This is a genomic window from Paraburkholderia sp., assembly GCF_028283785.1.
Classification (GTDB): domain Bacteria; phylum Pseudomonadota; class Gammaproteobacteria; order Burkholderiales; family Burkholderiaceae; genus Paraburkholderia.
Window position 1 is genome coordinate 1 of record NZ_JAPWKB010000008.1, and the last position, 57671, is coordinate 57671.

48 protein-coding genes, 2 tRNA genes, 2 rRNA genes, 1 pseudogene and 1 riboswitch (1 of these 54 running past the window's edge) are annotated in these 57671 nt (G+C 61.0%); of the genes and pseudogenes, 26 read left to right on the forward strand and 27 right to left on the reverse strand.

What is annotated here, in order from left to right; genetic code table 11:
• Positions 1-306: 306 nt before the first annotated feature.
• The 4 genes from PW947_RS09630 to PW947_RS09645 all read right to left on the reverse strand — a co-directional run bounded on the left by PW947_RS09630 (position 307) and on the right by PW947_RS09645 (position 5334).
• A 23S ribosomal RNA gene (locus PW947_RS09630) occupies positions 307-3189 on the reverse strand.
• Between the two features lie 340 nt (positions 3190-3529).
• A tRNA-Ala gene (locus tag PW947_RS09635) sits at positions 3530-3605 on the reverse strand.
• A 55-nt stretch (positions 3606-3660) separates the two neighbouring features.
• Positions 3661-3737: transfer RNA gene (locus tag PW947_RS09640), tRNA-Ile, on the reverse strand.
• A gap of 66 nt (positions 3738-3803) precedes the next feature.
• Positions 3804-5334, reverse strand: a 16S ribosomal RNA gene (locus PW947_RS09645).
• Together the 16S and 23S rRNA genes with 2 tRNA genes alongside form the textbook arrangement of a ribosomal RNA operon.
• A gap of 565 nt (positions 5335-5899) precedes the next feature.
• On the opposite strand from PW947_RS09645, the gene PW947_RS09650 reads away from it, so the two are divergent.
• Positions 5900-7078: a GNAT family N-acetyltransferase gene (locus PW947_RS09650; protein WP_299631212.1), complete on the forward strand. Its 1179-nt coding sequence runs from the start codon at positions 5900-5902 to the stop codon at positions 7076-7078.
• A 122-nt stretch (positions 7079-7200) separates the two neighbouring features.
• On the opposite strand, the gene PW947_RS09655 is transcribed toward PW947_RS09650, so the two are convergent.
• The 3 genes from PW947_RS09655 to PW947_RS09665 form a co-directional block, all read right to left on the reverse strand.
• A complete protein-coding gene (locus PW947_RS09655; RefSeq protein ID WP_299631214.1) occupies positions 7201-8550 on the reverse strand; it encodes a cytochrome c in 1350 nt (449 codons plus the stop codon).
• Positions 8551-8555: 5 nt separating this feature from the next.
• Positions 8556-10322, reverse strand: coding sequence for a GMC family oxidoreductase (locus tag PW947_RS09660; RefSeq protein WP_299631216.1), 1767 nt, complete (start codon positions 10320-10322; stop codon positions 8556-8558).
• Between the two features lie 63 nt (positions 10323-10385).
• Positions 10386-11108, reverse strand: coding sequence for a gluconate 2-dehydrogenase subunit 3 family protein (locus tag PW947_RS09665; RefSeq protein ID WP_299631218.1), 723 nt, complete (start codon positions 11106-11108; stop codon positions 10386-10388).
• 391 nt (positions 11109-11499) lie between these two features.
• Between PW947_RS09665 and PW947_RS09670 the strand changes: the two genes are divergently transcribed.
• Positions 11500-13008 carry an MFS transporter gene (locus PW947_RS09670; RefSeq protein WP_299631597.1) on the forward strand — a complete coding sequence of 503 codons (1509 nt, stop codon included), beginning with the start codon at positions 11500-11502 and terminating at the stop codon, positions 13006-13008.
• Between the two features lie 99 nt (positions 13009-13107).
• On the opposite strand, the gene garD is transcribed toward PW947_RS09670, so the two are convergent.
• Positions 13108-14697: a galactarate dehydratase gene (gene garD, locus PW947_RS09675; protein WP_299631219.1), complete on the reverse strand. Its 1590-nt coding sequence runs from the start codon at positions 14695-14697 to the stop codon at positions 13108-13110.
• A gap of 209 nt (positions 14698-14906) precedes the next feature.
• Between garD and kdgD the strand changes: the two genes are divergently transcribed.
• From kdgD to PW947_RS09695, 4 genes are all read left to right on the forward strand, one after another.
• Positions 14907-15824, forward strand: a complete 918-nt coding sequence (gene kdgD / locus PW947_RS09680; RefSeq protein ID WP_299630071.1) for a 5-dehydro-4-deoxyglucarate dehydratase — start codon at positions 14907-14909, stop codon at positions 15822-15824.
• Between the two features lie 385 nt (positions 15825-16209).
• Entirely contained in the window at positions 16210-17565 is a 1356-nt protein-coding gene (locus tag PW947_RS09685) for an MFS transporter (RefSeq protein ID WP_299631221.1), read from the forward strand.
• Positions 17566-17801: 236 nt separating this feature from the next.
• On the forward strand, positions 17802-18008 hold the full coding sequence (locus PW947_RS09690; protein ID WP_299631222.1) for a hypothetical protein: 207 nt from the start codon (positions 17802-17804) through the stop codon (positions 18006-18008).
• A 423-nt stretch (positions 18009-18431) separates the two neighbouring features.
• The gene (locus tag PW947_RS09695) at positions 18432-19178 is read left to right on the forward strand and encodes a FadR/GntR family transcriptional regulator (protein ID WP_299631224.1); all 747 of its coding nucleotides are present in this window, start codon (positions 18432-18434) and stop codon (positions 19176-19178) included.
• Between the two features lie 93 nt (positions 19179-19271).
• Here PW947_RS09695 and PW947_RS09700 read toward each other — a convergent pair whose 3' ends face one another.
• Positions 19272-20855, reverse strand: coding sequence for an aldehyde dehydrogenase (NADP(+)) (locus PW947_RS09700; RefSeq protein ID WP_299631226.1), 1584 nt, complete (start codon positions 20853-20855; stop codon positions 19272-19274).
• 241 nt (positions 20856-21096) lie between these two features.
• Between PW947_RS09700 and garL the strand changes: the two genes are divergently transcribed.
• The 4 genes from garL (at position 21097) to PW947_RS09720 (ending at position 24910) form a co-directional block, all read left to right on the forward strand.
• Complete coding sequence (gene garL / locus PW947_RS09705) at positions 21097-21900, forward strand: 2-dehydro-3-deoxyglucarate aldolase (protein ID WP_299631227.1); 804 nt, start codon at positions 21097-21099, stop codon at positions 21898-21900.
• Positions 21901-22000: 100 nt separating this feature from the next.
• Positions 22001-22894 (forward strand): 2-hydroxy-3-oxopropionate reductase, encoded by an 894-nt coding sequence (locus tag PW947_RS09710; protein ID WP_299631229.1) that lies wholly within the window; start codon positions 22001-22003, stop codon positions 22892-22894.
• A gap of 627 nt (positions 22895-23521) precedes the next feature.
• Complete coding sequence (locus PW947_RS09715; RefSeq protein ID WP_299631231.1) at positions 23522-24400, forward strand: H-NS family nucleoid-associated regulatory protein; 879 nt, start codon at positions 23522-23524, stop codon at positions 24398-24400.
• A gap of 12 nt (positions 24401-24412) precedes the next feature.
• On the forward strand, positions 24413-24910 hold the full coding sequence (locus PW947_RS09720) for a hypothetical protein (protein ID WP_299631232.1): 498 nt from the start codon (positions 24413-24415) through the stop codon (positions 24908-24910).
• A 105-nt stretch (positions 24911-25015) separates the two neighbouring features.
• Here PW947_RS09720 and PW947_RS09725 read toward each other — a convergent pair whose 3' ends face one another.
• The 7 genes from PW947_RS09725 to PW947_RS09755 form a co-directional block, all read right to left on the reverse strand.
• Positions 25016-25264, reverse strand: coding sequence for a hypothetical protein (locus PW947_RS09725; RefSeq protein ID WP_299631233.1), 249 nt, complete (start codon positions 25262-25264; stop codon positions 25016-25018).
• A 119-nt stretch (positions 25265-25383) separates the two neighbouring features.
• A complete protein-coding gene (locus tag PW947_RS09730) occupies positions 25384-25698 on the reverse strand; it encodes a hypothetical protein (protein WP_299631235.1) in 315 nt (104 codons plus the stop codon).
• 195 nt (positions 25699-25893) lie between these two features.
• On the reverse strand, positions 25894-26094 hold the full coding sequence (locus tag PW947_RS09735; RefSeq protein ID WP_299631237.1) for a hypothetical protein: 201 nt from the start codon (positions 26092-26094) through the stop codon (positions 25894-25896).
• Positions 26095-26136: 42 nt separating this feature from the next.
• Complete coding sequence (locus tag PW947_RS09740) at positions 26137-26553, reverse strand: hypothetical protein (RefSeq protein ID WP_299631239.1); 417 nt, start codon at positions 26551-26553, stop codon at positions 26137-26139.
• A 307-nt stretch (positions 26554-26860) separates the two neighbouring features.
• Positions 26861-27895 carry a histone deacetylase family protein gene (locus PW947_RS09745; RefSeq protein WP_299631240.1) on the reverse strand — a complete coding sequence of 345 codons (1035 nt, stop codon included), beginning with the start codon at positions 27893-27895 and terminating at the stop codon, positions 26861-26863.
• 379 nt (positions 27896-28274) lie between these two features.
• A complete protein-coding gene (gene tehA, locus PW947_RS09750; protein WP_299631242.1) occupies positions 28275-29318 on the reverse strand; it encodes a dicarboxylate transporter/tellurite-resistance protein TehA in 1044 nt (347 codons plus the stop codon).
• A gap of 200 nt (positions 29319-29518) precedes the next feature.
• On the reverse strand, positions 29519-30004 hold the full coding sequence (locus PW947_RS09755) for an SET domain-containing protein-lysine N-methyltransferase (RefSeq protein WP_299631243.1): 486 nt from the start codon (positions 30002-30004) through the stop codon (positions 29519-29521).
• A 2542-nt stretch (positions 30005-32546) separates the two neighbouring features.
• Here PW947_RS09755 and PW947_RS09760 point away from each other — a divergent pair.
• Positions 32547-32849: a transposase gene (locus tag PW947_RS09760; RefSeq protein WP_299631244.1), complete on the forward strand. Its 303-nt coding sequence runs from the start codon at positions 32547-32549 to the stop codon at positions 32847-32849.
• Between the two features lie 8 nt (positions 32850-32857).
• On the forward strand, positions 32858-33061 hold the full coding sequence (locus tag PW947_RS09765; protein WP_299631245.1) for a hypothetical protein: 204 nt from the start codon (positions 32858-32860) through the stop codon (positions 33059-33061).
• Between the two features lie 1307 nt (positions 33062-34368).
• Here PW947_RS09765 and PW947_RS09770 read toward each other — a convergent pair.
• From PW947_RS09770 to PW947_RS09780, 3 genes are all read right to left on the reverse strand, one after another.
• The gene (locus PW947_RS09770; protein ID WP_299631246.1) at positions 34369-35364 is read right to left on the reverse strand and encodes a ParB/RepB/Spo0J family partition protein; all 996 of its coding nucleotides are present in this window, start codon (positions 35362-35364) and stop codon (positions 34369-34371) included.
• 10 nt (positions 35365-35374) lie between these two features.
• Positions 35375-36526, reverse strand: coding sequence for an AAA family ATPase (locus PW947_RS09775; protein WP_299631247.1), 1152 nt, complete (start codon positions 36524-36526; stop codon positions 35375-35377).
• 77 nt (positions 36527-36603) lie between these two features.
• Positions 36604-37908, reverse strand: coding sequence for a replication initiation protein (locus PW947_RS09780; RefSeq protein ID WP_299631249.1), 1305 nt, complete (start codon positions 37906-37908; stop codon positions 36604-36606).
• A 1698-nt stretch (positions 37909-39606) separates the two neighbouring features.
• On the opposite strand from PW947_RS09780, the gene nthA reads away from it, so the two are divergent.
• Genes nthA through PW947_RS09795 form a run of 3 tightly spaced genes read left to right on the forward strand, consistent with a single transcriptional unit; the run spans position 39607 to position 41331 of the window.
• Positions 39607-40302: a nitrile hydratase subunit alpha gene (nthA, locus tag PW947_RS09785; RefSeq protein ID WP_299631250.1), complete on the forward strand. Its 696-nt coding sequence runs from the start codon at positions 39607-39609 to the stop codon at positions 40300-40302.
• Positions 40299-40961: a nitrile hydratase subunit beta gene (nthB, locus tag PW947_RS09790; protein ID WP_299631252.1), complete on the forward strand. Its 663-nt coding sequence runs from the start codon at positions 40299-40301 to the stop codon at positions 40959-40961. The genes nthA and nthB overlap by 4 nt, the downstream gene beginning before the upstream one ends.
• Position 40962: 1 nt before the next feature.
• Positions 40963-41331 carry a nitrile hydratase accessory protein gene (locus PW947_RS09795; protein WP_299631253.1) on the forward strand — a complete coding sequence of 123 codons (369 nt, stop codon included), beginning with the start codon at positions 40963-40965 and terminating at the stop codon, positions 41329-41331.
• Here the strand turns inward: PW947_RS09795 and PW947_RS09800 are convergent.
• Together PW947_RS09800 and PW947_RS09805 are read right to left on the reverse strand one after the other, a co-directional pair.
• Complete coding sequence (locus PW947_RS09800) at positions 41318-41746, reverse strand: LysR substrate-binding domain-containing protein (protein WP_299631255.1); 429 nt, start codon at positions 41744-41746, stop codon at positions 41318-41320. The genes PW947_RS09795 and PW947_RS09800 overlap by 14 nt on opposite strands.
• Positions 41683-42267, reverse strand: a complete 585-nt coding sequence (locus PW947_RS09805; protein WP_299631257.1) for a LysR family transcriptional regulator — start codon at positions 42265-42267, stop codon at positions 41683-41685. The genes PW947_RS09800 and PW947_RS09805 overlap by 64 nt, the downstream gene beginning before the upstream one ends.
• 136 nt (positions 42268-42403) lie before the next feature.
• Here PW947_RS09805 and PW947_RS09810 point away from each other — a divergent pair, with 136 nt between their 5' ends.
• The 4 genes from PW947_RS09810 to PW947_RS09825 all read left to right on the forward strand — a co-directional run bounded on the left by PW947_RS09810 (position 42404) and on the right by PW947_RS09825 (position 46126).
• Positions 42404-43768, forward strand: coding sequence for an MFS transporter (locus PW947_RS09810; protein ID WP_299631258.1), 1365 nt, complete (start codon positions 42404-42406; stop codon positions 43766-43768).
• Positions 43765-44358: a GAF domain-containing protein gene (locus tag PW947_RS09815; protein WP_299631260.1), complete on the forward strand. Its 594-nt coding sequence runs from the start codon at positions 43765-43767 to the stop codon at positions 44356-44358. The genes PW947_RS09810 and PW947_RS09815 overlap by 4 nt, the downstream gene beginning before the upstream one ends.
• Positions 44359-44424: 66 nt before the next feature.
• Complete coding sequence (locus PW947_RS09820) at positions 44425-45672, forward strand: amidohydrolase family protein (RefSeq protein ID WP_299631261.1); 1248 nt, start codon at positions 44425-44427, stop codon at positions 45670-45672.
• Between the two features lie 229 nt (positions 45673-45901).
• Positions 45902-46126: a hypothetical protein gene (locus PW947_RS09825; RefSeq protein WP_299631262.1), complete on the forward strand. Its 225-nt coding sequence runs from the start codon at positions 45902-45904 to the stop codon at positions 46124-46126.
• 45 nt (positions 46127-46171) lie between these two features.
• Here the strand turns inward: PW947_RS09825 and PW947_RS09830 are convergent, their stop codons facing one another.
• From PW947_RS09830 to PW947_RS09845, 4 genes and pseudogenes are all read right to left on the reverse strand, one after another.
• Positions 46172-47095, reverse strand: coding sequence for an ABC transporter permease (locus PW947_RS09830; protein ID WP_299631263.1), 924 nt, complete (start codon positions 47093-47095; stop codon positions 46172-46174).
• A 1-nt stretch (position 47096) separates the two neighbouring features.
• Complete coding sequence (locus PW947_RS09835) at positions 47097-48011, reverse strand: ABC transporter permease (protein WP_299631264.1); 915 nt, start codon at positions 48009-48011, stop codon at positions 47097-47099.
• A gap of 112 nt (positions 48012-48123) precedes the next feature.
• Positions 48124-49419 (reverse strand): PotD/PotF family extracellular solute-binding protein, encoded by a 1296-nt coding sequence (locus tag PW947_RS09840; protein WP_299631266.1) that lies wholly within the window; start codon positions 49417-49419, stop codon positions 48124-48126.
• Between the two features lie 113 nt (positions 49420-49532).
• Positions 49533-50593, reverse strand: a pseudogene (locus tag PW947_RS09845) (ABC transporter ATP-binding protein).
• 284 nt (positions 50594-50877) lie between these two features.
• Here PW947_RS09845 and PW947_RS09850 point away from each other — a divergent pair.
• From PW947_RS09850 to PW947_RS09865, 4 genes are all read left to right on the forward strand, one after another.
• Complete coding sequence (locus PW947_RS09850; RefSeq protein WP_299631268.1) at positions 50878-51855, forward strand: polysaccharide deacetylase family protein; 978 nt, start codon at positions 50878-50880, stop codon at positions 51853-51855.
• Positions 51852-52574: a GntR family transcriptional regulator gene (locus PW947_RS09855; RefSeq protein ID WP_299631270.1), complete on the forward strand. Its 723-nt coding sequence runs from the start codon at positions 51852-51854 to the stop codon at positions 52572-52574. The genes PW947_RS09850 and PW947_RS09855 overlap by 4 nt, the downstream gene beginning before the upstream one ends.
• Before the next feature lie 46 nt (positions 52575-52620).
• Complete coding sequence (locus PW947_RS09860) at positions 52621-53211, forward strand: flavin reductase family protein (protein ID WP_299631271.1); 591 nt, start codon at positions 52621-52623, stop codon at positions 53209-53211.
• A 69-nt stretch (positions 53212-53280) separates the two neighbouring features.
• Positions 53281-53462: riboswitch (yybP-ykoY riboswitch) on the forward strand.
• A gap of 3 nt (positions 53463-53465) precedes the next feature.
• On the forward strand, positions 53466-54059 hold the full coding sequence (locus PW947_RS09865; protein ID WP_299631598.1) for a TMEM165/GDT1 family protein: 594 nt from the start codon (positions 53466-53468) through the stop codon (positions 54057-54059).
• Between the two features lie 4 nt (positions 54060-54063).
• Here PW947_RS09865 and PW947_RS09870 read toward each other — a convergent pair whose 3' ends face one another.
• The gene (locus PW947_RS09870; RefSeq protein WP_299631273.1) at positions 54064-54861 is read right to left on the reverse strand and encodes a phosphodiesterase; all 798 of its coding nucleotides are present in this window, start codon (positions 54859-54861) and stop codon (positions 54064-54066) included.
• Between the two features lie 170 nt (positions 54862-55031).
• Between PW947_RS09870 and PW947_RS09875 the strand changes: the two genes are divergently transcribed.
• The 3 genes from PW947_RS09875 to PW947_RS09885 all read left to right on the forward strand — a co-directional run bounded on the left by PW947_RS09875 (position 55032) and on the right by PW947_RS09885 (position 57098).
• A complete protein-coding gene (locus PW947_RS09875) occupies positions 55032-55574 on the forward strand; it encodes a glutathione peroxidase (protein WP_299631274.1) in 543 nt (180 codons plus the stop codon).
• A gap of 80 nt (positions 55575-55654) precedes the next feature.
• Positions 55655-56740 carry a hypothetical protein gene (locus PW947_RS09880; RefSeq protein WP_299631275.1) on the forward strand — a complete coding sequence of 362 codons (1086 nt, stop codon included), beginning with the start codon at positions 55655-55657 and terminating at the stop codon, positions 56738-56740.
• Positions 56741-56831: 91 nt separating this feature from the next.
• Positions 56832-57098: a hypothetical protein gene (locus tag PW947_RS09885; protein ID WP_299631276.1), complete on the forward strand. Its 267-nt coding sequence runs from the start codon at positions 56832-56834 to the stop codon at positions 57096-57098.
• A 39-nt stretch (positions 57099-57137) separates the two neighbouring features.
• On the opposite strand, the gene PW947_RS09890 is transcribed toward PW947_RS09885, so the two are convergent.
• Positions 57138-57671, reverse strand: partial view of an IclR family transcriptional regulator C-terminal domain-containing protein gene (locus tag PW947_RS09890; protein ID WP_299631278.1) — the 3' portion only. Its footprint extends 219 nt past the window's final position; 534 of the gene's 753 nt are visible here — the last part of the coding sequence; its start codon lies off the right edge, out of view — the gene reads right to left on this strand; the stop codon is at positions 57138-57140.

The following is a 57671-nucleotide window of genomic DNA, read 5'->3' on the forward strand; positions in this document are numbered from 1 at the left end:
AATCCGCACTATCATCGGCGTGGAGTCGTTTGACGGGCTGGTGGGGATGGGAAGGGGGGGTAACGACTCGCGATGGTCATCAGGCCTGACTTGTTGTCGTGTCGCCTGTTGGGCAGCCTGGCAATCTGGAAGAAGTAGCTGAGAGGATGTCTCTCGGTGTTACTGGATTGTGTTTGTTACTAGGCACAACACTGATCTCAACCTGAGTGTTCGGTGAGTCCCGACTAGGGTTCACACGCATCCCCTTTGGGGATCGGACCCGAGCCAGCGCTAGAGCGCTGAGTCGGATCGAAACACACTTGTTATAGGATCAAGCCTTACGGGCAATTAGTATCAGTTAGCTTAATGCATTACTGCACTTCCACACCTGACCTATCAACGTCCTGGTCTAGAACGACCCTTCAAGGAGCTCGAAGCTCCAGGGATATCTCATCTCAAGGCGAGTTTCCCGCTTAGATGCTTTCAGCGGTTATCTCTTCCGAACATAGCTACCCGGCGATGCCACTGGCGTGACAACCGGTACACCAGAGGCTTCGTCCACTCCGGTCCTCTCGTACTAGGAGCAGCCCCCTTCAAATATCCAACGCCCACGGCAGATAGGGACCAAACTGTCTCACGACGTTTTAAACCCAGCTCACGTACCTCTTTAAATGGCGAACAGCCATACCCTTGGGAACCGGCTACAGCCCCAGGATGAGATGAGCCGACATCGAGGTGCCAAACACCGCCGTCGATATGAACTCGTGGGCGGTATCAGCCTGTTATCCCCAGAGTACCTTTTATCCGTTGAGCGATGGCCCTTCCATACAGAACCACCGGATCACTATGACCTGCTTTCGCACCTGCTCGACTTGTCGGTCTCGCAGTTAAGCACGCTTATGCCATTGCACTATCAGCACGATTTCCGACCGTACCTAGCGTACCTTCGTACTCCTCCGTTACACTTTGGGAGGAGACCGCCCCAGTCAAACTGCCTACCATGCACTGTCCCCGATCCGGATCACGGACCAAGGTTAGAACCTCAAACAAACCAGGGTGGTATTTCAAGGACGGCTCCACCGAAACTAGCGTTCCGGTTTCATAGCCTCCCACCTATCCTACACAGATCGGTTCAAAGTCCAATGCAAAGCTACAGTAAAGGTTCATGGGGTCTTTCCGTCTAGCCGCGGGGAGATTGCATCATCACAAACACTTCAACTTCGCTGAGTCTCGGGAGGAGACAGTGTGGCCATCGTTACGCCATTCGTGCAGGTCGGAACTTACCCGACAAGGAATTTCGCTACCTTAGGACCGTTATAGTTACGGCCGCCGTTTACCGGGACTTCAATCAAGAGCTTGCACCCCATCATTTAATCTTCCGGCACCGGGCAGGCGTCACACCCTATACGTCCACTTTCGTGTTTGCAGAGTGCTGTGTTTTTATTAAACAGTCGCAGCCACCAGTTTATTGCAACCCCTTCACCCTCCTGGCGCAGGCCAGTCAAGCTACAGGGGCGTACCTTATCCCGAAGTTACGGTACCAATTTGCCGAGTTCCTTCTCCCGAGTTCTCTCAAGCGCCTTAGAATACTCATCTCGCCCACCTGTGTCGGTTTGCGGTACGGTCTTGTTAAACTGAAGCTTAGAGGCTTTTCTTGGAACCACTTCCAGTTGCTTCTTCACCTAGGTGAATGGCCTCACACCCTTGAATTCCGCGCCCGGATTTGCCTAAGCGCCTTCTCCAATGCAAGGACCGGGACTTCCAACACCCGGACAACCTTCCGCGATCCGTCCCCCCATCGCATTTAACAATGGTGCAGGAATATTAACCTGCTTCCCATCAGCTACGCATTTCTGCCTCGCCTTAGGGGCCGACTCACCCTACGCCGATGAACGTTGCGTAGGAAACCTTGGGCTTACGGCGAGGGGGCCTTTCACCCCCTTTATCGCTACTCATGTCAGCATTCGCACTTCCGATACCTCCAGCGCACTTTTCAATGCACCTTCGCAGGCTTACGGAACGCTCTCCTACCATGCACATAAATGTGCATCCGCAGCTTCGGTATATTGCTTAGCCCCGTTACATCTTCCGCGCAGGACGACTCGATCAGTGAGCTATTACGCTTTCTTTAAAGGATGGCTGCTTCTAAGCCAACCTCCTGACTGTTTTAGCCTTCCCACTTCGTTTCCCACTTAGCAATATTTGGGGACCTTAGCTGGCGGTCTGGGTTGTTTCCCTCTTGACACCGGACGTTAGCACCCGATGTCTGTCTCCCGTGATTGCACTCTTCGGTATTCGGAGTTTGCTATGGCGAAGTAATCCGCAATGGACCCTTCAACCATGACAGTGCTCTACCCCCGAAGGTGATACACGAGGCACTACCTAAATAGTTTTCGGAGAGAACCAGCTATTTCCAGGTTTGTTTAGCCTTTCACCCCTATCCACAGCTCATCCCCTAACTTTTCAACGTTAGTGGGTTCGGACCTCCAGTACGTGTTACCGCACCTTCATCCTGGCCATGGATAGATCACCTGGTTTCGGGTCTACACCCAGCGACTGAATCGCCCTGTTCGGACTCGCTTTCGCTACGCCTGCCCTAATCGGTTAAGCTTGCCACTGAATGTAAGTCGCTGACCCATTATACAAAAGGTACGCAGTCACCCCACAAGGAGGCTCCTACTGTTTGTATGCATGCGGTTTCAGGATCTATTTCACTCCCCTCCCGGGGTTCTTTTCGCCTTTCCCTCACGGTACTGGTTCACTATCGGTCGATCACGAGTATTTAGCCTTGGAGGATGGTCCCCCCATCTTCAGACAGGATTTCACGTGTCCCGCCCTACTTGTCGTACACCTAGTTCTTCCTCGCTGTTTTCGTCTACAGGGCTATCACCTGCTATGGCCGCACTTTCCAGAGCGTTCAACTAACAATGAAGATAAAGAGTACAGGCTGGTCCCATTTCGCTCGCCACTACTCTGGGAATCTCGGTTGATTTCTTTTCCTGCGGTTACTTAGATGTTTCAGTTCACCGCGTTCGCTTCGCATGACCTATGTATTCAGTCATGGATACTCCATTCGGAGTGGGTTTCCCCATTCGGACATCTACGGATCAAAGCTCGTTTGCCAGCTCCCCGTAGCTTTTCGCAGGCTACCGCGTCCTTCATCGCCTGTGATCGCCAAGGCATCCACCACATGCACTTGTTCGCTTGACCCTATAACGGGTGCGTCTCTGGCCGTCTTCACTGGGAAGACCGCGCGAGCCACATCGTTACAGGTTGAGTATTCGTGTTGCGCCGTATTCCAAGGCAATCTTTCGATCACCTTTTCATACATTGATACAATCACAACCCTGATTCACCTACTCGGCCACCCATCTCTAGATGTCCTTTCGTGAATCTCTTTACTACTTCTTCCTGATTGTTAAAGAACGACAGCCGATAATGCGGTTGCTATAACCGCCTATCTTTACTGACTGGCTCAATCGCCAATGCTTGTTTCACTGAACCGCCAGCACGTTTAAATGCCTGCGCCAGATAAACCAGCATTGAAGATTGGTGGAGGATGACGGGATCGAACCGACGACCCCCTGCTTGCAAAGCAGGTGCTCTCCCAGCTGAGCTAATCCCCCAGTCACATACATCACACAGGGGAACTTCGCCGATCAGCCACACCAGACAAGACATTGGTGGGTCTGGATGGATTCGAACCATCGACCCCCGCCTTATCAAGACGGTGCTCTAACCGACTGAGCTACAGACCCCTGAGTCTGTCTTTCAAATTCACAGCCGATAAGCGTGAGCGCTCAACTTTGATGCTGAAGCTCTGGAAAGGAGGTGATCCAGCCGCACCTTCCGATACGGCTACCTTGTTACGACTTCACCCCAGTCATGAATCCCACCGTGGTAAGCGCCCTCCTTGCGGTTAGGCTACCTACTTCTGGTGAAACCCACTCCCATGGTGTGACGGGCGGTGTGTACAAGACCCGGGAACGTATTCACCGCGGCATGCTGATCCGCGATTACTAGCGATTCCAGCTTCACGCACTCGAGTTGCAGAGTGCGATCCGGACTACGATCGGTTTTCTGGGATTGGCTCCCCCTCGCGGGTTGGCGACCCTCTGTTCCGACCATTGTATGACGTGTGAAGCCCTACCCATAAGGGCCATGAGGACTTGACGTCATCCCCACCTTCCTCCGGTTTGTCACCGGCAGTCTCCCTAGAGTGCTCTTGCGTAGCAACTAGGGACAAGGGTTGCGCTCGTTGCGGGACTTAACCCAACATCTCACGACACGAGCTGACGACAGCCATGCAGCACCTGTGTTACGGCTCCCTTTCGGGCACCCCGACCTCTCAGCCAGGTTCCGTACATGTCAAGGGTAGGTAAGGTTTTTCGCGTTGCATCGAATTAATCCACATCATCCACCGCTTGTGCGGGTCCCCGTCAATTCCTTTGAGTTTTAATCTTGCGACCGTACTCCCCAGGCGGTCAACTTCACGCGTTAGCTACGTTACTAAGGAAATGAATCCCCAACAACTAGTTGACATCGTTTAGGGCGTGGACTACCAGGGTATCTAATCCTGTTTGCTCCCCACGCTTTCGTGCATGAGCGTCAGTATTGGCCCAGGGGGCTGCCTTCGCCATCGGTATTCCTCCACATCTCTACGCATTTCACTGCTACACGTGGAATTCTACCCCCCTCTGCCATACTCTAGCCCGCCAGTCACAAATGCAGTTCCCAGGTTAAGCCCGGGGATTTCACATCTGTCTTAGCGGACCGCCTGCGCACGCTTTACGCCCAGTAATTCCGATTAACGCTTGCACCCTACGTATTACCGCGGCTGCTGGCACGTAGTTAGCCGGTGCTTATTCTTCCGGTACCGTCATCCCACCCAGGTATTAACCGAATGGTTTTCTTTCCGGACAAAAGTGCTTTACAACCCGAAGGCCTTCTTCACACACGCGGCATTGCTGGATCAGGCTTGCGCCCATTGTCCAAAATTCCCCACTGCTGCCTCCCGTAGGAGTCTGGGCCGTGTCTCAGTCCCAGTGTGGCTGGTCGTCCTCTCAGACCAGCTACAGATCGTCGCCTTGGTAGGCCTTTACCCCACCAACTAGCTAATCTGCCATCGGCCGCCCCTTGAGCGAGAGGTCCTAAGATCCCCCCCTTTCCTCCGTAGAGCGTATGCGGTATTAATCCGGCTTTCGCCGGGCTATCCCCCACTCCAGGACACGTTCCGATGTATTACTCACCCGTTCGCCACTCGCCACCAGGATTACTCCCGTGCTGCCGTTCGACTTGCATGTGTAAGGCATGCCGCCAGCGTTCAATCTGAGCCAGGATCAAACTCTTCAGTTCAAACCTGTTACTGTTTTTCGGTTCCGTTAAGAACCGGTCGCTCACTCAACGTACTGACGAATGATCCAGCCATCTTGCGACGACCAAACCTTCCTTTCATTACTGTGTGAGACTTGATACTTTCGCTTTTACGCCAGATTCCGAAGAACCCGGCCAGCGTCGCCATCAAGCGCCCACACTTATCGACTGTTAATTTTTAAAGATCAATTCGACACAAAAGTACTGCGTTGCTACTTCCTTTTGTTCGCCCCTCAGCAGAAGGGAGGCGAATTATGAGATGTATCCCGGACCTCGTCAAGCACCTTTGTGAAGTTTTTTTAAACGGGCCCAAAATAATCTAAAGCGGCCATCGCCGGACTTAGGAACGAGTCTCTGGATCGAGTCACGTTCAAGCACACCCAGTCAGCCGAGACCTAAGCATCCACAAACTGCACGATGCATTGTTTGTGCGCTTTCGAACATTCGCCCGGAATTCTGTCCCAGCATCATGAGCGTCGACTTCGCGGAGTCGATAGCGGCCGAGGCGGCTCACAGCACCGTGCGATTGGCGATGGAACCCGACGACATGAAAACGAACCCGCTGCAATACGACATCATCCGTGACGAAGCTGCTTTTCTCGCCTTGAGAGATGAGTGGGATGCGTTATGGCGCAGCGCCCACGGTCCGTATTACCAGTCGTTCGACGTCTGCTGGCTGGCGTGGCAGGAAGTCGCCAGGCCGCGCGGCCGCAAGCTGCTGTGCATCGTCAAACGTGAAGCGGGCAAGCTCGTGCTCGCGTGGCCGCTGGTGTCGTTCAAGCGGCAATTCTGGACCTATGTGGTGCCGCTCGGCCCCGATGCCGGCGACTACACCAGCGTGCTCGTCGAAGACGGTCCGTACACGGCAGCGCAAGTGGAAGGCGCGTGGCGCGTCGCGCGACGACACTGCGGCGCCGACTTCGTCCACATGCCGTACATGAAGGAGCACACCGCGCTCTACCGCGCGGTATCGCGCGAACCGAACGTGCTGTTCGCCGAACAGCATCCGTCGTGGGTTGCGCAGTTGCGCGGCGAAGCGAGTTGGGAAAGCTTCTGCGCGGACATCGGTCGGCGTCATCGCAAGAAGCCCGGGCAGCGCGAGCGTCGTCTCGCGAAAGAAGGCGATCTCGCCGTGCGGATGCTCGAACCGTCGGACACGACGGAGATTGCGTCGCTGGTCGACTGGATGCTCGAATGCAAGCGCGGCTGGAGCGACCGCACCGACAAACGCGGCGAGTGGCTGCACTCGCCTTACTACCGCAACTTCCTCGTCAGGCTGCTATCGCCGGACGCGGGCGCGGCGATGGCGCGCATCGTCGCTGTGTCGCTGGACGGCCGGCCGGTCGCCACCACCATCATCAGCGGCGGCAATCCGTGCGCGTCGGCGATCATCGCCGGATTCGACGCGCAGTTCGGCCGCTTCGGACCCGGCAAGGTGTCGATGGAGCATTGCGTGAAGTGGGCGCTTGAAAACCGCTTCGACGTGGATTTCGGCGTCGGCGACGAAGATTTCAAATCGTACTGGAGCCGCGATAACGTCGCGTCCGCCTATACGATGCAGGTAATCGTCACGCAATGGGGCACGCTCGCCGTGCGCGCCAGCCACGCGTTGCAACGCATCCGTCAGCGCGTGAAGGCCATCCGCAATCGCGCGACGGACGATCACGCCGCACCGGCGCCCGCACCCGCACCCGCACTCAACGTCAACGTACTGGACGACGCATAACCCGACCGCCACCGCGCGCAGTTGCAAATGCCTCCGCAACCGCAATCGCAACGAAAAAGGCCCGTGCGTCTGCGCACGGGCCTTTTTTAATCCAGCTCGCCTGACGGCGATGACGCTGCCGCTTACTGCACTCCCGCCGGATGATGCGCGTCCCCGGCCGTCAACGTGCCAGGCTTCGGCAAGCTCGCCCGAATCTTCTCGACATCCGACGCCGTCACTGCCGCGCCACGATTGCCCCAACCGCTGCGCACGAAGGTCGCGAGTTGCGCGGCCTCGTCGTCGCTGAGGCGCACGGCGAAGCCCGGCATCGGCAACGCGGACGGCGAACGGACCGTCGAGGGCATCGACGCGCCTGCCAGCATCACGTGCAGCAAACCGGTCGGATCGCTTGCGTTGACGGTCGAATTACCCGCCAGCGACGGGAACACCCGCGCCGCGCCCTGACCCGTGACCGCGTGGCAGGCCGCGCAGTTATCGAGGAACAGCCGCTCGCCGAGCGTCAGGTTCTTTGCGGCCGTCAGCTTCGCCTGCGTCTGCTGACGCGCACCCGATGCGTCCGCAACCGACGCTTGCGCGCTCGCGGGCAGCGTCTTCAGATACGCGGCCACCGCCGACAGATCGTCGTCGTTGAACCACGACGTGCTATGCGCGATCACGTCCTTCATCTCGCCCGTGACAGCCGCGTGCGTGTTGCGGCCGCTGCCGAGGTAATCGACCAGTTCCGCGTGAGTCCAACCCGCGACGCCCCGATCGCCCGGCTTGCCGGCCGCCCGCAACGACGGCGCGAGCCATCGGTTCAGATACGCGCCCGACAGAAAGCCGTTGTCGCCAGGACGGCTCTTTTCCTGCATCGCGAAGCCGCGCGCCGTGTGGCACGAACTGCAATGCCCCAAGCCTTCGACGATATACGCGCCGCGCGCGACCTGCGCGCTCGCGCCGTCCGGTGCGGAGAACGGCGTGCGATCGGCGAACGCCCAGTTCCACAGGCTCAAACCCCAGCGCTGGTTGAACGGGAACGACAGATCCGTTTGCGGCGGCGTCGTGGCGACGGGCGCCACGCCCTGCATGAAGAACGCATACAGCGCGTGCACGTCCGCGTCCGACACCTTGCTGTACGACGTGTACGGCATCGCCGGATACAGGTTGCTGCCGTCGGCGCGCTTGCCGTGACGCAGCGCGTCGCCGAATTGCGCCTCGGTGTACGCGCCGATCCCATGCGCGCGATCCGGCGTGATGTTGGTCGAATAGATCGTGCCGAGTCCGCTGTCGATCGGCAGACCGCCCGCGAACGGCTTGCCGCCTTTCGCCGTGTGACACGCGACGCAATCGCCGAGCCGCGCCAGATACGCGCCTTCCTTGACGAGCTGCGCCTGATCGGCGGCACCGGTTGTGCTGGTGGCAGCGTCGGCCTGCGACGTCAGCAACGACGCCAGAATCCCCACGCACGCGAGGACGAATCGGGTTGTTTTCATCTGCGTCATACCTGCATCAACGGGCCGGGGGCCTTCAGATACTGTTCCTTGATCGCCTTGGCGGCCCAGTAGGTCAGCGCGGCAATCGTGCTGGTCGGATTGGCTTGCGTGTTCTGCGGGAACGCGCTGCCGCTCGGCACGAACACGTTGTGCACGTCCCAGCTTTGCAGATAGCGGTTGACCGCCGAGGTGCGTGGATCGGTGCCCATCGGTGCGCCGCCGACGTTGTGCGTCGAGATATACGAACCGGTCTTGAAGCGTGCGCCTAGCTTCGGAATCGAATCGGTGACGCTGTCCGGCTTCAGTTCGCCGACGATCGCTCGCATCTTTTCGGACAGGAACTGCACGAGCTTGAGTTCGTTTTCCTGCCAGTCGAACGTCATCCGCAACAGCGGCAAGCCGTACGGATCGCGATAGGTCGGATCGAGGTCGAGATAGTTGGTGCGGTACGACATGTTCGACGCCGTCAGCGACACCGACATGTGATGCCCGTAGTTCTGCTTGAGCGCCGACTTCCAGCCCGCGCCCCACTTCGGCGTGCCGCCCGGCAGCGGATGCGCGATCGGCGTGCCGGTCGGTTGCGAACCGTGCACCTTGGCCCCGCCGATGAAACCCATCGGCGCGCTGTCGAACGTGCCCGGCGAGAAGTCGCTGAACTGGCGGCCGTTCGCGCCGGCAGTCGCAAACGGATTGAATTCGAGATCCTTGTAGTACAGATGCAGCGCCGCGCCCAGCTGATACGCGTAGTTGCGTCCGACCACGCCTTCGCCCGTCACCGGATCGTAGGGCTTGCCGATGCCCGACAGCAGCATCAGTCGCACGTTGTTCAGCGAGAACGACGACAGGATCACCAGCTTCGCGGGCTGGAACACTTCGTTGCCGGCGGCGTCGATGTACGTGACGCCCTTCGCGGTCTTTTTGTCGTCGTTCAGATCGACGCGAATCACGTTCGATTCCGTCCGGTATTCGAAATTCGGACGCTGCTTCAGCGCATCGAGAATCGTCGTCTGCGGCGACGCCTTCGAATAGTTCAGGCACGCGTAGTTGCTGCAAAAGCCGCAGAAGTTGCACGGCCCGAGCTGCATCCCATACGGATTGGTCCACGCCTCCGACACGTTCGCCGACGGATTCGGGAACACGTGATAGCCGAGATTGGACGCGGCCTTCCTGAACATCGAACTGCTCAGGCTGTCTTGAAGCGGCGGCAACGGAAATGCATTCGAGCGCTGACCTTCGAACGGATCGCCGCCTTCGATGATCTTGCCGTTCACGTTGCCGGCCTGACCCGACGCGCCGCACACCTTCTCGAAGAAGTCGTAATGCGGTTCGAGTTCTTCCCACGTCACGCCGAAATCCTGCAACTGCATGTCCTGTTGCAACACGCCCTTGCCGAACGCTTCGTCGGCGAAGGTCTTCATGTGCAGATCGGTCGGACGCGGGCGCATCAGCACGCCGGTCCAGTGCAGACCCGCACCGCCGACACCGTCGCCGGGCAGGAACGCGCCGAGCTTGCGGTTCGGCAGCGCGACTTCGTTCAGGTTGCGTCGGACGGTGACGGCGGCCTGCTTCGGCTTTTGCATCAACTGATGACGCACCGAATTCGCCAGTTCGTCGGCGGGCTTCGGATACGCGAAATCCGCGTTGGTGCGGTCGTGACCGCGCTCCAGCGCGACGACGCTGAGTCCTTCTTTTGCCAGTTCGATGCTCATGATCGAGCCGGCCCATCCCAGCCCGACGACGACGACGTCGACCGGGTCTCTATTGATTGCCATGTTGTCTTCTTGAAAACGTATGCGGGGAATGCGCGCGTGGATCCGGCGCGGGGCGACGCAGCGTCAGCCGCGGCTGCCGTCGAGCGCGACCGGGCCGAGCGGATACGGCACGTTGTGCTGGTCGATCCATTCGGCGTAGCTGGCGCGCGCGCCGGGGAAGCCGATCATCTTCCACGCGCCCATGCCCTTGTTGCCGCCGTACTTCGGATCCGACAGATAGCCCTGCTTGGTGTCGGTCAGCAAGGTGCCGAAGAACCCGGACGCGGTCAGTTGCGACTCGTTGAAGGCGGAGAAATCGGCTTCATTTTTTTCGAGTTGCGTGAGCACCTGGTCGCGCGTAGCGTCGTCGAGCGCGTCGAACGGCTTGCCGTGCTGCTGCATCGCGAACTTCGATGCAGCGGCGATGCCGCGCCGGTAGACTTCCCGGGGCGTGTACGGCAACTGGTAACCGAGGTCCGGCGACGCGTGGACGTCGAACGGTCCTTCCAGATACCAGTCGGATGCGTGTCCGTAGTCGCCGTTGAGTTCCTTGTCGAGAAACACCGGAACGTTGGTTTCGAGCGCACCGGGACCGTCCGCGCTGGCCGGAATCAGCCGGTCGCACGCGGCCTGGATGAAGGTCCACTCGTCGGCGGTGAAGAACACCGGCTTGTAATCGCCGAGCGCAACCGGTGCGGGCGCGGCAAGCGCCGAGTGCAACAGGCTGGCGCCCAAGGTGACGACCGGTATGACGACGGCCGACGTGCGCATGAAATTGCGGCGGGTTTCGCTGATTTTCGAGGACATCGGAAGATAATTACTCGTGGCGTACGGGGTATTTCCCAACCGGGAAGCGTGGGGGTTTTCCGCGACCGGCGACCGGCGATGTAGCTCGACATGTCAGCAGTCGTCGTATATCTTGAAACTTGCTTACGGTTTGCTTTCCCAACTTTCGGGTAAAAATGCGGCTTTCATGCCACTTTTTCCCCAAAACCAAGGGATAACCCGGATAATACATGATACGAAGTCGGACAACTACAAGACGTAAATCAAAGTCCTGCCGACGCATCTGTGCGCATCTGTGCGCGTCGTTGCGCGTCGGCGTAGCGTCAACTTTCAAGCCTCCCTGCCTCAACCGCCTCTCAAGCCCGTGAATCCAACTCCCACTGCCTTACCGTTCCGGAACGCGTTGTTCGCGATGCTCGGCATCGGCCTCGTCAACATGCTGGTCGCACTCGACCAGACCGTCGTCAGTACCGCCCTTCCATCGATCGTCGCCGAACTGCACGGCTTCGAGTTCTACGCGTGGATCGCGAGCGCGTATCTCCTCGCGTCGGTGGTGACGGTGCCGGTGTTTGGGCGTCTCGGCGATTACTTCGGCCGCAAGCGTTTCGTGATTGCGGCGGTGATCGTGTTCACGGCGGCGTCGGTGTTGTGCGGCGTCGCGAACAGCATGCTGTTTCTCGCGATCGCGCGCGGTCTGCAAGGTGTCGGCGGCGGGATGATGGTCGGCACGGCCTTCGCATCGATTCCCGATCTGTTCCCCGATCCGCGCGCGCGGGTACGCTGGCAGGTCGTGATGGCGGCGGCTTACGGGATCGGCACGGCAGCGGGTCCGTCGTTGGGCGGCTGGATGAGCGAGCACTGGGGCTGGCGCTCGACCTTCCTGATCAACCTGCCGGTCGGCGCGGCCGCGTTGTATTTCATCTGGGCACATTTGCCCGCGCTCCGTCGTCCGCACGATGGCGAAGTGCGGATCGACTGGCTCGGCGCGGGACTGGTCGCGGTGGTGCTCGGCAGCTTGCAGTCGTTTATCGAGGCGGTGCCGAAAGACGGCCTGACCACCGGCAACCTGATTCTCGGCGCGTGCGTGGTGATCTCGGCGGCGGCGTTGCTGATCTGCGAAAAGCGCGCCACGCATCCGATCATCCCGCTCGATCTGTTCAAGGATCCCGAACTGGTGACGCTGTTCACGCTGTCGGTGCTGTCGGGTTTCGTGATGTTTTCGCTGATCTTCTTCGCGCCCTTGCTGCTGCAAGGCGGCTTCGGACTGTCGCCGCAACAGGCCGGCCTGCTGGCCACGCCGATCGCCGCGTGTATCGCACTCGGCAGCTTGCTGAACACGCGGATCGTGATTCACATGCGCAAGCCGACGCAAATCCTGTCGATCGGCTTTGCGCTGCTGCTGTTCGCGTCGATCGGGCTGGCTTTCAGCGGACCGGCCACGCCGCATCTGTGGATCGAACTGCCGATGGGCGCGGTCGGGATCGGCCTCGGCTTTATCCTGAACAACCTGAACGTGTTCGGCCAGGAGATCGCCGGGCGCGAGCGCTTCGGCATCACCACGGCGTTGCTGCAGTCCACGCGAATGGTCGGCGGGATGCTCGGCACGAGCATCGTCGCGACGATCGTGTCGCACCATTACAGCAACGTGGTCACGCGCACGATCAGCGTGCTCGGCGAATCCGTGGCCACGCAATGGCTGCCGCGTTTCGTCGACGTGCGGATTCTGATCGACGACGCGTCGCGCACCCAACTGATCGCGGATATGCACGCGTCCGGCCTGAACCCGGTGGTGTTCATCGACACCGCACGCGAGGCGCTGGTGCAGTCCATCCATATCGGCGTATGGCTGACGGCGGTGGCGGCGCTTGCGGCTGCGCTGCTGGTCCAGAGGATTTCACACGTCGTGTTTCGCCGCAGCTGACACCCGGCGATCGCCTGATCGACCGCCGATGAAAAAGGCCGCGAGCATTTGATGCTCGCGGCCTTTTTTACGTGCCGACAGCGAAAACGCGCCGACGCTTCAGGTCACCGGCGCCGGGTTGAACAGCGCCAGCGCATTGTGCAGCTTCAGCTTCTCGGCGCAGGTTTCCTTGCGCCCGCTGGCCACGTCGAGCATCAGGCGGAACAGCTCCCAACCCACGTCTTCGATGCTGGCATCGCCCGTCGCGATCGTGCCCGCGTTGATGTCCATCAGGTCATGCCAGCGGCGCGCGAGATCGCTACGCGTCGCGACCTTGATCACCGGCACTTCCGCGAGGCTGTACGGCGTGCCGCGACCGGTCGTGAACACGTGCAGGTTGATGCCGGCCGCCAGTTGCAGCGTGCCGCAGATGAAGTCGCTGGCGGGCGTCGCCGCGTAGATCAAGCCTTTCTGACGAACCTTTTCACCGGGCGACAGCACGCCGGAGATTGCCGAATTGCCCGACTTGATGATCGAGCCCATCGCCTTTTCGACGATGTTCGACAGGCCGCCTTTCTTGTTGCCAGGCGTGGTGTTCGCGCTGCGATCCGCGCCACCGCGCTTCAGATAATCGTCGTACCACTGCATCTCGCGGATGATCGCCGCTGCGACTTCCGGATTCGCCGCGCGCGCCGTCAACTGATCGACGCCGTCACGCACTTCGGTGACTTCGGAGAACATCACGGTCGCGCCCGCACGCACCAAAAGGTCGGTCGCGAAACCGACCGCCGGATTGGCGGTCAGCCCCGAAAATGCGTCGCTGCCGCCGCACTGCACGCCGATCACCAGATCCGACGCCGGGCAGGTTTCGCGACGGCGATTGTTCAGCCGCTTCAGATGGCCGTCGGCCATTTTCATGATCGAGTCGATCATCGACGCGAAGCCGACATGGTTGTCGTCCTGAAGCACGACGACATCGCCGTTCAGATCCGCAGCCATGTCGCCGACGTCCGCGACGTTCGCCATGTCGGGCGCGGCGGCAATCGGGATCGTGCCGGGCGGCATCAGGCGCTCAGGTTGCAGCTTTTCGCAACCGAGGCTGACCATCATCACTTCGCCGCCGAAATTCGGGTTCAGGCTGATATTGCGCACGGTGCGGATCGGCACCATCGCGTCGGGCGCGTCGATCGCGACGCCGCAACCGTAGGTATGGCCGAGACCCACGACGTCGTCGACGTTCGGATAGTTCGGCAGCAATTCGGTCTTGATACGCGCAACCGCGTGCTGCACCACGTCGGCGACGCACTGAACCGTCGTCGTGATAGCGAGAATGTTGCGCGAGCCGACCGAGCCGTCCACGTTCCGGTAACCCTCGAACGTATAGCCTTCGAGCGGCGGCATCACGGGCGCCTGGATGGTGGCGATCGGCAGGTCTTCGAGGCCCGGCGGCGTCGGCATCCGGATGACGTGCTCGTTGATCCAGCTGCCCTTGGGCAGCGACTTCAGCGCATAGCCGATCACCACGTTATAGCGGACGACTTCATCGCCTTCCGCGAGATCCGCGAGCGCAACCTTGTGGCCCTGCGGCACGCGCTCGCGCAGCACGAGACCATCCGGAAAGGTCGCGCCCTCGCCCAGACCGCCGTCGTTGACCACGATCGCGACGTTGTCGTTGGGATGCACGCGAATGTAAAGCGGAGACTGTTCCATTAGATCGATCCTTAGTGGCGCACGCGCGCCTACCTTATCTGGCGAATTCATACGTCATCCTACAACATACGATCTGTCGTCCGGTTTCCGTATTTACCCTATAACCCATATTATCGCTGGAAATCACGGTTGATGTGCCCTTCGCCTTGTTGTACGATGACGTATAAGAACTGACTCAATCCGAACTTGTTGCCTGGGACATCCAAATCATGACGACACCGCAAGAACTCAAGCAGATCGTTTCCGAAGGCCTGCTGTCTTTCCCCGTGACCGACTTCGATGCGAAGGGCGACTTCCGCGCCGATACGTATGCGCAGCGCCTCGAATGGCTCGCGCCGTATGGCGCGTCGGCGCTGTTCGTGGCAGGCGGCACGGGCGAATTCTTCTCGCTCACGCATAGCGACTACACCAACGTCGTGCGCACCGCGACCGAAGTCTGCAAGGGCAAGGTGCCGATCCTCGCCGGTGCCGGCGGCCCGACGCGCGTGGCGATTGCCTATGCGCAGGAAGCCGAGCGCAACGGCGCAAACGGCATCCTGCTGATGCCGCATTACCTGACCGAAGCCTCGCAGGACGGGATCGCGCTGCACGCAGAAGAAGTCTGCAAGTCGGTGCCGAACATGGGCGTGATTATCTATAACCGCGCCAATTCGAAGCTGAACGCCGACATGCTCGAGCGTCTGGCGGACCGTTGCCCGAACCTGATCGGCTTCAAGGACGGCGTGGGCGAGATCGAAAACATGGTGACGATCCGTCGTCGTCTGGGCGACCGTTTCTCGTATCTCGGCGGCCTGCCGACCGCGGAAGTCTACGCAGCAGCGTACAAGGCGCTTGGCGTGCCGGTGTATTCGTCGGCGGTGTTCAACTTCATCCCGAAGACCGCGATGGACTTCTACCGCGCGATCGCCGCGGACGATCACGCGACCGTCGGCAAGCTGATCGACGAATTCTTCCTGCCGTACCTGGCGATCCGCAACCGCCGTGCGGGCTACGCGGTCAGCATCGTGAAGGCCGGCGCGAAGCTGGTCGGTCACGATGCAGGTCCGGTGCGCGCACCGCTGACCGACCTGACCGACGACGAAATGAGCCAGCTCGACGTGCTGATCAAGAAGCTCGGCGCGCAGTAAGCGGCGCAGCACCCGCAAAAACGCCCGCGACGGAAACGTCGCGGGCGTTTTTTTATGGGCGCGCGAGCGTTGCCTCCGAACAATGCGGACGATGAGCCGATCGTCATACGACAACATATCTGTCTTCGCGATTTTTTTCGTAACTTGCCCGTGCTCAAGCCGTCGTAATGCGCGTCAAAACTCGCTATCCGTAACGCGCGTGGCGCTTATTTAAAGGGCTTTTATGCACCAAGAGGGAAAACCCTCACTATCTTGACGACCCGGTAGACGGTTAAAATTGTTGTACGATGACCGATTTCGAACGGACGGTTCATAAGGCCCTACCTGTCGACGGCATCGGAGCTTGGGAAGCTGTTCTCCCGCGTCCGGATTTCAGGAAATCATCATGGAAATGAGCCGCACGGCGAGCCGTACCGACGTTGCCAAACGCACGAACGTCCGCTACACGATTCTGCTACTGGTTTTTCTCATCACGACGTTCAACTACGCGGATCGCGCGACGTTGTCCGTGACCGGTTCCGCGATGCGCGCCGAGTTCGGCTTCGATGCAATCCGGATGGGCTACATCTTCTCCGCGTTCAGCTGGGCCTACGTGCTGTCGCAATTGCCGGCCGGCTGGCTGCTCGACCGCTTCGGCGCGCGGCGCGTCTACGCCGCGAGCATCTTCTTCTGGTCGCTGTTCACGTTACTGCAAAGCTCGATCGGTCTGCTGGGCAGCGCGGCGGCCGCCGTCACCGGCTTGTTCGTGCTGCGCTTCGCGATGGGCGCGGCGGAATCGCCGGCGTTTCCGGCCAACGCCAAAGTGGTCGCAAGCTGGTTTCCGACCACCGAGCGCGGCACGGCGTCCGCGATTTTCAACTCCGCGCAATACTTCGCGGCGGTGATCTTCACGCCGCTGATGGCCTGGCTCACGCACGCATTCGGCTGGCATCACGTTTATATCGTGATGGGCGTCGCCGGCGTGCTGCTCGCGCTGACATGGCTGAAGGTGATGAAGAATCCGGCGAGCCATCCGCGCGTGAATCGCGCCGAACTCGACTATATCGAGCAGGGTGGCGGCGTCGTGAACGGTCACACCCGCGCGGAAGCCGGCGCGGGCAACGCGAGCGCCGTCCGTGGCGCGAGCTGGTCGACCGTGCGTCAGTTGCTGGGCAACCGGATGCTGCTCGGTGTCTATCTCGCGCAATACTGCATCAACGTTCTGACGTATTTCTTCCTGACGTGGTTTCCGATTTATCTCGTTCAGGCGCGCGGAATGACGATTCTGCAAGCCGGACTGGTGGCGTCGCTGCCTGCGATCTGCGGCTTTTCCGGTGGTGTGCTCGGCGGCATTCTGTCGGATTCGCTGATTCGCCACGGACATTCGCTGACGATCGCGCGGAAAGTGCCGATCGTCGGCGGGATGCTGCTGTCGGCGTGCATCATCGGCTGTAATTATGTGACGACCGATTGGGTCGTCGTCGCGCTGATGTCGCTGGCGTTCTTCGGCAAGGGCATCGGCGCGCTGGGCTGGGCGGTCGTTGCGGACACGTCGCCGAAGGAAGCGATCGGCCTGTCCGGTTCGATCTTCAATATGTTCGGCAATATCGCCGGTATCGTCACGCCGATCGTGATCGGCTATCTGGTCGCGAAAACCGGCTCGTTCAACGGCGCGCTGGTGTTCGTCGGCTTCAATGCGCTGCTGACGGTGTTCGCCTATCTGGTGATCGTCAAAGACATCAAGCGCGTCGAATTGCACTGACCGTCGGGCGTCGCGCGACGCCCATTCGCGCTTGCGATTCACTCGATCCCCGGTTCCTGGAACCGGGGATTTTTCGTTTACGCCGCCGCCCATCGATCCGCGCGAGCGGGCGACGTCGGCCTGCTGCGACAAATCGGACTGATCCTATTTAAATTGCTGGACAATCTCCACGCGGATCGCTACATTAGGGAAACCAACTAGGTATTAACCCTAGGCACCCTAATCAGAGGTTTTCCATGGCAAGCGCATCGCACATCCGTTCCGCAACCCAAGCACGTTCGACCAGCCTGAAGTCGCGTGTCATCGCTCTGCTGCGTGATTTCCGCGCGTCGTTCGAGCGTCATGCGGAACTGGAAATGATGCTGGCAGCGGGCTTCGGCAATACGCTGAACAAGTCGGCGCAACTGGTGCCGGTTCGCGTCCGCGTTCACGGCGACCGTTAAGCGCTACGCCTCGCCAGTCGGGGCAACGTTCGTTCAGCTTTAATCGCACCGCCGTCCGCGCGGTCCGGTTGCAATTCGCTTCAGCTTTTGGCGCGCGACAAATCCGCGCGCCTCGGGTCGCCAGCCGCTTCATATGCCGCGCGGCGCCGCGTCGTCCTTCTGACGGTTTCCCGTCACTCTCCCGCTTCGCTCGTCCCGCTTTAAGCCGATACGCATCGTGTCAGCGCGCAAGTCATCGTATTTCCTTCGTACGAATCTCGTCGTCCGGGCGTGCTATCCGCCGCGCGGCGAATAGCCAACGGCCGCGCCTATAAGCCGGAAGCGCACGTCGAAACCCCGCGCATCCCGTATTATCAGTCGTCAGACGACGGTATAATTGGTGTCATACAGTATTGGCAACTATTTGATTCGGGAGCGTTTTCGATGGCAACACCTCTGGTTTCGGCTTCGCCACCACGACGCGCTCGCAACCTCGCCGAGTTCGTCGTGAACTACGTCAGCGAGCAGATCGCGTCGGAATCGCTGAAGCCCGGCGACAAACTTCCCACCGAGTCGCAATTGATGGCGACGCTCAGCGTCAGCCGCACGGTCATTCGTGAGGCGATCTCGCGTTTGCAAGCGGGCAATGTCATCGAGACGCGGCATGGTATCGGCAGCTTCGTGCTCGAACCGCCGCAAGAAAAGCTCGGTATCGACATGGTGCCGGCCACGACCTTGCGCGACGTGCTGTCCATCCTCGAATTGCGTATCAGCCTCGAAACCGAATGCGCGGGCCTCGCGGCACAACGTGCGCAACCGGAAGACGTGGCGCGGATGCGCGCGGCGCTCGACGCGCTCGACGCCACCCGCCGCAACGGCCGCGACAGTGTCGAAGCCGATCTGCAGTTTCATATTTCGGTCGCGCGCTCCACGGGCAATCGCTACTTCGTCGACATCCTCACGCAGCTGGGCAGCGCGCTGATTCCGCGCAAGCGCATCGATTCGGCGGGCATCGCGCACGCGGAACCGGACGCGTATCTGTCGCTGGTGAATCTCGAACACGAGAGCATTCTCGAAGCGATCTCGCGGCACGACGCCGACGGCGCCCGCGCCGCGATGCGCATGCATCTGTCGAACAGCCGCGAACGGCTTCGCAAGGCGAACGAAGCTGCGGGCATGCCCGCGCGCTGAGCATCGCGAGCGCACATAAAAAATGGCCGGGGTCTGCGAGACCCCGGCCATTTTTTTATGCCGCGACGCGGATCGCGCCACGGCTATCGCCCATTAGCTGCGCGTGATTTCGCCATCCCGACGACGCCACAAATCGAGCGGATTGCTGTCCGCCAGCGCTTGCGGCACCAGACCAGCCGGGAAATCCTGATAGCAGACCGGACGCAGGAAGCGCTCGATCGACGTCGTGCCGACCGACGTCACGCGGCTATCCGACGTTGCCGGGAACGGGCCGCCATGCACCATCGCGTGCGACACCTCGACGCCGGTCGGGTAGCCGTTCACCAGAATGCGGCCCGCCTTGCGTTCGAGAATCGGCAGCAGTTTTTGCGCAGCGGCGAGATCGTCGGCATCCATTTGCAGCGTGGCCGTCAACTGACCGGCAAAGTGCTCGGCAACCGCCAGCCATTCCGCTTCGTCCTTGCACGTCACGACCGTCGACACCGGGCCGAACACTTCGTCTTCGAGCGCGGGCGTCGCGAGGAAAGTCTTTGCATCGGTGACGAACAGTGCAGCGCGTGCCTGCGTCGGGCCGGTCGGTGCCGCGCCGCGCGCGACAGCTTCGACACCCTTCGTGCCCGCCAGCTTGTTTTCGCCTTCTTCGTAAGCAGCATGGATACCGCTCGTCAGCATCGTTTGAGCCGGTTTGACCGTCAGCGCGTCGGATGCCGTCGCGACGAACGCCTTCAGCGCGTCGCTATCGATAGCGATTGCGAGGCCCGGATTCGTGCAGAACTGACCGGCGCCGAGCACCAGCGAATCGACGAAACCGCGTGCAACCGTCTCGCCGCGTGCAGCCAGCGCCGCCGGCATCAGGAACACCGGGTTGATGCTGCTCATTTCCGCGTAGACCGGAATCGGCTCGGGACGCGCAGCCGCGACGCGCATCAGCGACAAACCGCCCGCGCGCGAACCCGTGAAACCGACCGCCTTGATCGCCGGATGCGCAACCAGCGCTTCGCCGACCGAATTGCCCGCACCGACGATCATCGAGAACACGCCTTCGGGCAGATCCATTTGCTGCGCGACCTGCTGGATCACGCGACCGACCATTTCCGAGGTGCCCAGATGAGCGCGATGCGCCTTCACGACCACCGGACATCCTGCCGCGAGCGCCGCAGCCGTATCGCCGCCTGCAACCGAAAACGCCAGCGGGAAATTGCTCGCGCCGAACACGGCCACCGGGCCGAGACCAATCTTCTGCATGCGCAGATCCGAACGCGGCAGCGGCTTGCGCTCCGGCAACGGCGAATCGAGCGTCGCGCCCAGCCATTGACCCGCACGCACCACTTGCGCGAACAGCTTCAACTGACCGGTCGTACGGCCGCGCTCGCCTTCGAGGCGCGCTTTCGGCAAACCGGATTCTTCGTGCGCGCGCTGGATCAACGCGTCGCCGAGTGCGGCGATGCCGTCGGCGATGCGTTCCAGAAATTCGGCGCGCACCGTCAGCGGCAAGCCGCGATAGGCGTCGAACGCGTTGCCGGCCAGTTCACACGCTGCATTGACGTTGTCGACCGTGCCCGAACCGAACACCGGCTCGGCGATGTCGGCGCCCGTCGTGGGATTGAACGCGTGCAGCGCTTTTTCAGTGCCGCGCACCGCGTTGCGGCCAATCAGCATTTCGCCAGTAATAGACATTCGGGTCTCCTTGATGGGCATGAATCGTGATCAGTCATCCTACAACATTTACCGGTACGGAGACAAGATCGACGCGGTTTCATTCGGGAAATTATCGAGCATTCGGGTTAACAGCCCTACCGTGCGCGCGAATGCGGATGCTAGTCTCAAACCATGATGTACGACGACTTATAACGGTCCATGCCGTTTGCGCGGTGCGAACCGATCCCGGTCCCATCAATCGTTGCTGGAGGAGTCCGTCATGGCAACTGCCGCACCGCTTCACGCTGGTCAACCGTATCAAGCTTTGCCCAACTCTTTCCGACGCGCGGTGTGCGGCGGTGAAACGCTGATCGGCGCGTGGTCGTCGCTGGCGAGTCCGGTCGTTACCGAGTTGCTCGGGGTGATCGGATTCGACTGGATTCTGCTCGACGCCGAACATGCGCCCAACGATGTCCTGACGCTGATTCCGCAATTGATGGCGCTGAAGGACAGTCGGAGCGCGCCGGTCGTGCGGCCGCCTGCCAACGACAGCGTCTTTATCAAGCGACTCCTCGACAGCGGCTTTTCCAATCTGCTCATCCCCTTCGTCGACAATCCCGACGACGCCGCGCGCGCGGTCGCCGCGACCCGCTATCCGCCGTATGGAATCCGCGGCGTGTCGGTCAGTCATCGCGGCAACCGGTTCGCGACCGTGCCGGATTACTTCAAGATCGCTAACGACAACGTCTGCGTGATCGCGCAGATCGAAAGCACGAAAGCCGTCGAGGCGATCGACGCGATCGTCGCGGTGGACGGTGTCGACGCGGTGTTCGTCGGTCCGTCCGATCTTGCCGCGGCATTCGGTCAACTCGGCAATCCCAATCATCCCGACGTGCAACAGGCCATCGCACATATCTTCGAACGCGCGCAGGCGGGCGGCAAGGCGTCGGGCATTCTCGCGCCGCAACAGGCCGACGCCGAACGCTATCTGTCGATGGGTTGCCGCGTCGTGTCGGTTTGCGCCGACATGGGTTTACTCAAGGGCGCAGCGCAATCCGTCCAGCAGCACTTCATTCGTCGCTAGAAGAACCGGTGCGGACGCCGCACTGGTTCTTTGCGCATCTATGGCTCATCCATCGTTAAGCGCGTCGTGATCGCACGCGCCAGACTCTCAGGAGAACATCATGCAAAAAGCAGGCTTTATCGGACTCGGCATTATGGGCAAACCCATGGCCGCGAATCTTCTTAAGAACGGCGTTGCGCTAGCGGCCTTTACGCGCAGCGGCGTGCCCGACGACCTGACGCAAGCGGGCGCGGTGCCGTGTAACAGTCCGGCCGACGTCGCGACCAAAGCCGACGTGATCTTCATCATGGTGCCGGATACGCCGGACGTAGAGCGCGTTTTGTTCGGCGAGCACGGACTCGCGGCGTCCTTGCGCGCAGGTCAAACCGTCGTGGACATGAGTTCGATCTCGCCGATGGCGACCCGCGAGTTCGCCGCGCGCGTACGCGAAAGCGGCGCCGAATATCTCGACGCGCCGGTGTCGGGCGGCGAAGTCGGCGCGAAAGCCGCGTCGCTGACGATCATGGTCGGCGGCACGCAAGCGAGCTTCGACAGCGTCAAACCGCTGTTCGACATGATGGGCAAAAACGTCACGTTGATCGGCGATGTGGGGGCCGGCCAGGTCTGCAAGGTCGCGAATCAGGTGATCGTCGCGGCCACCATCGAAGCGGTCGGCGAAGCGTTGCTGCTGGCATCGAAAGCGGGCGTCGATGCGTCGCGTGTCAGGGGGGCATTGATGGGCGGCTTTGCGTCATCGCGCATTCTCGAAGTACACGGCGAGCGGATGACCAAGCGGACATTCGATCCGGGCTTCCGGATCGAGTTGCATCAAAAGGATCTGAATCTTGCATTGTCGACCGCGCAAGCGCTGGGCGTTTCGCTGCCGAACACCGCAACCTGCCAGGCGCTGTTCAATGCGTGCACCGCGCATGGCGGCAAAGCCTGGGATCACTCGGCAATGGTTCGCGCACTCGAAATGCTAGCGAATCACGAGATCGGTCAGCCGGTCGCTTAAGCGCGACTTCCTGCATTTCGCGCTGCATTTTTCCGTCAGTCTTTCAGTTCGGTACGCGGCTTTCGATCCCGCTTTCACGTCGGGCCGCGTACTTCAGTCGGTCTCACTCCCCCGCTTTATTTCCCTCCCTTTCGCCACCCGCATCGTGTTGCGATCGCGTGCGCGTGATGGCGTGGCGTGTGCCACGTCACTGTGCCCAGTGAATTCACGCAGTCACGGACGATGCGAATTGCACGACCCGTGCGTGTGCATTTATTCGGATGCCATAGCGAATGCGGACTTTTCAAACACGGTCCTGATGCATCGTCGGCGAACTAAAAGCCATGCCTGTAACGATTATTCATAACATTGATGGTTTGCCGGGCATTTCTGTCCAAACGATTCGCATCGCGCAATGCATGAGATTGCACTGAACGAATAGCGAGCATTGCTTTCAAAGAATGCGGGGTTTCCCTGTACTTAAATTTAACGGCACTCCACGCCGAATTGCTCTACAACGGATTAAGCAATACCGATGAATGCCTTAAGCCGTGTTGCGTAGAGTCCGCTAAACGCCCGAAATGCGTGGCGTTTGCCAGTACGGCCGTGGCATAGTGCGGGAGTTATCGATTACAGAGGAGGTTCAAAATGGCAACTCTAGAACAAATCCAGGCACGCGTGAAGAAGCTGCAAGCTCAGGCCGACGCAATGATCGCAAAGAAAGCGCAAGCGGCAGTCGACCAGATTCGCACGCTGATGATCAAGCACGGCCTGACGACAGAAGATATTGAAGCCAAAGCCAAAGCGCGTCGTGACGCTAAAGCCGCCGGCGAATTGGGCGCATCCACGAATGGCGCGAGCAAGGGCAAGCTGGTTGCAAAATATCGCGATCCTAAAACGGGCGCAACCTGGAGTGGCCACGCTCGTCCGCCGAAGTGGATCGCCAATGTCAAAGACCGCACCCGTTTCCTGATCGACGGCAGCGCGGCGGCAACGAGTGCGTCGGCCGCTAAGGCAGGTCCGAAAGCATCGGTTGCGAAGACGCAATTGAAAGGCCAAAAGAAAGGTCCGCAACCGGCGAAGTACAAAGATCCGGTTTCCGGCGCAACGTGGAGTGGTCGCGGCCCGGCGCCCGCATGGCTGGTTGCCGCTAAAGACCGCACGCGTTTTCTGATCGACGGCGCAGCGGCTGCGGTCGCCAGTGCAAAGCCGGTCGCTAAAGCGGTCAAGGCCAAAGTTGCGGGCAAGACGGGTAGCGTCGGACGCAAGGCAGCGGCGAAGAAAGTCGTGACGGCAAAGAAAGCAATTGCGAAGAAAGCGCCGGTCAAGAAGGCCGCCGTTAGCGCGAAAGCCGCGGTCAAGGCAGTCAAGTCTGCTGTTAAGCCCGCTGCGAAGAAAGTCGCTGCAAAGAAACCGGTCGTGAAAAAAGCAGCGCCGCGTAAGGTCGCTGCAAAGAAGGTGTCGGCCGCTCCCGTCGCGGCACCCGTGAGTGCGGCGCCGGAAGCCGCAACCGCGCAAGCCGTTTGACGCTAGCGCGAGATGAACGCCACTCCTGACGATCAGCATCATCAAGACCGTGTCGTCCTGCTAACGTCCATCCCGTCTCCGGAAGCCGATGCGGCCGAGCCGTTCGTGATCGCCAGCGAACGGCAAATCGCATTGGTGTACCGGATTGCGTCGCACGATTTCGACGCATTCGGTCCATTCGATTCCGACGACGATCCGTTCTGCCTGGTCATTTTGCCGTCGGCGGCATTTCATCGGCTTGGCGTGCCAGGCAGCGACAATCTGGAGATTCATCCGTTGTCCGCGCATGGCATCGAAGCGTTTCGCGCGCACGAAGTGCTGGACGCTTCGCTTGTCGAAGAGATGCAGTCGGTGCTGCCGTCAGCTGATCCGCATGCGCCGGCACTCCGTCATTTCGTTTGGACCTTCGACAAAACCATGTTCGAATGCGTCGCAACAGATTGCACGTTGACGGGCATCTACGGTAACGGCGATATTGCTTTGAGAGAGGCGTTCAGCCTGTTTCGCTAAAGCATTCGCGCGTGATGCATGCACGCGCGGGAATCCGGAGAAGTAAAAAACGGGCGGCATACGTGAAAGCGCATGCCGCCCGTTTCCTTTTTAAAGCGAGTGACGTTAAGGCGAATGCGGCTGCATTTGAACGGCTTGCCGTTGCGCGGCGTCTTCCTTCGCGCGTTGCTTTGCCATATGACGTCCGACCATGCAGCCACCGACTGCGCCGATCACGGCGTGATGCCCGGCGTAATGCCCGGCCACACCACCGACGACAGCGCCCTTCAGGCATCCGGCTGCTTGTGCCGTTCCTACACTTGCTACCGCGAGCGCGGCTGCAACCACTACAGAGTGAAGTCTTGTTACGTTCACGAAATCGTCCTGAATGACGGGTTAAAAAAGACTCCGCGACGCGTTGAAGATCAGCGTCGAGACGCGTCGGCGCCCGGCTTCAGTTGGCGACGCGTCGTCTCAAATCAAGAGGCGCGCATTTAATATCCGCGCCATTCATGGTGCTCGCGCCACTCGTGCTCGCGCCATTCATGACGACGCCATTCACGTTCGCGCCAATCGCGGCGAGCTTGCCAGTCACGCGCGCGCCAGTCGTCGCGATCGGCATAGGCGAGTGTGACCGGCGGCGGCGGAGGCGCGTAGGCGACCGGCGGCGGTCCTTCGTAGACGGGTTGTGCAGGCACGACGATAGCGCCCGGAATACCCAGGCCGACAGCAACATCGACATGCGCCGACGCGGCAGTCGAGACGGCCAGCACTGCGAGTCCAATGGCGGCACCGATGATCTTTTTCATGTTCCGACTCCCCGCACCTCAAGGTGCTGTGACTGTGAATACGCTTCGCAGTCTAGGAGTCATCGGCTGACACAGGTGCAACGGTCCTGCCAGATTGGTAACTGACAATTACCGCAGTGCAGTAGAGATCGGGATGATTGAACGACGTGCAGATAGCGCGCGTGCCGGACAGCATGCGCGATGACGGAGCGGACGTCAGCCGTGACTATCGACCCATGCGCGCGCCCATTCGAGGCCGACGAGTCGTGCGTTGTCTTCGGTATCGAAGCTATCGAGAATGCCCGAACTTTCGATCAGCCGGTTTTGAAGCGTTACCGTTCCGCTGCCGGCATACGCACCGTCCTGGAAAATTGCGTGGCCCCAGATCGCGTAACCTTTATAGCTTTCGGCTTCCATGGCTGGCTCGTCAGTTGAAGCAGGAAACGGTTCGACGTGGCGTTATTCGTGCGCGCCGTCTGCGGGCGGATAACTCACTCGCAGTATGTTCCCTTCTGGCGTGATTGCGCGCGGAATATCGTTGGGTTGCAGTGCGGGATGTTCGGTGCGCGCCTGGCTGACAGGACGCCGCGTAGCCGTATCTTTAGATCCAGCTACCGTTTCTTTAGGCGTGGCGGTCGTGTCTTTAAGCGCGGCTGCCGCGCTGCGATTGCGTGAAACGTTTGCCATCGCGACATTGGATTGACGCACTTTCTTTGCATGCAGCGGACGGTTGACGGTACGCGGAGCAATGCGAGCCTCGGGCGGATTCCAGACTTCAACATAGCGCTCTCCGCCGAATGCCGCGCCTGCAAAAGCAAGCAACGCAGCACTGCATCCAAGGTATCGCAACATGGTATCTCCGACCGTTAAGAACACATCGCACGCGCGCTGACGCGAGCCGCTCAGGCGAGCCGCGCTCGCAAGCCGTGTCGATTCACGCGGTGAAAACGCAACCGCAAGCGATCGACAGAACGTACTGTACATCCATACAGGTTTTTCGGCAAATCCGCTGCGAGAGCAGACGGACATCCGGCTTGACGCGTTTCGTCTGGTGGCCGCGTCGCACGCACTCAAAACCTTTGAGCGCTAACGATACGTCACAGACTAAAGTGTATCGCGAGTGCGCTCTCCAATGAGTCGGAAAGCCACATTCGCAACGCTTCAAATTCGGTCGAACATCAACTCAAGCGACCGATTCGAAGCCGCTTAGTACGTTGACCGCATTGATGCCGATCGCGTCGACCGCATAACCGCCCTCCATCACGAACAAGGTCGGTTTGCCGAGTCGGCCGATCGCCTCGCCGATGCGGAGATAGTCGTCGCTACGCAACTTGAACTGCGAGATCGGATCGTGTTCGAAGGTATCGACGCCGAGCGACACCACCAACGCATCCGGTGCATAAGCGGCCACGCGAGCGCAAGCGGCGTCGAGTGCAACTGAATATGCCGACCAGTCAATGCCGGGCACTAACGGAAAATTCGCATTGAAGCCGAGGCCGGCGGCCGCGCCGGTTTCATCGTCGTGTCCGAGGAAAAACGGATATTCGGTGCGCGGATCGCCGTGCAGCGACGCGAAGAAAACGTCGTCGCGATGATAGAAAATGCTCTGCGTGCCGTTGCCGTGGTGATAGTCCACATCGAGTATCGCGACGCGTCGTGCGCCCGCATCCAGAAACGATTGCGCGGCGACAGCGGCGTTATTGACGTAGCAATAGCCGCCCATGTAATCCGATGCCGCGTGATGTCCAGGCGGACGGCATAACGCAAACACACCGCGCGCACCGGCGCGGACATGACTCGCGCCGGTCAACGCGACGTCGGCGGCGTCGCTGACAGCCGCCCATGTGCCCGACGTGATCGGCACACCGGCGTCCATCGCGTAGTAGCCGAGTTTGCCGTCGATATCCTGCGGCACACGATCTTGCCGCATTCCGCGCACCGGCCAGATCAGCGGCAATGCGTCGTGGTTTCGCCCAAGCGCATGCCACTCACTCCATGCGCGTTGAAGAAAAGCAATGTAGTCCCGGCTATGCACGCGGTGAAGTGGATCGAGGCCGAACGGCGTCGGTGCGATTACGTCGCCGAGTCGGGTCTGCTGCACGCGCGCGAGGATAAAGTCGGCGCGGCGCGGCATTTCAAAGCACGGCTTCATCTCGCCATCGATCAATTCCGCGCGACCATGATGCAATCGGTGGCGGTCGCTATAGACGGTCAACATCGCGTGTCTCCTGAGGTATCCGGTGCAATATGGACGACTGCACGCTCGCCCGACTATGGTCGCTCAGATTCTAAACAAATCCCAGGCGACAGCGAAAAGCGGAGTGCGTTGGCAGGCTTTCAGACCGGTTACGTTCGGCAAATCTGTCAGCCGCTAAAGATGCTAAAGCGACGTCCATTCGTCATCCGAATAAATCTGGATTTTGTGCGGAGTGCTCTGGATTTATCGTTTTAAAACTTGGATGGTTTGACGTTAGAACTGCTTCGTTTTACTGCATGGAGCGTTCGAATGTGGAAAGGCGTCGTCGTTGCATGTGCAACGAACGACGCCTTTAACGATGTGAGTCTTCCCTTGCGCGACGTGAATACGTGACGCCCCGTTAAGCCGCGAGTTTGCCCTTGCCCGAGGTCGTTACCGCGATAACGGGTTGCGTCGTTTGAGCCGCTTTCGACGCTACGTTCGCCTGTGCCACACCAGCCGGCAATAACGTACCGCGAATCAGCAACGTGAGCGTCTTCACGATCAGCGTACCGATCACGAGATTCGCAGCGACGAACAGGACAGGTGCGAGCCATTCCACCGGACCAGTTGCGCCGCGCTCGACAAAACGCATCGCGACGGTCGGCAATGCAGCGACGCCGAAGCTGAATGCCCAGTAAGAAGGCGCGAACGGTTGCTTGCGAATCCAGGGCAACAAACGCAACAGAAGCAGCGCTTGAAACAGTCCATAGCCGAAGAGAATCTGCGCGAACATATCGGGCGTGCCACTCGTCAGGCTCAGATACGCGACGCCACCCACGAACGGCGGTGCAAGCTGAATGCCGATCACCGGGCGCAGCGCTTCGGGCATCGGATCATGCACCGCCGCCCGATGCAGGATCAGCGATTCGATCGCGAGCCACGACAACAATCCCGCACCGAAAAACCACATGCCGAGGTGTGTCCATCCGAATGCCGCCGATGCAGTCGCTGCGACGAAACTGGGCGCGACCGTCGGCAGATAAATGGCCGGCGTCACGAGTTCGGGTGCGCGACCGCCTTGCCAGAAGCGTCCGTGCAGATAGACGCCCAATCCGAGCTGGCTCACCACAGCGACGACGAACAACGCGAGTGCGGCGAATCGCGAGTAGTTGAGCAACGCGAGCGCGGCCAACATGCTCGACACCGGCGCCAGCGCCGTGAACGACGATTGCACCGGATGATTAAGCTCGGCGCGTGCATCGTCCGGATGACGCAACCACTTGTGCGCGTAAGCGCCAACGATCACGACCCACACTGCGAGCGCGGCGAGCGTCAACCCATCGGCGATGCTCGCGGGAAGCGGCCAGATTCTGACAGCGACGCGCCAGGCGTTGGCCAGCGCCAGAGCGCCGACAGCGATGCCGAAAAACGCGACCGGCATAGGACCACGATTCGTATTCATCTCACACCTCCTGAACTTTCGATGCACCGGACTGCGGGAATTCGCAGGCGTTGCGGACAGGAGCCACTTTAGGCGCGGCCGCCAGGTGCGTGAATGCCGCGGCGGCGCAGGAATATGCTCGCGCGGCTCACGCGTGGTCGGGCCGTTGGCATCGGCCGTCGTGCGATTTCTGTGAAGCGAACGGTTTGACTTGGTTGGACTTATGCGGTCGAGGCTTCGAGCGCTTCGGTGTCGACGGCTTCGCCGTCAGCGTTCGCGCCGAGCATCGAACGGCTGCACGCGCGCGCGCCACATCGGCATGCGTATTGTTCGCGGATTTCGTCGGTGACGGGTTCATCGACGACGAGGCCGTAGCTGATAAACAGTTCGTCGCCGGTTTCGATATTGGCCACGGCATCGATGAAGATCCGGCCGTCTTCTTCGATCGCCTCGCAATTCGCCGCGCACGCGTGATTCAGCCATCGTGCGCTGTTGCCGCCGCGCCCGCCGTCGATCACCCTGCCATCCGACAACGCGAAGTAGAACGTGTGCCCGGCCTGCCCGTATCGCCGATACCGACGCGACGCTTCGCGCCAACTGGTCAATTCGCCTTTGTACTCGAAGATCCGCTCGCCCTTCGATATCGGGCGCAGCGCGAACACCCCTTTGCCGTGAACGGGAGAACGCCTCACGGTGATCCGTCGCATGGTGACCTCGAACGCTTGTGGGTTTGGCTGGTTTTGTCCCGGCGCGGCGATGGGAGCGGCCGTTCAATGCGCCTGGTGACGCTTAGTATGGGTCGCCGTAATTCGCGGACGCTGCGTTGACGGGATTTTTAGCGCGTTTGGAGCGTCTGGAGAGTGGATTTCGTAGGATTTCGCACAAATTACGTTGCGGATGCTACGGATTGGTGGAGAGTGACTGGCTGCGAGTGGAGAGTGGCCGATTGCGGCCTATTTAGCGGATTTTGCTTCGCGCTTCGTGAAACATTCGAACCCTTATAGTATAAAGGCTTTTTAAAACAATCGGTTGGCGGGTGTTTTTTAGAAAATGGATTGTTTCACGGGGGTGGGGGGGCGTTCGATGTTGGGGTGGGCGGGTGTGGTGTGGGTTCGGATGTTGGTTTGGGTTGGGGCGCCGGGGGTTGAGGTGGCGAAAGGGGCGGGCTTCGGGCTGTCGAGGTGCAGAGAACTCCAAGGCCCAAATCTTGTTTGCGTAACGATCTTTCGACCCACGGTACGCTAATGACAAGCGCATCCGGCGCGTGGATACGAACTCCTCGTTGCGAGTTCCCATCTCCAAATACTCCTTAGCGTGGGCGGCCTCGCGGTCCACCGCACACTGATGATGAGGATATTCGGCCCATTGCCACGCGCTCCTCGTAGGATGCAGTGGTGACTGCACCCCACCCTACGGCGCCCGAGTTCTCGACTCCGTCGCGTCGCGTTGCACCGTCACGGCAGCGACAACGGCCGAGCGCCGATTGCTCAGAACGCCCGGTCAACGCCTTTTAGGTCCGCGCTCACCGCGCCCTCTCCACATCGCCGAACGCGCGTCAGAACGGATACCGTGAATGTTGCGGACACGTTTTCGCCTGTCCGCGTTGACCGACCCGCTCGACCATTTTGCATTGCATGCTGCGCCCCTTCCCCACAAGTTTGGTGACTCTAATTCGGGTTTGGGAATCTTCGCCACATAGTGCGTGCTGCGAGTTCGTACGGTTGTCCGTCACGCCGACGTCGCATCGCCGTTTGCCTTTGGCCGAATTCGATGTGACGTTTAGCAGAAATCGGGCTGGCGGCTACGGCGTCTCGGCGCCATCGCGTGTTGGCGGGAAGTGGGGTCTTTCCACGCTGGCACGCCGCATGTCTGGCGGATTCATTCGATTAGATCTCGCCTTGGCGCGCGGGTTATAGACGGCGCTCCTCGTGAAGAATTGTGGCTTCCGGGATATTCGCCGCTTTTCATAGACGACTATCCGCGATGGAAGCGTGGACTCGCCGTCAGATAAATCGCGATTTCCTGATTGGAGTGGTCGCCGCCTGGATGGGCTGGCGCATCAAACTTCGGTTTTCGCTCCTAGCCGATTCGACATGTCGGCGGACGTCCTCGCCGCGATCATACGGCCGTAGCGCACAAGTCGACTCGCGGATCTTTCGATGCGCCCCGTGAGGATCGAAGCTACCGACGCGTTATAGATTCCTCCCGATCACCCGCTCTCAACATTCTCGCTGCGAGGCTCCCGGACAACTGACGATATAACTCAGGTGCGCCAACAACGAGCCAACGCCCAATGGATTGCTTTCTCGACGTGTGGGTGCCCGTTGGCATCCGCGACCTACGCCCTCCTGGTCTCGGAGGACGCTGTTACGGGATGGAATTCTCGAGATTGTTCTGCAGCGGGAGCGTGGCGGGAAAGGACGCTCGGAAGGATATCCGTGGGCCCGTTGCACGCCACACGACCGGCGCCCAGCACGCGCAATCGTCTAGATCTCCCGATCGAAGCCTTGATCGCGTCTTCCCGCGTGCCTGTAAGAGCGCGCTGCGTCGGCTTTCGTCCGGTAGATTCTCAGCGGAATCGCTCTTTCGAATTTCGTCCGAATCCGCGGATTCCGTTTCCAAACACGACCGAGCCCGTGGATTGTGGGCCCCTACGAGGGGACGTTGACGACCCGGCAGTTTGAAGTTCAGCAAAGGGGTATTTACGATAAATAGTCGCGAACGCAACCCTGCAGATTCGGCAGGGATCGAACAGGGCACGCCTGCGTACCGTGTTCCGAGCAGCCTCGTTCGCCTTGCAACATCGCGGTCGGCGCTTTTTGTGCGCAGTCCGCCTGCTTCTGGTTCGAACGTTTCATTCGCTTGCGGCCTAAGTTTGCAGGGCTCATGACCGGAGCGCTATGAAGGCACACTCGCGCTAATCTGGGTCAAGCCTACAGAAGCGAGTCGTCAAATGACGGACCTCAAACACGCAAACACTTGGGCTCAGGGCTAGCCACTTTGCGCGAGTCGTCGAGCCTCAGAGTGGTGTTGCCGCCTGCCCACTCGCACTCCGGGCTCCGGGCTCCGGGCTCCGGGCTCCGCTCTTCTCCGTCCGCCGTCCGCCTCCGTCTCGCGTTCTCTCACCCCGCCACATCCCCGATCTCCGTCGCCTCCTGTCTCCTGTCTCCTGTCTCCTGTCTCCTGTCTGTAGTGGCCCAATGGTCCTGGACCCCTCGAAAGGGGATAATTCTCCAAACGAGGTGAGAGATGAGCAGACGGAATCTGACAGAAGAATTCAAGGCCGAGGCAGTGCAACTGGTGGTGAACCAGGGCTATTCATTCACCAAAGCTTGCGAAGAGTTGGGCGTGGGCGACACGGCGCTGAGGCGCTGGGTTGCGCAGTGGCGCGAGGAGCAGGCGCGGCCGCTGCGCACGGAGCTTGAGGTCAAGGCCGACCAGCGACGAATCCAAGAACTGGAGGCGCGGGTGATCGAACTCGAAAGGGAGCGCGAGATCTTAAAAAAGTCCACGGCCTTCCTGGTCAGGGAAATGAAACGCTCGTCGAAGTGATCCTCTCGTTGAAGAAGCCCCAGCCGGTGAGTCTGATGTATCGCCTGTTCAAGGTGCCCCGGAGCATGTTTTATGCAGGTGCGGGCAGAGCGGCCTTGCCGCCTGCGCTGGTGCGGGCCGCGCCCGACATCGATGACTTTTACCACTACAGGCGCATTTATTCGGCGGTAGGCAACCAGCCGCCTGCCCGCCGCGAAACGTCACGTTTTTGAATCGACGCTTTCGGGGTGTCCAAGGTTTACCGGATCACCCCACTTCCGCCTTCCGCCTTCCGCCTGTCAGCTTCGGCCTTCCTTCCGCCTGTCGGCTTCGGCCTTCCTTCTGCTTTTCAGCCGCGGCTCACATGCCACTCCCTCTCGCCGGGATCGCCAATTCCCATACGACGATCCCACTCGCACACCGAACCGGGGCGATTCGGTTTGAGCTTATCTTCGGGACTCAAGGTGCCGTAGGCGAGCAGACTTGGCCAGCAAACGACAGCGCTAACTAAAGGCAGCCACGTCTTCGACGCTTCCGCAAGCAAACACCCCAAGCAAAACTCCCCGTCCGGCTGGACGCCAAAACCACCGAAGAATGTGGCACTCGCGCCGTCGCTCCGATTTCGCCATCGTCGTCCCAAGCAGCGGGACGCGCCAACTGACGAGCCAAGATCGATGGAATCGGTATTTCTGCGGCTCCGCAAAATACTGCGGGGAAGTCGATATGGCCGTTCGTCACTGGATCGCTGGTACGGCGCTCACTCCGAAAAGATCAAATGCGCGCCGCAGCGAAAGATTTGCTTCGCGCGGCCATGGAACAGGCAACAGCGCGGCCACGTTTATGTCGCATCGCCGTTTATCGTTCGGATGCGCTCGACCCTTTTGACGGGCGCCAGCTTCAAACTCGCAACTGACAGACAGCGTGACGCCACACCATTCGTATCGCCTGCGAGCGCAATCACGCGACCGCTGGCAGCGCGCACATAGCACGTCGTCGACAATGTTTGGCAATTCCACACGCCCCATCAAAACCGCGCGCCGACACGACGAATCCGAAAACGATCAACCGTGTCGACGACCTCACTTAGCCGGAGCAGCGGGCTCAACACTTTCATCCGCGACGCCGCCCCAAACGGGGACATATATTGTGAAGACGAGTGTCGATAAGCACCAGCTCTAAACACAAGTGCTCGATCCAAGCACTGACACAAGCCGCCACCACCTCGTGCGCCGCGCCCACCTCCTCGAACAACCATATTTACCGTAAATACCCCCGCGCCCGCGCTCGCCCTAAACCCCTTCCCCATCCAAACCTGCCCCCTTCTCCACCACCTCCCATTTCGGCAAAGTCCCCAGCCAAGCACACAACCCAAGCCAACAAACCCACCACCACCCACCCCCTATTTACGATAAATACCCACCCCGCCCCTTTCCCACCCCAAAAACAAAAAGGGCCGTCGAAAAATCGACAGCCCTTTTCACCCATCCGACAACCCATCAAATCCCCGCACTCGCCTCGCGCGAGACTTCTTCGAGATCAATCACTCATCCTCATCCGGCGCGTGAGCTGCGACAAACTCGAGCACCAACGATTTCAACTCCTGCTGCTCCGCCGCCGTCAAATAGTCCGCGCGCACGCGCACTGAAAATCCGTCGCCCTTCCGCTCGATACTCACCAACTCGCCGCCGGTCGGCACAACCCGCTTGATCTCAGTCGGCTTAGCCAACAAACGATTACAGACCGCAACCGCCGTCAACCCGTCGCCCGCCGACATCTGACGCGCTTGCGCCAGCACCTCGTCGCCGCGCTCCTTCATCGCCGTCGCCAATTTCCGCGCCATCGCGAACTGGATCTCATGCGGCGAAGCAAACGCTCCGATCACCTCGGGCGGCAAATCCGCCACCAGCAACGCGCTCGAAATATTGCCCTGGCTCAATCCGCACGCCTTGGCCATTGCGTTTTGCGACGGCCACAATCCTTCCGACAACGCTTTCTTGTACCAAACGCCCTGCTCCCACGCGCTCAGGTTCTTGCGCGCGCGGTTTTCCTGATCCATCTCCACGAACTGCTGCTGCTCGGAAAGCGACTCATCGACCAGCGCAAGCACGGGCAGGCCAAGCTCCAGACAGGCGCGATGCCGACGATGTCCAAACACGATCTCGTAGTCGCCTTCTTCCGTCGGCGCAGGACGAACTTTGATCGGTTGCGTGTTGCCGTTCGTTTGCGCGATCAGCGCCTTCAATTCGTCAAACGGCTCGTCGCTGAAACTGCTGTCGTGACGATTCGCCCACTTCGACCGCCGAACCTTCGTGGAATCGATCAGGCGGGTCGGCGTGCTGCCTTCGAACACCTTCAGTTGGGCTTCGAGCTCCGAAACCCGATCGGCGTTTTCGCGCATCGCGCTCCGAAATGCGAGCATCTGACCCGGCGCCGTACGAGGTGCCGCAGCCGGTCCATTCGATGACGTCGGCGTCTTTGCCGCCGACGCGACCGTCAAGTCGCCAGTCTTTTTGGTCAGTCGATCTTTGAGTGACATCTAACGCTCCTTACTCGCTCTTCGCCCAGAATGCGACGATAGACTGTTCGACAATTTCAGTAACCCGGTCATACGCTTCGCGCGCACGACGGTACGTTTTCGCGTTGCCGTCGTAACGAGAAATGTCGTACACCGTTCCGAATTCCGCCGAACTCGCCGCCGCAACCGCCGTCTTCGGGATTTCCACCGGCAACACTTTTTCCGCGTACGTGGCGGCGATCCATTCGCGCACAACGCCCGCAGCCGCGTCCGAGGGATCGACGCGCGACAACAGCACGTGAATGAATTCGAACGTCTTTTCCGTATTGGTTTCGGCCGTGAGATTGGTCGCGAGATCGCTGAACAACGTCCAGAACTGCGCAGAGCTCGCGAAGTCGAGTGCGTTCGGCGGCGTAGGAACGATCAGACCGTCAGACGCCATGAATGCGTTGACCGTGCCGTAGCTCAGCGCCGGCGGCGTATCGATGATGATCACGTCGTATTCCGAGCGCGCCTGCTCCAGACTCTGATTGAGCACGTTCCAGAACTCGAACTCCGGCTCGCGCATCTGGCGGCTCGGCAAGATAAATTCCACGTTAAACAGCGACGACGAAGCCGGTACGAGATCGATGCCGTCCCAATACGTTTCGCGGATCGCATATTCGATCGACGTCTGATCGCCCGTTGCGAGCGCCGTAATCGTCGAGTCTTCGTCGACTTCGGTGTCCGGGAGAATGCCGAACAGGGTGGTCAGCGAACCCTGTGGATCGGTGTCGATCACGAGGACTTTGTGCCCGCGCAAGCTCAACCCTTGCGCCAGGGTCATCGCCGTCGTGGTCTTGCTGACCCCGCCTTTGAAGTTCCCGATTGCGATGGTCATCGCCCGGCCGGTGGACGGGCGCAGCGAGCCGCTGCGATACGCGCGAACCCATGCACGCGCTTCGACGAGCGAAAACTCTCGGCGCGAACCGGTTGCGTTCACGGTACCAGCGGGAAGATCGCCTTTGCCGGAGCGATAAGTGATCTGACTTTTGTCGACTTCACACAGCGCCGACAACTGCGAAGCGTTGAAAACGGGGGGATTTTTGCGCGAATTGGGGGCGAGCATGCGCCCTCTCACCTGCGAAACGATGTCTGTCGCGCGCGCCGCTTGATCGACGATATCTTGAATAGTGATCTTCATTCGCTGATCCGAAAATAAACATGAGATCAGCTTATACCAGAACGATCAACGTTCAACCATCAGCCCAACGGTTTAGGCTATTTTTTCTTATTTTCGTTGGACGTTGCGACTTGGCGCTCGGTCAGCCAGATCGAAAAACCGTCGTCGGTCATTTCGGGCCGCACGCGATTGCGTAGCCACGATGCGAACGTCACACGCCCGACCGATCCGGAAAACAGCGTCGGGCTGTCCGGACGAAGCTCTTTCGCGTATTTGGCGCCGTCTGTCGCCACAAACTCGTGCGCGAGCGTGCGCTTGTCGTCGTGCGAGAGCGCCTTCACCGCCGCCGAACACACGCTGCGTTCGTAATCGGCGCGCAATTCCTGCATCCGGGCTTCACGCGCGGCGGCCTGAACCAAATTCTCCTGTTGCGCCGCTTTCTCACGCTTATTCTTGACGTAAGCCGGTTCGACTTCGGCTTTATTCTCGATCAATGTGCGAATAAAGCCCGCTGTCGATCGCTTGATCTGGCCTTTCTTATCTTTCTCTTCGGCCAATTGCACGACCATCCGTGCCCGTTCTTCGTCCTCGATAACAAAACTCAGCGCGAGTTTATCGCCAATACCGTGCGCTCTCAGCTTTTGGAAAATCTCGCTTTCACGAATATGCGCGAAATTATCTTCACTGTCTGGTGTCAGCAAAGACTGCTGCGGGCCTTGGCGGATCAGGAATTTCACCGCCACCACCGACCGACCGAGTTTTTGATATTCGATCGTGACTTCGATATCGCTGACTTCGTTAATCTCTTTGACCGCCTTCTGGATAACCTTGCTATTCAAGCGCCGGAAGTCGTCATAATAATCTTGCGTGGCACCGAGCAATTTGCGCAGCACCATTAGTTCAATCCATCCGGTCGAACCAACTTTTTGAAAACGAAGACAATTCTCGTAAAGCGTCAGTGCATGCGATTTCGAGAATTTCCGTTGAACACCCAGATTTACCGTCGCATAAATGGACGGATCAAACAGTTTTTCAGCGAGCGCCTCATCGTAGCGATACGAGCACACGCCCGCGCGAATCTCTGCGAACGACAGGATTGGCATCACGCTCCAACGCTCGCGGCCGTCGTCCATCACATTGAATTCGACGGCGGTTGTGGCCAGCCGACGCAAGGCTTCACGCAGCTTTTCAACGTTCTCGCTTTCCGTCCATCCGAGCACGAACATCAGCGTACGCACCGGAAGCTGATGGGTACGCGTGGTCAGCAGGCTGTCATACGACTGAAGCAGAAGCACGTTCGACAGTTTTCGCTCGAGCAGCGATAACTCGCCGCTCGTGTGAATCGCGGCAACGTGTTTCTTGACGTTCTCAGAACGTATTTCAGGGACACGAGAAATTGGCATGCGCGTCAGTGTGCGCTAATTGTCCCCGCTTTGCAATCCATGCTGGGACATTGGCGTCGAGAGACGCTTGGGGACGCTCATCGTGGGCTGCTTGTGGACAACTTTTCAACGCGAATCGACGAGTTCACCCCAAACAGGGACATTGGCACCCTATTCGGGGACGTGATACACCCCGATTGGGGTCGAGAAAGACGTTTTTCCACCCCAGACAGGGACGTAAGCCTCCACAGATGGGGACATAACTTCCCGCAAACCCTTATCTGGCGGGGACGTGAGCGTCGTAAACGGTGTAAACGTTGTTAGTAAACGTAAACAAACCTCAGCTACCCAACTTGGGGACGTTCCCGCCGATTGCTTGTTGTGATTTTTCCCAGAGAATAGAGCGAAGCGAACCCGTGGAATCACAACCTCCAAAGGCACCCCACCTGGGGACATTGCTAAAAGCCATTTGGAACCGGGCGCCTAGAACCGGCAAACTCCACCTACCCGTCTCGTACAGAGACCCAAGCTATTGACGCACAAGAAGTTCTTTTCCGAACACAAACCTCCGCGACCTCAAGCACGGTCGATCCTGCTTCACCTCCCGTTAGGCGCGCGGACGCCTCAATAAGAGAACAGATCCGCCGCCGCGAAACCGATTGGTTCCAACATATTTATCGTAAATAGGTCATTGCTCGGAAAACGGTTGAGCGCAGCGCGTCGCTGCCACCCCAAACGGGGACATTTGATGCCGCAAGCCGCTGCTTCCGTCTCACCATCTGCATTCGTTCGAAAAACACGCAAGTGACTTCCGCGTTTCATACGCAAACTGACCAGCCGCACTGGCGACGCGGGAACGCCAATCAAACTGGCGCCCTAGTTGGGGTCATTTGGTAGTTCCCTGTTAACCTATTTACGATAAATAAGCATTTGGAATCATCACGGCGCACGGCTTCCCGCGCTCTGGCCATTCCAACAGGAAGCTACGCGCGTCAGAACGAGCTCCACAGCGAAGCAGCGCGTGCGTCTAACCCTTGCAAAATCAACGCGAGATCAACGCGCAATAGTCTGGTCGAAGGCGAGGGCGATCTAGCGTGACCTGCAGCTGCAAACCCCACCCCAATTGGGGACTTTCAGCGTCCAAACCCGCATCAAACCTCTACCGTCGTCCTTCGCGCCTGCCTGTTCCACCATGACGGACGAACGATGAGCCAACCCACCGCAACAACACCCCGATTGGGGACGTGCCCAGCACCCCAACCGGGGACATATTTACGGTAAATACAGACCGCAAGAAAACAACCCAATATTCCGCCCCAACCAGGGACGCAGACCGTCGCGCCTCCTACGAGCAGCCCGAGCAGAGAAGAAGGGCGCCCCAACCCGCAAACCGATCAATCGAGCGGCCCCGTCGAATCCTATGGCGCGATCAGCCGTCAACGAACCACGACCTCCACGACCAAGCCCGTCCGCCAACCCGAGGTACTCCAAACAGCGGAACGGTGAAGTCCCCAAACCATCCGCCCGCACCGCTAAGTACACACGCCTTCCGTCGGCCAAACATTAAGGTGAGTGAAGTGCACAAATTCACATCACCACAACCTGCGAAGCAGGCACCGCCATACCCCACGCACCGCGAACCGCCCACGTCAATTTGCATTTCCCCAGTCCAAAAACCATACTCAAAACCCGACCGCATCGAGGGAAGACGGAGCGTCCATGACCGACCATGACGATCAGCACGACCACGATCACCCCCATCACCACGACCCACACGTCCCGGCCATCACGCATCTCAGCGACCTCGATCTTCGCGTCCGCGCGCTCGAGTCGCTGCTAATAGAGAAGGGCTACGTCGACCCGGCCGCGCTCGACGTCCTTATCGAGACCTACGAGCACAAAGTGGGGCCGCACAACGGCGCACGCGTCGTCGCGAAAGCGTGGCGCGATCCCGCGTACAAACAGTGGTTGCTCGACGACGCCACCGCAGCGATCGCGTCGCTTGGATACACCGGTCGGGCAGGTGAGCACATGGTCGCGCTCGAGAACACCTCGACCGTGCACAACATGGTCGTCTGCACGTTGTGCTCGTGCTATCCGTGGTCCGTGCTCGGCTTGCCGCCGGTCTGGTACAAGTCCGCGCCGTATCGCTCGCGCGCGGTGATCGATCCGCGTGGCGTGCTGAAGGACTTCGGCTTCGAACTGCCCGCCGACGTCGAATGTCGCGTGTGGGATTCCACTGCGGAAATCCGCTATCTCGTACTGCCGATCCGTCCCTCCGGCACGGATGACTGGTCGGAAGACGCATTGGCCGCGATCGTCACGCGCGACGCGATGATCGGCACCGGCCTCATCCCGTCGCCCGCGCCTTCGCCAGCAGCGTCGCCGGCAATCTCGACGGAGACCCCAACATGAACGGACCTCAGGATCTCGGCGGCCTCCAGGCGTTCGGTGCGGTCAATCCTGATCGTGGCGATCCGCTGTTTCATGCCGAATGGGAAAAGCGGGTGCTTGCGCTGTCGCTCGCGATGGGCGCGACGGGCAAGTGGAATATCGATATGTCGCGCGCGGCGCGCGAGAGTCTGCCGCCACTCAAATATCTCGGCAGCAGCTACTACGAAATCTGGTTCGAAGGGCTGAAGGCATTGATGATCGGCACCGGTCTCGCATCGGAGCAGGAAATCCTGGCGGGCGTCTCGCAGACGCCCGCCGCGCCCGTGCCGCGCGTGCTGATGGCCGATCAGGTGTCCGCCGCGATGCTGAAGGGCAGCCCGTCGAATCGTGCGGAACCGGGCACGCCACCACGCTTCGCGACCGGCGACCTCGTTCGCACGCGTCAGATGAACCCCGCGACTCACACGCGTCTGCCGCGCTATTGCCGCGACAAGCGCGGCGAGGTGATCGCCGTGCATGGCGCGCACGTGTTTCCCGATACCAACGCGCTCGGACACGGCGAGCAGCCGCAGTGGCTCTACACGATCCGCTTCGATGCGCACGAACTATGGGGACCGGATACGACCGCCGCATCGGTCTGTGTCGAATGCTGGGAACCGTATCTGGACGACATCGCCTGACATGACACCCGACCACGCTACGCTTGCCGCCTTGCGCGCGGCCTTGCCCGATCTGCCTTGCGACGATGCCGGGCCGGTTTTCAACGCGCCGTGGCAAGCGTCGGCATTTGCGCTGGCGATGAGCTTGCTGGAGCAGGGCCGCTTCACGCGCGCGGAGTGGGCGCAGTGTCTCGGCGACGCGATCCGCGACGCGCAACGCAACGGCGACCCCGATCTCGGCGATACCTATTACCTGCACTGGCTGACCGCGCTGGAGCGGATCAGCGTCAGCAAAGGACTGGCGACGTCAGGCATGCTCGCGCAGCGCCGCGACGAATGGGCGATCGCAGCCCGCAACACGCCGCATGGACAACCGGTCAGATTGCCGTAACGCCCGACGTTCCCGCTGAACTCGCTGCGTCGCCGAACATCTCCACTAGTTGTTCGCGCAACCACGTGTGCGCGGGCACCGTTTCGTTGCGCTGATGCCAGAACAGACTGATCACGCGCGCCGGCGCGTCGAGCGGCGCACGCACGCACACCAGTTCGCCGGTGTCGCCGACCCGATCGCATAGATCGCGCGGCAACACTGCGATCAGATCGCTGTGCCGCAGCATTTCGCATGCGACCGTGTAGTGATTGACCGTCGATACCAGATTGCGCCGCAAGCCGCGCGAGCCCAGAAAGCTGTCGAATGACGGTTGGGTTTGCCCAGCGAGGCTGATATCGACATGCCGCGCATTCAGGACCGTCGCATCGTCAGACGATCGATGCCGGCGAGCGGATGGCCGCGCCGCATCACGCACGCGTATTCCACCGCCCACAGCGAGCGGGAGCGGATATGCGCGGGCGGCAAGGTCTCGTTGATGTACACGCCGATCAGACAATCGACGCGGTTGTCCTCCAGCAAAACCGGCGCGTCGATCAGGATATTCGGCACCGAGTGCACCTGCACGCCCGGCGCGTTCGCGGCGAATCGCGTGATCAGCCGCGGCAACACGATGCCCGCCACGTAGTCCGACATCGACAGGCTGAAACTCGTCTGCGCGTGTTCGGGAAAAAACGTCTGTTCGTCGAGCGCGCCGCGGATCCGGCTCAGCGATTCCCCGACCGGCCCCCACAACGCAATCGCGCGCTGCGTCGGCGCGACGCCCGCGCCGCTGCGCACGAACAGCGGGTCGTCGAATGCATCGCGCAGACGGCTCAGCGCATTACTCACCGCCGGTTGCGTCAACGATAGTTTGGTCGCCGCCCGCGTGACGGCGCCCTCGGTCATCAACGCCTCGAAGACCTTCAGCAGATTCAGATCCAGCGTACGAAAGCTCATGGCGGAACATTCATCGCATCAATATGCCAGATTGAAATTATAAATATTTGTGAGGTTGCGCGCGCCTAGAATCAGCGAGCACGTATGGGCGCCATGCCCATGCGGATGCCTCGTCCCGATGACAGGAGAGAACACTGTGTCGACTATCTCGGCGCGCATCGAGCGCCTTCCGTTTGGTGGTTTTCATCGTCGTTTGCTGGTGATGGGCGGTCTCGGTTATACGTTCGACGCGATGGACGCCGCGTCCGTCGCGTTCGTGTTGCCGGTGTTGCGGCACGACTGGGCGCTGTCCAGCGTGCAGACCGGCGTGCTCGGCAGCGGCAATTTCATCGGGTTCTTTTTCGGCGCATTGCTGGCGGGAACGCTCGGCGATCTGATCGGACGGCGTCGCGTGATGATGTATGCGCTGCTGCTGTATAGCGTCGCGTCCGTCGTCAGTGCGATGACCGATACGTGGCCGACTTTCCTCGCATCGCGGATCGTCGCCGGTATGGGCACCGGCGCGGAAAGCGCGATCATCGCGCCGTATCTCGCGGAATTCGTCGCGCGACGCTATCGCGGCGTATTCACCGGCGCGCTGGCCGGTTTCTTCTCGTTCGGTTTCGTCGCGGCGGCGTTGCTCGGCTACTTCATCGTGCCGGCGTCGCCGCAGGGCTGGCGCATCGTGCTGCTGATCACCGCGTTTCCGGTCGTGATGTTGCTGTGGTGGCGTCGCGCGTTGCCGGAGTCGCCGCGCTGGCTCGACAGTCGCGGCAGGGCGGACGAAGCGAATCAGGTGTTGTCGCGCATCGAAGCGGATTTCGTGGCCAACGGCATCGCCTTGCCGCCGCCCGAATCCGTCGGCGCGACGGCCGCGCCGGTCGAGAAGGGCGGTTCGCTGATCGACAATTTCCGCGCGCTGGTTACCGCGCGACAGTTGCGCATCACCATCATGACGTGGCTGATGTGGCTGTCGATCACCTTCAGCTATTACTCGTTCTTCACGTGGATTCCCGGGCTGCTGGTTCAGCAGGGCATGAGCATCACGCGCAGCTTCGCGTATTCGCTGGCGATGTACGTCGCGCAGGTGCCGGGCTATTTCAGCGCGGCGTGGCTCAACGAGCGGATCGGACGACAGGCGGTGATCGCGTCGTATATGTTGCTGGGAGGCGCGTGCGCGCTCGGCATGGCGTTCGCGAAAAGCAGCGGCGAGATCATGCTCGCGGGCGTGTGCCTGTCGTTCTTCATGAACGGCACGTATGCGGGCGTCTACGCGTACACCGCCGAGGTTTTCCCGACCAAAGTGCGCACGACGGGCGCCGGACTTGCATCGGCGATCGGCCGGATCGGCGCGATCATCTCGCCGATTCTGGTCGGCTATCTGTATCCGCTGTTCGGCTTTGTCGGCGTGTTCGGGGTGACGACCATCGTGCTGCTGCTCGGCGCGGTCGCCGTGGTGGTGATGGGCGTGCCGACGCGCGGCCGCTCGCTCGAAGATATCGCGGCCGGAGAAGCCGCATGAGCCCGACGCCCGTGCCACCCGCCACACCCGCTACACCCACCACGCCGCTGACCCGCGACGCGCTCGCGGCGTGGTCGGTCAAGGCCATCGACGCATTCGGACGCGTGTCGGCCGCGCAGGCAGCGCCGGATCAGCCGCATGCGACCTATCGCGCGCTGGACGACGCGTATGCCGGTCTGATCGGCCATACGCTGTTCACGATCCTGTCTTACGACGGCCCACACAACGAATCGACGCGTCTATACAGCAATCTGCCCGCCGACTATCCGACCGGCGTGAAAAAGCCGCTGTCCGGCAGTCGCTGGACCGACACCGTGCTGACTCGCGGCGAAGCGTTTATCGGCAGCACGCCCGACGATCTGCGCGAGGTGTTCGGCGATCACGCATTGATCGCATCGCTGGGTTGCGAGAGCGTGCTGAATCTGCCGGTGCGCTGGCAAGGCCGCACGCTCGGCTCGATCAACCTGCTGCACGGCGCGCACTGGTACGACGACGCGCCCGTTGCGATCGCCCAGGCGCTCGCGCAATGCGCATTGCCGGCGCTCCTCACGCGCCCGCCCGACGCGCCCGACGTGCCCGACGCGCCTTAAACCGCGCACCCGGGCAGTTCAGCCAGCGCGACCCCACCAAGACAGCAACTGACTCTGGAGACATCCGTGCAAAGTATCCTGTTCAAAAACGCGTCGGTGCTCGATCCGCATACCGCGACCGTGCACGAAGACCATCACGTTCTCGTCGAAAACGGGCTGATCAAGGAAGTGTCCGATACGCCGCTCTCCAGCGCCGCGTCGCGCGTGATCGATCTGGCAGGCAAGACGCTGATGCCCGGTCTGATCGATCTGCACGTGCATGTGATCGCCGTCCAGCTGAATCTCGCGCAGCAGATGCATATGCCGAATGTGCTCGTGACGCTGCGTTCCGTGCCGATCATGCGCGCGATGTTGCGGCGCGGTTTCACGACCGTGCGCGATGCGGGCGGCGCCGGCTTGCCGCACAAGGAGGCGGTCGAAAGCGGGCTGGCGACCGGGCCGAGGCTGTTCGTCGCGGGTCGTGCGCTCAGTCAGACCGGCGGACACGGCGACATGCGCGCGCGCTCGGACTATATCGCCGCAAGCGCGCCATGTGGATGCTGCGCGCGGGTCGGCGCGCTGGCGAGAGTCGCCGACGGCGTCGACGAAGTGCGCAAGGCCGCGCGCGAGGAATTGCAGATGGGCGCGGACCATCTGAAGATCATGGCGTCGGGCGGCGTTGCGTCGCCGACCGATCCGGTCGGCGCATACGGCTATTCGGAGGACGAAGTGCGCGCTATCGTCGAAGAAGCGCGCGCGCGTCAAACCTACGTGATGGCGCATGCGTACACCGCCGACGCCATCGCCCGGGTGGTGCGCTGGGGCGTGCGCACGATCGAACACGGCAATCTGATCGATGCGCCGACCGCGCGGCTGATGGCCGAGTCGGGCGCGTTCGTCGTGCCGACGCTGATCACATACGAAGCGCTCGCCAACGAAGGCGCGCAATACGGACTCGCGCCGGAAAGCGTCGCGAAGATCGCTGACGTGCGCGAAGCCGGGCTGAAGTCGCTCGAAATCTACCGCGATGCAGGCGTCGAAATGGGCTTTGGCTCCGATCTGCTCGGACCGTCGCAGCGTCTGCAAAGCGATGAATTCCGCTTGCGCGCGGAGGTGCTGGGCGCAGCAGCGGCGATCCGGAGCGCCACGGTGACGGGCGCGCAAGTGCTCGGATTGTCGGACCGGGCGGGGCGCATCGCGAGCGGCGCGTGGGCCGATATGATCGTCGTGGACGGCAATCCGCTCGACGATATCAACTGCCTGCTCGGCCAGGGCGAGCATATTCCGCTCGTGATGAAAGGCGGGCGTATCGAGTTCGACGAACTGCCGCACTGAGCGATCGTCCCAGCCAAAACCTCGAAGTGGCCACGATAAGTTAGCAGCCCCACATACCGATTCACCAGACGTATCGATGTGTCGTCTAGCGCACAGTTTGGACCGGCTATCGCGGTGTCAAATCGCGATAAAGCAGGAGACCAGGCAGGCAACCACGCAAAAGACCATCGCGAAGAGCCGACCACTCTTCGTCCGGACAAATCGAAGTGGATGTATCGGGGGCACAATAATGAGCTTCTTCCAGGTACTGGTAGGACAATTCGCGATCGTCGGCACCACGGGTGCGGAAGACGGACGGCGTCCGGCGGATAAATCCCGCGCCGTCGCGTTCGACGTGATCGACCGTCATGACAACGTGACCTATCTGTGTCGCGACCAGTCTTTCGATTCGGCGTGGGATTTCTGTGCGTTGCGCTTCAACGACGCGCAGGGCACCGGCCTGATCGCCGCCTGACTGTGGATTGAACCCACGCCGCGCCGGAAGCCGACGCGGCGTGCTTCATTTCAGGCCGGCGGCCAGCCTGCGGCGTGTCAGCCAGCGCACTACCAGCAGACAGCCGACTGTTACCGTCAGCGACATCACCGTCGTCATCGTGCCGAGTGCATAGATGACGGGCGTGGTGACGGACGTCGTCAGCCCTTGCAGTTCGAGCGGCAACGTATTCTGCTCGCCGATCGCCTGCGAGGTCCGCGCGATCTCGTCCCAAGACAACGTAAAGCCGAACATGCCGACGCCGATCACCGACGGGCCGATGATCGGCAGCACGACGTGTTTGAAGCTTTGCCACGGCGACGCGCCGAGATCGCGCGCGGCTTCCTCGTAAGCCGGATTGAAGCGGTTGAACACCGCGAACATCACCAGCAGCCCGAACGGCAAGGTCCACGTCAGATGCGCGCCGAGCGCCGACGTGTACAGACCCATCGACGTCGTGTAGCTGTCCGCGAAAGACTGGAAACCCCACGCGTCGGCCAGATACTTGATGCCGTTGTCGAGCAGCCGGAACGTCAGGCCGATCCCGAGCGACACGATGATCGACGGCATCACGAGACTGGCGACGCTGATATAGAACACCGCGGTATCGCCGCGAAAGCGCCGTCTGAACGCAAGCCCGGCCGCGACCGAAAACAGCACCGTCAACACCGTCACGGCGAACGCAAGCCGCACCGAGCGCCAGAACGCGCCCCAGATATCGATATCGCCGACGCCGTCGCGCAACACCGCGAACCAGTGCAGCGACACGCCGCGCATCGGAAAGGTCAGCCCGCCTTCCGGTCCCTGGAACGACAGGATGAAAATCGTGATGACCGGACCGTACAGAAACAGCACGAACAGCGCGAAGATCAGCGCGAGCCAGTAGAAGCTGGCCGGGCGCGCTTCGCGATGCAGGATTCGCGGGGTCCGCGTGCCTGAGGTTGCGCTCATGTCAAAGCTCCCGGCGAATATCGACGACGCGGATCAAGCCCCAGACCACCATCAGCACGATCGCGAGCAGCACGATTGCGTTGGCGGCGGCAGCGGGAAATTGCAGATAGCCGGTTTGCACCTGAATGATCTTGCCGACCGATGCGATCTGCTGGCCGCCCATCACGCCGACGGTCAGGAAGTCGCCCATCACGATCGTGATCACGAAGATCGAGCCGATCACGATGCCGGTTTTCGACAGCGGAAGGACCACGTCGCGAATCACCTGCCAGCCGGTCGCGCCCGCATCGCGCGCGGCTTCGAGCAGCGCGCGGTCGATACGCATCATCGCGTTGAAGATCGGCACGATCATAAAGAACGTGTACAGATGGACGAACGCCAGCACCACCGAAAAATTCGAATACAGCAGCCACTCGACCGGCGAATCGACCAGATGCGCGCCCATCAGCGCCTGATTCACGAGCCCGTTGCGGCCCAGCAGCGGCATCCACGAGATCATCCGGATCACGTTCGAGGTCCAGAACGGGATCGTGCAGACGAGGAACAGCACGGTCTGCATGCCGGTCGTGCGTACGTGGAACGCGAGGAAATACGCAATCGTGAAGCCGATCGCCAGCGTGATCGCCCAGACGATCGCGCAGAATTTGATGGTCGACAGATAGGTTTTGAACGTCACGCACATCGTCGTCATCGACGAGCAGCCGTCGAAGATCGACGCGTAGTTTTTGAAGGTGAACGCGGGGATGATCTGGTATTCGTTGAAGTCCCAGAAGCTGACGATCAGCGTGATCAGCAGCGGCACGATGAAAAATAGCGCGAACGTGACGGTCAACGGCGTGGCCTGAAGCCATGCCGACACGCGTCGGCGGCGCACCGGCGCGGTTTGCGCGGGAGAAAGATAATCGATCGATGCCATGCGGAATGTCAGTCTGTCGAGGCCAGCGTCGGGAAGGGCGCTGCCGGTACGGCGTGCCGCGTACATCAGGCAAACCGCACCGGCAAACGGTTACGTCAACATCGCGAGCGCATCAGGACGCAATGAACTCGTTCCACTTCTGAACCATGTAGATGTTCTCGTCCATCACCGCGTTCCAGCAGGCAATCGCCCCCATGCGCTGATTGTACGAACCGCCGTCACGCACGGCACCGGCCTTTTCCAGCAGTTGGCCGTCGGGCGCCTTGATGTCCTGCGCCGCCGCCTTGCCTTCGATCCAGTAATCCCATTCGTACGGCTGCATATGCGTCTTCGCGGTTTCGAGCACGCCGGAGTAGTAGCCCTGACGCATCAGATATGCGCCCGCCCAGCCGTCCTGGAACCAGTTGACGAACTCGTAGGCCGCGTCGAGCTTCTTGCCTTGCAGCGAGCGCGGAAAGCCGAAACCCGACGCCCACGAACGGTAACCTTCCTTCAGCGGCTGGAACGTGCACGCGATGCCCATCGTGCGCACCTTGGTCACGGCCGGCGACCACATCGACTGGATCACCACTTCGCCCGAGGCCATCAGGTTCACGCTTTCGTTGAAGTCCTTCCAGAACGCGCGGAACTGACCCGCCCGTTTGGCTTCGATCAGGATCTTGATGGTCTGATCGATTTCGGCCTTCGTCATGTTGCCTTTGTCGCCGTACTTCACGTGGCCCATCGCCTCGATCGCCATCGCCGCATCCATGATGCCGATCGCGGGAATGTTCAGCAGCGCGGCCTTGCCCTTGAACTGCGGATTGAGCAGTTCGGCCCAGCTCGTGATCGGACGCTTGATCAGATCCGGACGGATGCCGAGCGTGTCGGCGTTGTACGTGGTCGGGATCAGCGTCATCCATTCGGTCGGCGTGGCCGAGAACGTGGTCGAACGCGCGCCGGTCAGGAACATCACTTTCTTCGGCGCGGTGCCTTGATCGCCGATCTTCTTGCCGTTCACTTCGCCCTTGGTCAGCACCGGCGTGATCTTGTCGGCGAGCTTGATGCGCTTCGCGTCCATGCCGGCCAGCGTGCCCGCCGGAATCAGCTTTTTCAGTGCGAAGTATTCCGTATCGACGATGTCGAACGAGTTCGGCTGCGTGATGATGCGTTTGGCGACGTCGTCGGTCGTCACCGGGATGTACTGAATCTCGATGCCGGTGTCTTCCTTGAACTTCTTCGCGATATCCGCGCTTTGATTCACGGCCGTGCCGAGATAGCGCAGCGTGATCTTCTCTTGCGCGTGCACGTACGGAAAGCCCGCAATACCGGCGGCAGCGACTGCGCCCTTGACGAAGGTGCGGCGCGAGCGGCCTTTGTCCGACAGGGTCGTGTCGGCGGTTGCCGGGCTTTCGGTCGATTCATCCATCGCTTTTCTCCTCAGGTGACGTTTTTTGTGCGGCGTGGGTAATGGGGCAAGCGGTGAGCGGTCGTCGAATCAGACGGCGGCTGTGCGGTGATCCGCGCGGCGCGCGCGGGCGTTCACGCGGCCAGCGGATGCGCGTCCTGTTCGTCCCACCAGACCGTGACGCGCGCGTTCGGGCCGAAGCGTTGCGGGTCGTAGTCGGTGTCGCGCATCAGCGAGATGAGTTCGGGCGCGCCGTCGAGCGGATCGAGCGTCATCCGCAAATGCGTGCCCTGATATTCGGCTTCGCGCACGGTGCACGGAACGCCGCCGATCCGGCTCAACGCGCCGTCGCCCGCGCTGCTTTGAACTGGCGTGACGCCTTGCGGCGCGATGCGCAGATGATCGGCGCGCACGGTGAAGAGTCGTCCGTTGGCGCCGAGCACGTTATGGCCGCCCAGAAAGCGCGCGACGAATTCCGTTCGCGGCCGGTTGAAGACTTCGTGCGGCGTGCCGCTTTGTTCGATACGTCCGTGGCTCATCACGACCACCAGATCGGCGAGCGCCATCGCTTCTTCCTGCGAGTGCGTGACGTGCACGAAGGTAATGCCGAGTTCCTTCTGCCAGCGCTTCAGTTCGGCGCGCATCTGCACGCGCAGGAACGGATCGAGCGCGGACAGCGGTTCGTCGAGCAGCAGACAGCGCGGCTGGTTCAGCAGCGCGCGCGCGAGCGCGACGCGTTGCTGCTGTCCGCCGGACAGTTGCGCGGGCTTGCGTTCCGCGTACGGCGTCATCGCGACGAGTTCGAGCAGTTCGCCCGCGCGTTTGCGCCGCGCGTCTTTCGCCACGCCGCGCATCTTCAGGCTGAACGCGACGTTGTCGAGCGCGCTCAGATGCGGAAACAGCGCGTAGTTCTGGAACACCATCGCGGTGCCGCGCGCGGCGGGCTCGGCGCGCGTCACGTTGCGACCGCCGATCAGCACGTCGCCGTCGGAGACGGATTCGTGACCGGCGATCATCCGCAAGGTCGAGGTCTTGCCGCAGCCGGACGGTCCGAGCAGGCAGCAGTATTCGCCGCCTGGAATGCGAAGGTCGATGGCGAATCGACGGCGAGCGCGTCGCCGTACTGCTTCGATACGTGAACCAGTTCGATATCGGCGGCGGTCGTCTGCAGCACTGTTGAAGCCGGCTGAACCATAGGAAGCGTGTCCTCGTGGGCGGAACAATGGGAATGCGTGCAGTGCGAACTAATTGCAAGACATATGCCATCCGCACCGGTTGCGCGCCGCGTCGCTGCAAACACGCGCTCGCGCCTTGTGCAAACGAACTGGCGCACATATTGCACACGATCCGCGAGGCGAATCGTCAGCGATCCGGCGCGGCCGGTTGGGGCGATCGCGGTGCGTGTCCGGTCCGCAATGGGGCATGGCCACGCCAAACCGGTTCATTCGCGACACTGACTCACAGGCAGGCTTCCACACGATGAATGATTCGAACAGCGAACGGCAAGCGGGCGATCGCGATCGGCACAGCTTCGGTCCGCTCGCGACGCACGGCCGCTTTCCGTATCGCCCGATCACCGATAAAGACGCGTTTCGCTGGCCGGGCGATACCGGTCTCGCGGTCTATCTCGGCTTCAATATCGAACACTTTGCGTTCGGCGAAGGACTCGGCGCGGCGCTCGGCCCAGTGTCGCCGCAGCCGGACGTGCTGAATTACAGCTGGCGCGAATACGGCAATCGTGTCGGCGCGTGGCGCTGCATCGAGCTGTTCGATCAGCTCGCGTTGCCGTCGGGCACGCTGATCAATACGTCGCTCTACGATCACTGTCCGGAACTGATCGAAGCGTGCGTCGCGCGCGGCGACGAGCTGATCGCGCACGGTCACACCAACGCGCATAGGCAGAGCGATTTCGACGAAGCGGGCGAGCGCGCATTACTCCGGCATTGTCGCGAGCGGATCGCGGCGGAATCGGGATGCACGCCGTCGGGCTGGCTGTCGCCGTGGATTTCGGAGTCGCGTCTGACGCCCGATCTGCTGGCCGAAACCGGCTATCGGTACACGTTGAACTGGTGTCACGACGACCGGCCCGTCAAGATGAAAACGCGTGACGGCGACTTATGGTCGATTCCGTATCCGCAAGAGCTGAACGATCTACCGATGATCATCGGCAGGCAGATGGACGGTTGCGCGTTCGCCGACATGATCATCGATCACTTCGACGAAATGCTGGAGCAGGCGAATCGCGGCGACGCACCGCAGGCGCTGGTGATGGGCATCGCGCTGCATCCGTATCTGGTCGGCCAGCCGTATCGTCTGCGTCATCTGCGGCGTGCGCTGGCGCATATCGCCGCGGCGCGGGCAAACGGCGACGTCTGGATCACGACGCCCGGCGCGATTGCACGCCGGATGGACGAGATGGACAACACGGACGATATCGAACGGCACGCGACGACATGAGCGCACGACATCCGGCGAACGCTTCGACACCTTCTTCGGGACCCGACGTGGATATCGACGCGCGCATCTATCAATCGATCTTCGACGGCGTGTTGAACCGGCGCCTGATGCCCGGCACCAAGCTGCCCGAGCCGGAGTTGTGCCAGCTGTTCGGCACGGGCCGTGCGGTGGTGCGGCGGGTGCTCGAAAAGCTCGCGTACGACGGCATCGTCGTGTTGCGTCCGAACAAGGGCGCGGTGATCGCGGAACCGACGCTCGAAGAGACGCGCGAGATTTTCGAGGCGCGCCGTTGCGTGGAGCGGGTGCTGGTCGAGCTCGCGGTACAGCGCGCGAGCGCCGCCGACATCGCTGCGCTGCGCGAACAACTTGCCGAGGAGCATCAGGCGATGCACCGTTTCGATCAACCGTCGTGGGCGCGTCTTGCGGCCGGTTTTCATCTGCGGATCGCGGCGCTGGCAGGCAACAGCATCTTGCAGCACTATCTGACGGAACTCGTGTCGCGCTGCTCGCTGATTGTCGGCGTGTACGAGCCGACCGGCAACGCGCCTTGCGAACACGACGAGCATTCGGCTATCGTCGATTGCATGGAAGCGCGCGACGCCGCGGGCGCAGTGGCGAAGATGAGCGCGCATCTGCTCGAACTGGAAAAGCGCATCGAGGTGTCGAGCACGTCCGGCGAAAAAAGCCTCGGCCAGTTGCTCGGCATTACACCGGTCTAGGCGCCCGGCATCGACGCTTACGTCAACGCTCAATCAAGGACGGTTCATGGAAATCGACTTCACCGCGATCACCGAATATCAGCGCTACAAGCTGATGGCGAGCCTGATCGTGCCGCGCCCGATCGCACTCGTGACGACGCTCGGCGTCGACGGCACGATCAACGCCGCGCCGTTTTCGATGTTCAACATGCTGGGCGAAGAGCCGCCGATCGTCATGATCAGCATCAACCGGGTGTCGGACGGCACGCTGAAAGATACGGCGGTGAATATCGTGCGAACCGGCGAATTCGTCGTGCATCTGGCCGACGAGGCGATTGCGGAGAAGATGCACCGCTGCGGCGAGCGTCTGCCGCCCGATGTCAGCGAATTGACGGCGGTTGGACTGACGCCGGTGCCGAGCACGCACGTGAAGCCGCCGAGAATCGCCGAAGCGCCGGTTGCGTTCGAATGCACGACATGGGAGACGCTCGAAACCGACAGCCGGCAGATTTTTATCGGCCGCGTGCACAGCCTGCACGCGCGCGACGAACTGATCGATCTCGACACGTGGCGGGTGCGTCTTCAACACTATTTTCCGGTGGGCCGCTTCGGCGCGGACGAATACGTGACCACGCGCGACCGCTTCAAACTCGGATAAGTCCGACAGACAAAACCAATCGTCTGACGGCCTTACTACTTGAAGTTGTAATACCGGACGCGATACAATCGCTCCCTCATTGGGGAGTAGCCGCTCCGGACGCAAGCGCCGGAGGCCCACGTCAACATACTTGATGGATCCACGATTCATCATGGCGTGCGCAGCGACAGCCTGGCAAGACCGGTGATACGTGCTCTGCGTTCGGGTCGCAGGGGCGCGTGTCATCGCGTTTTCAGTGCGACCCGGTCCCTACAATAATGCAATCATTCCTCGTTTCCACCAGCGTGGTGGGTCTCGCCGAAATCGGCGACAAGACGCAACTGCTTTCGCTCGTCCTCGCGGCGCGCTATCGCAAACCGATTCCGATCATCCTGGGCGTTTTCGCCGCCACCATCGTCAATCACGCTGCGTCCGGCGCGCTTGGCGCATGGCTCGCGAGCATCCTGAAACCGTCGATCCTGAACTGGGCGGTGGTGGCGTCGTTTGCGTTGATGGCTGTGTGGATCCTGATTCCGGACAAGCTCGACGACGAAGAAAGCCTGCTGCCCAAGCATCCGATGGGCGTGTTCACGGCCACGGCCGTCACGTTTTTCATCGCCGAGATGGGCGATAAAACGCAGATCGTCACGATTGCGCTGGCCGCGCGCTTCCACGAGTTTTTCGGCGTGGTGGCGGGAACCACGCTCGGGATGATGCTGGCGAACGTGCCGGTGATCTATCTCGGGCACAAGTTCGCGGATCGTCTGCCGACCAAGGCCGTGCATATTCTCGCGGCGATCATTTTCGTGGTGCTGGGCGGACTGGCGTTGCGCACCGCGCTGATGCCGGCCGCGCATCCGATGTTCTGACGCGTTACGCGAACGGCAACGGCCCGTCGAACCGGCCGATATAGCTCAGATGCGATACCGCCGGTTTTCCGTCTGCCCATCGGTGCAGCATGAAAGCCGGCGGTTCCATATACGACGCCGGCGACGCATCGGCGTCGACGCGCAACGCAATCTGCGTGGTCGTGCTCGGACAGGTGATCACCGGCGTATTGCCGAGCCGCGTCTGCATCGAACGGTGCACATGTCCGGCAACGATGCGATCCACATGCGGATGCGCCGCGATTACGTCGGCGAGCGCTTCCGGTTGGCGCAAACCATACAGATCCAGATACGGAATACCGGTATCGAACGGCGGATGATGCATGGCGATCATCGCGCGCCGGTCGCGACACGCGGCGAGTTCGCGATCGAGCCACGCAAGCTGATCGACGCCGAGTTCGCCGTGATGATCGCCGGGCACCGACGTGTCGAGCGCAATCAGCCGGATCGCGCCGACGTCGCATGCGAAATGCAACGGGCCGCTGCGCGGCAACCAGGTGTGACCGGCAAACGCGTCGCGCAGCGCGTCGCGGTCGTCGTGATTGCCGGGCAGCACGATATACGGATGCGTCAGCGTCGCGAGCAGCGACTTCAGCATCGCGTATTCGGCGGGCGTGCCTTCATCGGTCAGGTCGCCGCTGACGATCACCAGATCGGGCACCGGTCGCACGTCGTTCAGCGTTTCGATTGCGCGCGCGAACATCGCGTTCGAATCCACCAGTCCTTGATACAGCTCGCCTTCCGGCCGTACGTGAAGGTCGGAAATCTGTGCGACGACGGTCATGGCTCGATCTCTCGATCAGTGAAGTCCGTGCGATGGTATCGGAGACAAAATTACGTAAGCCGACGGCTGCGGAGCCGCGCGCGGTATCGGCCGAAACCCGGTAATCTCTCGTGACGCCGGGCGTTCGCATCGGCGTTCCGAACACACTTCAACTGCAACCGGGAGCTTTCATGGCACAGGATTTATACGATATTCCGTTGAAGGGCATCGATGGCAGCGACACGTCGCTGGCCGCGTATCGCGACAAGGTGCTGCTGGTCGTCAACGTGGCGTCGAAATGCGGGCTGACGCCGCAATACGAAGCGCTGGAGCGTCTGTATCAGGACAAGCGCGAGCAGGGTCTCGAAGTACTGGGTTTCCCGGCCAATAACTTCAAAGGCCAGGAGCCGGGCACCGACAACGAGATCGTCGAATTTTGCACGACGAAGTACGACGTCCACTTCCCGATGTTCTCGAAGATTTCCGTGCTCGGCGACGACAAACACCCGCTGTATGCGCAACTGACGCACACGCAACCGGCCGCGACCGGCGAAGGTCCGTTCCGCGAGCGCCTGAAGGGCTACGGCGTCAATCCGGAAAGCCAGACCGACGTGCTGTGGAACTTCGAGAAATTCCTGATTGGCCGCGACGGCAATGTGATTGCGCGTTTCTCGCCGGACGTCACCGCCGACGATCCGCGCCTGCTCGCCGCGATCGACGAAGCGCTGGGCTGATCGCCGCCAGCGCGTCCGTATCGCAGCCGATCCGATCCATCCAGCTACCCGATCCATCCGATCCGACGAGAAGTCCGACCATGCAGTCAGAAGCAGCCAGCCACGCCAGTCACGCGAGTCCCGCCAACCGCCGCGCCGCGCGGGGCATCTTTCTGCATACCGGCTGGCGTAGCGGTGGCACATGGCTGTGGTCGCGCCTGCGCGCGGTGTCGTCGGTGTCCGCGTATTACGAGCCGTTCAGCACCTTGCTCGGCGAGTTGACGCAGGATGCCGTCGCGACCTTCAAGCCTTCCGTCGTATCGGGCCATCCGGCGCTCGACGCGCCGTATTACGACGAGTACCGGCCGCTGATCGACGCGGGCGGCTGCGGTGTGAGCGGGTATCACAAAAGCTTCGGCACCGATCGATTCGGCGCGTCGCCGGATGCCGGTTTTCCCGCGCTGCGTGCGTATCTGCAAGGTCTTGCCGACCACGCGCAGCACACCGGCCGCGCGCCGGCCTACAAGTTTTGCCGCTCGCAAGGGCGCATGCCGTGGTTGCGCAGCGCGTTTCCGGACGATCTGCATGTGTGGGTCTGGCGCAATCCGGCGTCGCAATTCGCGTCCGGCTGGATGCTGAAGCAGCAATGGCAGAACGCGTTTTTCGTCGCCGCGCCGTTTCGCGTGCTCGGTCTGAACCGCGACGAACCGGTCGTGCAGAAGGTGATCGAGATGTGCGGCGTGACCTTGCCGCCGGGCGCGCCGACGTCGGTGGAAAGCTATGCTGCGCTATGCGATCAGTACGCGCGTACGGTCGAAGGTTTGCAGGCGTATCGCGCGTTTCTCGCGCTGTGGGTGTTGTGCGCGTCACGTCTGACCGACGATATTGAACTCACCGTCGATATGGATCGCGTCGGTCGTATCCCCGAATATGCGGGCGAATTGCGCGAGCAGTTTCGCGTGCATGCCGAGGTGTCGCCGGACTTCAGCGGCGCGCGCAATCTGGTCGGCGAAGCGGCGCATCTGGCGGACCGCGTGAAGGGAATCGATGGTGGCGCGCTGCGTCCGGTTCATTCGTCCGCGCAGAAATTCATCCAGTCGCAAGCGACGGATTCGCAGAAGCAACTGGTCGAAACTGTCCGCGAAAAACTGATTCTCGCCAGCGAAATCTCGGCGTCGTGGCGTTAACGCCGACGCGGCGAATGTTGCCGAAGTGCGGTGATTTACAATTCCGGTTTCACGCTCGTTCGAGCGCTCGCCTGACTGGAATAACTAAAAAATGATTGTGCGGAAAGCAGAGTGGATCTGCGTAGCGGTGGCGGTGGTATCGGTGGTGGCGTTCGGGGGTTGGCTGCAAGGCGAATTGCGCCGTGCCGCCGAACTGCGCACCGCACAAAACGCCGGCGCTAACGGCGTAGCCGCCGGTGTCGGCGCGGCCGTAGGCGTGGGCGCTGTCGTCGGCAACTGTCCGGGCACCACCGCTCCCGATTCTTCGCATGTCCAGCAACGCACGATGTGGTGCGGCGCGATCGGCCCGCACACCTGAACTGACTCTCCCGCACGTTCGCTATCGATGCAACGCGCGTCACACCACCGGCCGCAGCAAGCCTGCGGTCTCCTGCAACACCGGCAACACTCTTGCCAGCGCCGCATTCGCGGATTCCTGGCCGATCGGCATGCTGACACTGATCGCGCCGAGGAACGTGCCTTTGTGATTGCGCAACGGCACCGCGACACCGCGAAACCCCGCTTCCAGCTGTTCCTCCGACAGCGCATAACCGTTCTGCCGCACCACGTCGATCCGGCCGCGCAATAGCGCCTTGTCGGTGATGGTGTGCGGCGTGAACGCCTTCGGCTCGTAGCGTTCGAGAAAGCCGTCGATCCATTCCGCCGGTTGATGCGCGAGCAACACCATCCCAGCCGACGACAACGGCGCAGGCGCGCGCGAACCGAGCACGAAGCCGACCGCCAGCACCCGCGTCGCGCCGTTGCGCGCGACGTAGACCACGTCGTCGCCATCGAGCACGGCCAGCAGCGCATTTTCCTGCACGGCGGCCGTGATCCGTTGCAAGAACGGTTGAACGACGCGCGGCAATCGCGCCGATGCGAAGTACGCGGT

Bases quoted from the DNA above. Each gene is read 5' to 3' on its own strand.
- PW947_RS09830 (WP_299631263.1), bottom strand. From the start codon at position 47,095: ATGAGCGCAACCTCAGGCACGCGGACCCCGCGAATCCTGCATCGCGAA.
- nthA (WP_299631250.1), top strand. From the start codon at position 39,607: ATGACCGACCATGACGATCAGCACGACCACGATCACCCCCATCACCAC.
- PW947_RS09745 (WP_299631240.1), bottom strand. From the start codon at position 27,895: ATGTTGACCGTCTATAGCGACCGCCACCGATTGCATCATGGTCGCGCG.
- PW947_RS09770 (WP_299631246.1), bottom strand. From the start codon at position 35,364: ATGTCACTCAAAGATCGACTGACCAAAAAGACTGGCGACTTGACGGTC.
- PW947_RS09735 (WP_299631237.1), bottom strand. From the start codon at position 26,094: ATGGAAGCCGAAAGCTATAAAGGTTACGCGATCTGGGGCCACGCAATT.
- PW947_RS09850 (WP_299631268.1), top strand. From the start codon at position 50,878: ATGAATGATTCGAACAGCGAACGGCAAGCGGGCGATCGCGATCGGCAC.
- garL (WP_299631227.1), top strand. From the start codon at position 21,097: ATGGCAACTGCCGCACCGCTTCACGCTGGTCAACCGTATCAAGCTTTG.
- PW947_RS09715 (WP_299631231.1), top strand. From the start codon at position 23,522: ATGGCAACTCTAGAACAAATCCAGGCACGCGTGAAGAAGCTGCAAGCT.
- PW947_RS09840 (WP_299631266.1), bottom strand. From the start codon at position 49,419: ATGGATGAATCGACCGAAAGCCCGGCAACCGCCGACACGACCCTGTCG.
- PW947_RS09835 (WP_299631264.1), bottom strand. From the start codon at position 48,011: ATGGCATCGATCGATTATCTTTCTCCCGCGCAAACCGCGCCGGTGCGC.
- PW947_RS09795 (WP_299631253.1), top strand. From the start codon at position 40,963: ATGACACCCGACCACGCTACGCTTGCCGCCTTGCGCGCGGCCTTGCCC.
- PW947_RS09710 (WP_299631229.1), top strand. From the start codon at position 22,001: ATGCAAAAAGCAGGCTTTATCGGACTCGGCATTATGGGCAAACCCATG.
- nthB (WP_299631252.1), top strand. From the start codon at position 40,299: ATGAACGGACCTCAGGATCTCGGCGGCCTCCAGGCGTTCGGTGCGGTC.
- PW947_RS09685 (WP_299631221.1), top strand. From the start codon at position 16,210: ATGGAAATGAGCCGCACGGCGAGCCGTACCGACGTTGCCAAACGCACG.
- garD (WP_299631219.1), bottom strand. From the start codon at position 14,697: ATGGAACAGTCTCCGCTTTACATTCGCGTGCATCCCAACGACAACGTC.
- PW947_RS09855 (WP_299631270.1), top strand. From the start codon at position 51,852: ATGAGCGCACGACATCCGGCGAACGCTTCGACACCTTCTTCGGGACCC.
- PW947_RS09825 (WP_299631262.1), top strand. From the start codon at position 45,902: ATGAGCTTCTTCCAGGTACTGGTAGGACAATTCGCGATCGTCGGCACC.
- PW947_RS09670 (WP_299631597.1), top strand. From the start codon at position 11,500: ATGCTCGGCATCGGCCTCGTCAACATGCTGGTCGCACTCGACCAGACC.
- PW947_RS09730 (WP_299631235.1), bottom strand. From the start codon at position 25,698: ATGAAAAAGATCATCGGTGCCGCCATTGGACTCGCAGTGCTGGCCGTC.
- PW947_RS09885 (WP_299631276.1), top strand. From the start codon at position 56,832: ATGATTGTGCGGAAAGCAGAGTGGATCTGCGTAGCGGTGGCGGTGGTA.
- PW947_RS09655 (WP_299631214.1), bottom strand. From the start codon at position 8,550: ATGAAAACAACCCGATTCGTCCTCGCGTGCGTGGGGATTCTGGCGTCG.
- PW947_RS09775 (WP_299631247.1), bottom strand. From the start codon at position 36,526: ATGAAGATCACTATTCAAGATATCGTCGATCAAGCGGCGCGCGCGACA.
- PW947_RS09650 (WP_299631212.1), top strand. From the start codon at position 5,900: ATGAAAACGAACCCGCTGCAATACGACATCATCCGTGACGAAGCTGCT.
- PW947_RS09660 (WP_299631216.1), bottom strand. From the start codon at position 10,322: ATGGCAATCAATAGAGACCCGGTCGACGTCGTCGTCGTCGGGCTGGGA.
- PW947_RS09695 (WP_299631224.1), top strand. From the start codon at position 18,432: ATGGCAACACCTCTGGTTTCGGCTTCGCCACCACGACGCGCTCGCAAC.
- PW947_RS09875 (WP_299631274.1), top strand. From the start codon at position 55,032: ATGGCACAGGATTTATACGATATTCCGTTGAAGGGCATCGATGGCAGC.
- kdgD (WP_299630071.1), top strand. From the start codon at position 14,907: ATGACGACACCGCAAGAACTCAAGCAGATCGTTTCCGAAGGCCTGCTG.
- PW947_RS09880 (WP_299631275.1), top strand. From the start codon at position 55,655: ATGCAGTCAGAAGCAGCCAGCCACGCCAGTCACGCGAGTCCCGCCAAC.
- tehA (WP_299631242.1), bottom strand. From the start codon at position 29,318: ATGAATACGAATCGTGGTCCTATGCCGGTCGCGTTTTTCGGCATCGCT.
- PW947_RS09720 (WP_299631232.1), top strand. From the start codon at position 24,413: ATGAACGCCACTCCTGACGATCAGCATCATCAAGACCGTGTCGTCCTG.
- PW947_RS09780 (WP_299631249.1), bottom strand. From the start codon at position 37,908: ATGCCAATTTCTCGTGTCCCTGAAATACGTTCTGAGAACGTCAAGAAA.
- PW947_RS09760 (WP_299631244.1), top strand. From the start codon at position 32,547: ATGAGCAGACGGAATCTGACAGAAGAATTCAAGGCCGAGGCAGTGCAA.
- PW947_RS09805 (WP_299631257.1), bottom strand. From the start codon at position 42,267: ATGAGCTTTCGTACGCTGGATCTGAATCTGCTGAAGGTCTTCGAGGCG.
- PW947_RS09665 (WP_299631218.1), bottom strand. From the start codon at position 11,108: ATGTCCTCGAAAATCAGCGAAACCCGCCGCAATTTCATGCGCACGTCG.
- PW947_RS09815 (WP_299631260.1), top strand. From the start codon at position 43,765: ATGAGCCCGACGCCCGTGCCACCCGCCACACCCGCTACACCCACCACG.
- PW947_RS09755 (WP_299631243.1), bottom strand. From the start codon at position 30,004: ATGCGACGGATCACCGTGAGGCGTTCTCCCGTTCACGGCAAAGGGGTG.
- PW947_RS09870 (WP_299631273.1), bottom strand. From the start codon at position 54,861: ATGACCGTCGTCGCACAGATTTCCGACCTTCACGTACGGCCGGAAGGC.
- PW947_RS09860 (WP_299631271.1), top strand. From the start codon at position 52,621: ATGGAAATCGACTTCACCGCGATCACCGAATATCAGCGCTACAAGCTG.
- PW947_RS09690 (WP_299631222.1), top strand. From the start codon at position 17,802: ATGGCAAGCGCATCGCACATCCGTTCCGCAACCCAAGCACGTTCGACC.
- PW947_RS09700 (WP_299631226.1), bottom strand. From the start codon at position 20,855: ATGTCTATTACTGGCGAAATGCTGATTGGCCGCAACGCGGTGCGCGGC.